The organism is Flavobacterium sp. WC2509 (assembly GCF_052683105.1).
Genome location: NZ_JBQZFG010000001.1, coordinates 2,883,574 through 2,941,244, shown reverse-complemented (window position 1 = coordinate 2,941,244; position 57,671 = coordinate 2,883,574). Strand labels below are relative to the sequence as shown.

Annotated in this window: 50 protein-coding genes and 2 tRNA genes (2 of these 52 only partly in view); 20 read left to right on the top strand and 32 right to left on the bottom strand. The window is 32.6% G+C overall.

Annotation, left to right across the window (positions count from 1 at the left end):
• From murG to mraZ, 9 genes are all read right to left on the bottom strand, one after another.
• Positions 1-638, bottom strand: the 5' portion of a protein-coding gene (gene murG, locus ACUN3A_RS12290) for an undecaprenyldiphospho-muramoylpentapeptide beta-N-acetylglucosaminyltransferase (protein ID WP_445551580.1). Its footprint begins 451 nt before the window's first position; the window shows 638 of its 1,089 coding nt (coding positions 1-638); its start codon is at positions 636-638; its stop codon lies beyond the left edge, outside the window.
• A gap of 74 nt (positions 639-712) precedes the next feature.
• The gene (locus ACUN3A_RS12285; RefSeq protein ID WP_445551579.1) at positions 713-2,038 is read right to left on the bottom strand and encodes an FtsW/RodA/SpoVE family cell cycle protein; all 1,326 of its coding nucleotides are present in this window, start codon (positions 2,036-2,038) and stop codon (positions 713-715) included.
• A 73-nt stretch (positions 2,039-2,111) separates the two neighbouring features.
• On the bottom strand, positions 2,112-3,443 hold the full coding sequence (gene murD / locus ACUN3A_RS12280; RefSeq protein ID WP_445551578.1) for a UDP-N-acetylmuramoyl-L-alanine--D-glutamate ligase: 1,332 nt from the start codon (positions 3,441-3,443) through the stop codon (positions 2,112-2,114).
• Position 3,444: 1 nt separating this feature from the next.
• Positions 3,445-4,674, bottom strand: a complete 1,230-nt coding sequence (gene mraY, locus ACUN3A_RS12275) for a phospho-N-acetylmuramoyl-pentapeptide-transferase (RefSeq protein ID WP_445551577.1) — start codon at positions 4,672-4,674, stop codon at positions 3,445-3,447.
• 6 nt (positions 4,675-4,680) lie between these two features.
• Entirely contained in the window at positions 4,681-6,144 is a 1,464-nt protein-coding gene (locus ACUN3A_RS12270; protein ID WP_445551576.1) for a UDP-N-acetylmuramoyl-L-alanyl-D-glutamate--2,6-diaminopimelate ligase, read from the bottom strand.
• Positions 6,141-8,144, bottom strand: coding sequence for a peptidoglycan D,D-transpeptidase FtsI family protein (locus ACUN3A_RS12265; RefSeq protein ID WP_445551575.1), 2,004 nt, complete (start codon positions 8,142-8,144; stop codon positions 6,141-6,143). The genes ACUN3A_RS12270 and ACUN3A_RS12265 overlap by 4 nt, the downstream gene beginning before the upstream one ends.
• A complete protein-coding gene (locus ACUN3A_RS12260; RefSeq protein ID WP_445551574.1) occupies positions 8,135-8,482 on the bottom strand; it encodes an FtsL-like putative cell division protein in 348 nt (115 codons plus the stop codon). Before ACUN3A_RS12260 ends, ACUN3A_RS12265 begins: the two co-directional genes overlap by 10 nt.
• A 6-nt stretch (positions 8,483-8,488) precedes the next feature.
• Positions 8,489-9,397, bottom strand: coding sequence for a 16S rRNA (cytosine(1402)-N(4))-methyltransferase RsmH (gene rsmH / locus ACUN3A_RS12255; RefSeq protein WP_445551573.1), 909 nt, complete (start codon positions 9,395-9,397; stop codon positions 8,489-8,491).
• Positions 9,372-9,845 (bottom strand): division/cell wall cluster transcriptional repressor MraZ, encoded by a 474-nt coding sequence (gene mraZ, locus ACUN3A_RS12250; protein WP_326403332.1) that lies wholly within the window; start codon positions 9,843-9,845, stop codon positions 9,372-9,374. The genes rsmH and mraZ overlap by 26 nt, the downstream gene beginning before the upstream one ends.
• A 375-nt stretch (positions 9,846-10,220) precedes the next feature.
• Between mraZ and ACUN3A_RS12245 the strand changes: the two genes are divergently transcribed.
• Both ACUN3A_RS12245 and yihA read left to right on the top strand, forming a co-directional pair.
• Positions 10,221-10,994 (top strand): alpha/beta fold hydrolase, encoded by a 774-nt coding sequence (locus ACUN3A_RS12245; RefSeq protein WP_445551572.1) that lies wholly within the window; start codon positions 10,221-10,223, stop codon positions 10,992-10,994.
• 28 nt (positions 10,995-11,022) lie between these two features.
• A complete protein-coding gene (gene yihA, locus ACUN3A_RS12240) occupies positions 11,023-11,643 on the top strand; it encodes a ribosome biogenesis GTP-binding protein YihA/YsxC (protein WP_445551571.1) in 621 nt (206 codons plus the stop codon).
• A gap of 79 nt (positions 11,644-11,722) precedes the next feature.
• Here the strand turns inward: yihA and ACUN3A_RS12235 are convergent, their stop codons facing one another.
• From ACUN3A_RS12235 to gldB, 3 genes are all read right to left on the bottom strand, one after another.
• A complete protein-coding gene (locus tag ACUN3A_RS12235) occupies positions 11,723-12,640 on the bottom strand; it encodes an ankyrin repeat domain-containing protein (protein ID WP_445551570.1) in 918 nt (305 codons plus the stop codon).
• Between the two features lie 127 nt (positions 12,641-12,767).
• Positions 12,768-13,103, bottom strand: coding sequence for a gliding motility protein GldC (gene gldC / locus ACUN3A_RS12230; protein ID WP_445551569.1), 336 nt, complete (start codon positions 13,101-13,103; stop codon positions 12,768-12,770).
• Positions 13,103-14,062, bottom strand: a complete 960-nt coding sequence (gldB, locus tag ACUN3A_RS12225; RefSeq protein WP_445551568.1) for a gliding motility lipoprotein GldB — start codon at positions 14,060-14,062, stop codon at positions 13,103-13,105. The genes gldC and gldB overlap by 1 nt, the downstream gene beginning before the upstream one ends.
• A 200-nt stretch (positions 14,063-14,262) precedes the next feature.
• Here gldB and nadE point away from each other — a divergent pair, with 200 nt between their 5' ends.
• Positions 14,263-15,060 carry an NAD(+) synthase gene (nadE, locus tag ACUN3A_RS12220; RefSeq protein ID WP_445551567.1) on the top strand — a complete coding sequence of 266 codons (798 nt, stop codon included), beginning with the start codon at positions 14,263-14,265 and terminating at the stop codon, positions 15,058-15,060.
• 87 nt (positions 15,061-15,147) lie between these two features.
• Positions 15,148-15,777 carry a LuxR C-terminal-related transcriptional regulator gene (locus ACUN3A_RS12215; RefSeq protein WP_445551566.1) on the top strand — a complete coding sequence of 210 codons (630 nt, stop codon included), beginning with the start codon at positions 15,148-15,150 and terminating at the stop codon, positions 15,775-15,777.
• Here the strand turns inward: ACUN3A_RS12215 and dnaG are convergent.
• Positions 15,774-17,750 carry a DNA primase gene (dnaG, locus tag ACUN3A_RS12210; RefSeq protein WP_445551565.1) on the bottom strand — a complete coding sequence of 659 codons (1,977 nt, stop codon included), beginning with the start codon at positions 17,748-17,750 and terminating at the stop codon, positions 15,774-15,776. The genes ACUN3A_RS12215 and dnaG overlap by 4 nt on opposite strands.
• Before the next feature lie 77 nt (positions 17,751-17,827).
• Complete coding sequence (locus ACUN3A_RS12205) at positions 17,828-18,805, bottom strand: polyprenyl synthetase family protein (protein WP_445551564.1); 978 nt, start codon at positions 18,803-18,805, stop codon at positions 17,828-17,830.
• 340 nt (positions 18,806-19,145) lie between these two features.
• Between ACUN3A_RS12205 and ACUN3A_RS12200 the strand changes: the two genes are divergently transcribed.
• Positions 19,146-20,006 carry a hypothetical protein gene (locus ACUN3A_RS12200; RefSeq protein WP_445551563.1) on the top strand — a complete coding sequence of 287 codons (861 nt, stop codon included), beginning with the start codon at positions 19,146-19,148 and terminating at the stop codon, positions 20,004-20,006.
• A gap of 81 nt (positions 20,007-20,087) precedes the next feature.
• Here the strand turns inward: ACUN3A_RS12200 and rlmN are convergent, their stop codons facing one another.
• Positions 20,088-21,131, bottom strand: a complete 1,044-nt coding sequence (rlmN, locus tag ACUN3A_RS12195; protein WP_445551562.1) for a 23S rRNA (adenine(2503)-C(2))-methyltransferase RlmN — start codon at positions 21,129-21,131, stop codon at positions 20,088-20,090.
• A gap of 561 nt (positions 21,132-21,692) precedes the next feature.
• Between rlmN and ACUN3A_RS12190 the strand changes: the two genes are divergently transcribed.
• From ACUN3A_RS12190 to ACUN3A_RS12175, 4 genes are all read left to right on the top strand, one after another.
• On the top strand, positions 21,693-22,259 hold the full coding sequence (locus ACUN3A_RS12190; RefSeq protein WP_445551561.1) for a YceI family protein: 567 nt from the start codon (positions 21,693-21,695) through the stop codon (positions 22,257-22,259).
• Positions 22,260-22,287: 28 nt separating this feature from the next.
• Positions 22,288-23,694, top strand: coding sequence for a hypothetical protein (locus ACUN3A_RS12185; RefSeq protein WP_445551560.1), 1,407 nt, complete (start codon positions 22,288-22,290; stop codon positions 23,692-23,694).
• Between the two features lies 1 nt (position 23,695).
• Positions 23,696-24,247, top strand: a complete 552-nt coding sequence (locus ACUN3A_RS12180; protein ID WP_445551559.1) for a hypothetical protein — start codon at positions 23,696-23,698, stop codon at positions 24,245-24,247.
• Between the two features lie 201 nt (positions 24,248-24,448).
• On the top strand, positions 24,449-25,090 hold the full coding sequence (locus ACUN3A_RS12175; RefSeq protein WP_445551558.1) for an O-methyltransferase: 642 nt from the start codon (positions 24,449-24,451) through the stop codon (positions 25,088-25,090).
• Between the two features lie 55 nt (positions 25,091-25,145).
• Here ACUN3A_RS12175 and ACUN3A_RS12170 read toward each other — a convergent pair whose 3' ends face one another.
• From ACUN3A_RS12170 to ACUN3A_RS12140, 7 genes are all read right to left on the bottom strand, one after another.
• Positions 25,146-25,709 carry a phosphatase PAP2 family protein gene (locus ACUN3A_RS12170; RefSeq protein WP_445551557.1) on the bottom strand — a complete coding sequence of 188 codons (564 nt, stop codon included), beginning with the start codon at positions 25,707-25,709 and terminating at the stop codon, positions 25,146-25,148.
• Positions 25,709-26,107, bottom strand: coding sequence for a Sec-independent protein translocase subunit TatA/TatB (locus ACUN3A_RS12165; RefSeq protein ID WP_445551556.1), 399 nt, complete (start codon positions 26,105-26,107; stop codon positions 25,709-25,711). Before ACUN3A_RS12165 ends, ACUN3A_RS12170 begins: the two co-directional genes overlap by 1 nt.
• Positions 26,108-26,364: 257 nt before the next feature.
• Positions 26,365-28,614, bottom strand: a complete 2,250-nt coding sequence (locus ACUN3A_RS12160) for a M1 family metallopeptidase (RefSeq protein WP_445551555.1) — start codon at positions 28,612-28,614, stop codon at positions 26,365-26,367.
• Positions 28,615-28,680: 66 nt separating this feature from the next.
• Positions 28,681-29,184 carry a DUF6702 family protein gene (locus ACUN3A_RS12155; RefSeq protein ID WP_445551554.1) on the bottom strand — a complete coding sequence of 168 codons (504 nt, stop codon included), beginning with the start codon at positions 29,182-29,184 and terminating at the stop codon, positions 28,681-28,683.
• A complete protein-coding gene (locus ACUN3A_RS12150) occupies positions 29,181-29,939 on the bottom strand; it encodes a hypothetical protein (RefSeq protein ID WP_445551553.1) in 759 nt (252 codons plus the stop codon). Before ACUN3A_RS12150 ends, ACUN3A_RS12155 begins: the two co-directional genes overlap by 4 nt.
• A 181-nt stretch (positions 29,940-30,120) precedes the next feature.
• The gene (locus ACUN3A_RS12145; protein ID WP_445551552.1) at positions 30,121-30,840 is read right to left on the bottom strand and encodes a hypothetical protein; all 720 of its coding nucleotides are present in this window, start codon (positions 30,838-30,840) and stop codon (positions 30,121-30,123) included.
• 52 nt (positions 30,841-30,892) lie between these two features.
• Complete coding sequence (locus tag ACUN3A_RS12140; RefSeq protein ID WP_445551551.1) at positions 30,893-31,663, bottom strand: hypothetical protein; 771 nt, start codon at positions 31,661-31,663, stop codon at positions 30,893-30,895.
• 181 nt (positions 31,664-31,844) lie between these two features.
• On the opposite strand from ACUN3A_RS12140, the gene pepE reads away from it, so the two are divergent.
• Positions 31,845-32,552, top strand: a complete 708-nt coding sequence (pepE, locus tag ACUN3A_RS12135) for a dipeptidase PepE (protein WP_445551550.1) — start codon at positions 31,845-31,847, stop codon at positions 32,550-32,552.
• 291 nt (positions 32,553-32,843) lie between these two features.
• Here pepE and ACUN3A_RS12130 read toward each other — a convergent pair.
• Positions 32,844-32,919 (bottom strand) — tRNA-Gly (locus tag ACUN3A_RS12130).
• A 43-nt stretch (positions 32,920-32,962) separates the two neighbouring features.
• Positions 32,963-33,035, bottom strand: a tRNA-Gly gene (locus ACUN3A_RS12125).
• A 403-nt stretch (positions 33,036-33,438) separates the two neighbouring features.
• Here ACUN3A_RS12125 and ACUN3A_RS12120 point away from each other — a divergent pair.
• Positions 33,439-35,019, top strand: coding sequence for a L,D-transpeptidase family protein (locus tag ACUN3A_RS12120; RefSeq protein ID WP_445551549.1), 1,581 nt, complete (start codon positions 33,439-33,441; stop codon positions 35,017-35,019).
• Here the strand turns inward: ACUN3A_RS12120 and ACUN3A_RS12115 are convergent.
• Positions 35,008-35,748, bottom strand: a complete 741-nt coding sequence (locus ACUN3A_RS12115) for a murein L,D-transpeptidase catalytic domain family protein (RefSeq protein WP_445551548.1) — start codon at positions 35,746-35,748, stop codon at positions 35,008-35,010. The genes ACUN3A_RS12120 and ACUN3A_RS12115 overlap by 12 nt on opposite strands.
• A 163-nt stretch (positions 35,749-35,911) precedes the next feature.
• On the opposite strand from ACUN3A_RS12115, the gene ACUN3A_RS12110 reads away from it, so the two are divergent.
• The gene (locus ACUN3A_RS12110; protein WP_445551547.1) at positions 35,912-38,305 is read left to right on the top strand and encodes a DUF5916 domain-containing protein; all 2,394 of its coding nucleotides are present in this window, start codon (positions 35,912-35,914) and stop codon (positions 38,303-38,305) included.
• A 78-nt stretch (positions 38,306-38,383) separates the two neighbouring features.
• Here ACUN3A_RS12110 and ACUN3A_RS12105 read toward each other — a convergent pair whose 3' ends face one another.
• The 4 genes from ACUN3A_RS12105 to map all read right to left on the bottom strand — a co-directional run bounded on the left by ACUN3A_RS12105 (position 38,384) and on the right by map (position 43,548).
• Positions 38,384-41,290 carry a DEAD/DEAH box helicase gene (locus ACUN3A_RS12105; protein WP_445551546.1) on the bottom strand — a complete coding sequence of 969 codons (2,907 nt, stop codon included), beginning with the start codon at positions 41,288-41,290 and terminating at the stop codon, positions 38,384-38,386.
• A gap of 119 nt (positions 41,291-41,409) precedes the next feature.
• Positions 41,410-42,174 carry a class I SAM-dependent methyltransferase gene (locus tag ACUN3A_RS12100; protein ID WP_445551545.1) on the bottom strand — a complete coding sequence of 255 codons (765 nt, stop codon included), beginning with the start codon at positions 42,172-42,174 and terminating at the stop codon, positions 41,410-41,412.
• A 46-nt stretch (positions 42,175-42,220) separates the two neighbouring features.
• Complete coding sequence (locus ACUN3A_RS12095; protein WP_445551544.1) at positions 42,221-42,595, bottom strand: GxxExxY protein; 375 nt, start codon at positions 42,593-42,595, stop codon at positions 42,221-42,223.
• Between the two features lie 134 nt (positions 42,596-42,729).
• Entirely contained in the window at positions 42,730-43,548 is an 819-nt protein-coding gene (map, locus tag ACUN3A_RS12090; protein WP_445551543.1) for a type I methionyl aminopeptidase, read from the bottom strand.
• Positions 43,549-43,755: 207 nt separating this feature from the next.
• Between map and ACUN3A_RS12085 the strand changes: the two genes are divergently transcribed.
• A complete protein-coding gene (locus ACUN3A_RS12085) occupies positions 43,756-45,009 on the top strand; it encodes a DUF445 domain-containing protein (protein ID WP_445551542.1) in 1,254 nt (417 codons plus the stop codon).
• Between the two features lie 76 nt (positions 45,010-45,085).
• On the opposite strand, the gene gpmI is transcribed toward ACUN3A_RS12085, so the two are convergent.
• On the bottom strand, positions 45,086-46,603 hold the full coding sequence (gene gpmI, locus ACUN3A_RS12080; RefSeq protein ID WP_445551541.1) for a 2,3-bisphosphoglycerate-independent phosphoglycerate mutase: 1,518 nt from the start codon (positions 46,601-46,603) through the stop codon (positions 45,086-45,088).
• 325 nt (positions 46,604-46,928) lie between these two features.
• Here gpmI and ACUN3A_RS12075 point away from each other — a divergent pair, with 325 nt between their 5' ends.
• From ACUN3A_RS12075 to ACUN3A_RS12060, 4 genes are all read left to right on the top strand, one after another.
• Complete coding sequence (locus ACUN3A_RS12075; protein ID WP_445551540.1) at positions 46,929-48,176, top strand: type IX secretion system plug protein; 1,248 nt, start codon at positions 46,929-46,931, stop codon at positions 48,174-48,176.
• Between the two features lie 79 nt (positions 48,177-48,255).
• The gene (apaG, locus tag ACUN3A_RS12070) at positions 48,256-48,642 is read left to right on the top strand and encodes a Co2+/Mg2+ efflux protein ApaG (protein ID WP_445551539.1); all 387 of its coding nucleotides are present in this window, start codon (positions 48,256-48,258) and stop codon (positions 48,640-48,642) included.
• A 97-nt stretch (positions 48,643-48,739) separates the two neighbouring features.
• Positions 48,740-50,365 (top strand): L-glutamate gamma-semialdehyde dehydrogenase, encoded by a 1,626-nt coding sequence (gene pruA / locus ACUN3A_RS12065; RefSeq protein WP_445551538.1) that lies wholly within the window; start codon positions 48,740-48,742, stop codon positions 50,363-50,365.
• Between the two features lie 280 nt (positions 50,366-50,645).
• Positions 50,646-52,733, top strand: a complete 2,088-nt coding sequence (locus tag ACUN3A_RS12060) for a M43 family zinc metalloprotease (protein WP_445551537.1) — start codon at positions 50,646-50,648, stop codon at positions 52,731-52,733.
• 91 nt (positions 52,734-52,824) lie between these two features.
• Here ACUN3A_RS12060 and ACUN3A_RS12055 read toward each other — a convergent pair whose 3' ends face one another.
• Entirely contained in the window at positions 52,825-53,499 is a 675-nt protein-coding gene (locus tag ACUN3A_RS12055) for a DUF2490 domain-containing protein (RefSeq protein WP_445551536.1), read from the bottom strand.
• A gap of 47 nt (positions 53,500-53,546) precedes the next feature.
• Positions 53,547-54,176 carry a 16S rRNA (guanine(527)-N(7))-methyltransferase RsmG gene (gene rsmG / locus ACUN3A_RS12050; protein ID WP_445551535.1) on the bottom strand — a complete coding sequence of 210 codons (630 nt, stop codon included), beginning with the start codon at positions 54,174-54,176 and terminating at the stop codon, positions 53,547-53,549.
• Between the two features lie 107 nt (positions 54,177-54,283).
• Here rsmG and ACUN3A_RS12045 point away from each other — a divergent pair, with 107 nt between their 5' ends.
• The 3 genes from ACUN3A_RS12045 to ACUN3A_RS12035 form a co-directional block, all read left to right on the top strand.
• The gene (locus ACUN3A_RS12045) at positions 54,284-55,375 is read left to right on the top strand and encodes a fatty acid desaturase family protein (protein ID WP_445551534.1); all 1,092 of its coding nucleotides are present in this window, start codon (positions 54,284-54,286) and stop codon (positions 55,373-55,375) included.
• A 32-nt stretch (positions 55,376-55,407) separates the two neighbouring features.
• Positions 55,408-56,613, top strand: coding sequence for a pyridoxal phosphate-dependent aminotransferase (locus ACUN3A_RS12040; protein WP_445551533.1), 1,206 nt, complete (start codon positions 55,408-55,410; stop codon positions 56,611-56,613).
• Positions 56,614-56,803: 190 nt separating this feature from the next.
• A protein-coding gene (locus ACUN3A_RS12035) for a rhamnogalacturonan lyase (RefSeq protein WP_445551532.1) crosses the window boundary here: on the top strand, positions 56,804-57,671 show its start. 992 nt of this gene lie beyond the right edge of the window; only the first 868 of its 1,860 coding nucleotides appear in the window; the start codon lies at positions 56,804-56,806; the stop codon falls past the right edge of the window.

The following is a 57,671-nucleotide window of genomic DNA, read 5'->3' as shown; positions in this document are numbered from 1 at the left end:
TCTTTTTCTATTAATTGGTTTATTTTTCTAGCACCAAGACTACCTCCCAAAACCAATAATGTCTTTTTACTTGGATCTAATTTAAAATAAGAGACAGCTTCTTCTCTTTTATCTTGAATATCTAATAAATCTTGACGTACTGGATTTCCAGTTAAGACTATTTTTTCTTGAGGAAAAAACCGTTCTAAATTTTCATAGGCAACACAAATACTATTTGCTTTTTTGCTCAATAGTTTATTTGTTATTCCTGGAAAAGAGTTTTGTTCCTGAATAACCGTTGGAATATTCATGCTATTTGCCATTTTTAATAATGGACCACTAGCGAATCCACCAGTTCCTATAACAACATCAGGTTTGAATTCTTTAATAATTTTTCTGGATTTCCATAAACTATCTACTAATTTAAAAGGAAACATGGCATTTTGAAGTGTTAATTTTCTTTGCAAACCAGCAATCCAAAGCCCTTTTATTTTGTAACCTGCTTGAGGCACTTTTTGCATCTCCATTTTGTCTTTGGCACCAACAAACAAAATTTCAGCATCAGGAAAACGAGATTTCAATTCGTTTGCGATTGCTATAGCAGGATAAATATGACCTCCTGTACCTCCTCCACTTAAGATAAATTTGTGCTTTGCCATTTTGAAAAAATTCTAAGTTGCTTCTTTTAATACTAAATCGTAAGGAACCCTACTATATTGTTTAATAAACCCAATTATTTCAATACTGCATTCATTGGGTTAGATGAATTATCCGTAATAGAATAATCGTCTGAATCTAAATTATTATTTACATTTTTAGAATCTGTATCTGCCTCTTCAAGATCTGCTTCCATTTCTCTGTCAATGAGTTTTTGAAGTATTTCTTCTCGTTTTTCTTTATCCAATTTTTCTTGAGCGATTTCCTCTTCTTTTTTAGTCACGCTTAAAATAATTCCAAGTCCAAAACAAGTCATCCAGATAGAACTACCTCCACTACTTATCAAAGGCAAGGTTTGTCCCGTTACTGGTAATAATTCAACCGCAACTGCCATATTAATCATGGCTTGGAAAATCATTGGAAACCCTAACCCTATAACCACTAGTTTTCCAAAAAGAGTATTGGCTTTATGTGAGGCAACTACAAATCGGAATAATAAAAGTAAATACAAAACCAAAACTCCTAATCCTCCGATTAACCCATATTCCTCAACAATAATGGCGTAAATAAAATCGGAAGAAGATTGTGGCAAAAAATTCTTTTGAACACTCTTACCAGGACCTAAACCATATATCTGACCTGAAGCAATAGCAATTTTTGCTTTTTCAATTTGATAATCATCCTCATCTGCTTTATTGCTTGTAAAATTTTCAATTCTGCTACTCCAAGTCCCGACCCTACTAAAAAATTTAGAATCTGGGAAAGCTTTTCCAATTAAAACAAAAAAACCTAAAAACACAATTCCAGAACCTATAATAAAAAATATGTATTTCATTGGGTATCTTCCAATAAAAACAAGCATAAGCACCATCGAAAAAATTAAAGCTGTAGTAGAGAAATTGGCTGGTAAAATAAACATCAGTGTGATAAAAACTGGAGTCCAAAGTTCCCACAAAGAGGACTTGAAAGTAATTGGTGTTTCTCTAGTTTTAGACAAATAACGAGCTACAAAGATAAACAAAACAATAGCCGCTAAAGTTGATGTTTGAAACGACAATCCCACAAAAGGAATTTGAATCCATCGGCTCGCATTGGCACCCCCTATTACCGTTCCTTTAAACAAAGTATATGCTAATAAAAGCCAAACTACAGGAAGTCCTGCCTTTGAAATTGCTCTAAAATAATGATATGGTATATTGTGAATCCAATATATGATTAAAAAACCAATACAAATATGAGCAAAATGTTTTACCAAATATCCCAATGTATTCCCCGTACCATGCCCTAAATAAGCCAAATTACTACTAGCACTAAAAACAGGCATAAAAGAAAACAGGGCTAATAAGGCCACGAATGACCAAATACCTTTATCTCCTTTTAACTTGTTAATTAGCTCTTTCATTTCAAATTTAGATTTTAGATTTTAGAATTAAATTTCAATTTAGAAATTGAAACCTGTTTTCTAAAACTTCAATTTATAGATTTTTAACTGCTTGTTTGAATTGTCTCCCTCTATCTTCATAGTTTTCAAATAAATCAAAACTTGCACAGGCAGGCGATAGTAAAACAGAATCTCCTTTTTCAGATAAACGTTGCGCCATTTTAACAGCATCGTTCATATTATTCACTTCAATCATAATATCAACTACATTACCAAAAGCATCAATTATTTTTTTATTATCTAATCCTAAACAAATAATAGCTTTTACTTTTTCACGAACAAGAGACATTAGTTCATGGTAATCATTCCCTTTATCAACCCCTCCTACAATCCAAACTGTAGGCGTAGTCATGCTCTCTAAAGCAAAGAAAACAGAATTCACATTAGTTGCTTTAGAATCATTTATATACTGCACATTTTGAATTTTCAGTACTTTTTCCAAACGATGTTCAACACCTTGAAAATTGGACATACTTTCACGAATAGTAGATTTTCTAATTTTTAAAATATTAGCTACCGAACTTGCTGCCATAGCATTTTTTAAATTATGTTTTCCTTCTAATGAAATAGACTCTGTATCCATTGCAAATTCTTCGTGATTGATCTTAACTTCCATTGTGTTGTTTTTTATATATGCTCCCTCGTTAAATTCATCGGTTAACGAAAAAGGAATTAATTTAGCTTTTACTTTATTATTTTTCAACCATTCTATAATGGCTTCATCGTTTGCATCATAAATAAGAAAATCTTCCTCGGTTTGATTCATTGTAATTCGAAACTTTGAATCAATATAATTTTGATATTTATAATCATAACGATCCAAATGATCTGGACTAATATTGGTTATTATAGCAATGTGCGGCTTAAAATCTACAATACCATCCAACTGAAAACTGCTCAACTCAATGACATAATAGTCATAATTATTATCAGCGACTTGCCAGGCAAAACTTTTACCTACATTTCCTGCTAATCCCACATTCAAACCAGCCGCTTTCAAGACGTGGTAGGTTAACATCGTAGTAGTCGTTTTTCCGTTACTCCCAGTAATCCCGACGGAAACTGCTTTTGTAAAAGAAGAAGCAAATTCAATTTCAGATATTACAGAAACCCCTTTACTTTTTAATTGCTTTACGATGGGTGATTTATCTGGAATACCTGGACTCTTCATCACAACATCAGCATTCAAAACCAATTCCTCTGTATGCTTTTCCTCTTCCCAAGCGATGTCATTTATAACCAACACCTCTTTATAACTATCTTTTATTTTTCCAAAATCGGAAACAAAAACATCATAACCTTGTTTCTTACCAAGAATCGCTGTTCCTACACCGCTTTCTCCTCCTCCTAAAATTACTAGCCTCATATTATCTTAATTTCAATGTAACAATTGACAATATGGCTAACATAATTGCAACTACCCAAAATCGTGTGACTATCTTGCTTTCATGATATCCTTTCTTTTGATAATGATGATGAAGAGGTGCCATTAAAAAGATTCTGCGTCCTTCACCAAAACGTTTTTTCGTGTATTTAAAAAAACTTACTTGCAGTACAACTGAAAAATTTTCAACCAAAAAGATTCCGCAGAATAAAGGGATAAGCATTTCTTTACGTACAGCAATAGCTAGTACTGCAATAATACCTCCGATAGTTAAACTTCCTGTATCCCCCATAAAAACAGAAGCCGGATAAGAGTTATACCAAAGAAAACCAATTAATGCCCCAAGAAAAGATGCTATAAATACCGTCATTTCTCCAGAATTGGGGATATACATTATATTCAGATAATTGGAAAAAATAATATTACCTGACACAAACGTAAAAATCATGAGAGCAAAAACGGACACTGCGGAAGTTCCTGCGGCCAAACCGTCAATTCCATCGGTTAGATTAGCCCCATTTGAAACTGCAGTAACAATGAAAACAACTACTGGAATAAAAATTAACCAAGCCCATTTTTCATAACCATCACCTGTCCACGCTAATACTTCGGCATAATCAAATTCGTTATTCTTAAAAAAAGGAATTGTAGTAGCAGTAGATTTTTCTTCAAGTGAAGCTTGATTAATTACGGTCTCGGTAGTTGGTCTAAAAATATCTCTTTTACCCGTATCCGTTCTAACCGTAACTGCTGGACTAAAATATAGTACTGACCCAACGATTACTCCTAAACCAACCTGACCAAAAACTTTAAAAATACCTTTAAGCCCTTGTTTGTCTTTTTTGAATATTTTAATATAATCGTCAATAAAACCTATAATCCCCATCCACAACGTGGTAACGATTAATAAAACAATATAAATATTATGCAATTTTGAAAAAAGAAATACAGGAACCAGAGTTGCAAATATGATAATAATACCTCCCATAGTAGGTGTACCTGCTTTTTCATTTTGTCCAGCTAATCCAAGTTCACGAACTGTTTCGCCCACTTGTTGCCTACTCAAAAAACTAATTATACGCTTTCCATAAATAGTCGACAATAACAATGACAACAATAATGCTAAAGAGGATCTAAAGGTAATGTATTGAAAAACTCCTGCCCCAGGAACATCCATTACTTTGTCTAAATATTGAAATAAGTAGTATAGCATATTGTTCTATTTTAATAATTGATCTAAAATTTCTTTTACGTTTTTCATATCGTCAAAATCATGACGAACCCCTTTGATTTCCTGATAAGTTTCGTGTCCTTTTCCAGCAATCAATATAATATCGTTTGGTTGTGCCAATTGACAAGCCGTTTTAATTGCTTGAAACCTATCTGTGATTGACATAATTTTTTTAAAATTTTGAGCTTGCACTCCTTTTTCCATTTCATGAATAATCGCTTCTGGTTCTTCATTTCTAGGATTATCAGAAGTTAAGATTACTTTATCACTCAATTCTGTTGCAATGTTGGCCATCACTGGGCGTTTTGCAGTATCTCTATTACCACCACAACCTACAACTGTTATTAATTGTTCATTTTTAGTACGAACATCATTAATTGTATTCAAAACATTTTCGAGTGCGTCTGGTGTATGAGCGTAATCTATAATAGCCGTTATATTGGAATTAGAAACGATATATTGAAAACGCCCAGAAACGCTTTCCAATTCTGACATCAATCGAAGTACTTCAAAACTTTCCAAACCTAATTCAACAGCCGTTCCGTATATTGCTAAAAGATTGTAAGCATTAAAAGTTCCAATTAATTTTACCCAAACTTCATTCCCGTTGATTTTCAACAGCAAACCAGACAATTGATTCTCTAAAATTTGCGCCTTATAGTCTGCATACGTTTTTAAGGCATATGTCAATTTTCGGGCAGCAGTATTTTGAAGCATTACTGGACCGTTTTTATCATCACTATTTGTTAAAGCAAAAGCAGTATTAGGTAAATGATCAAAAAAAGATTTTTTAACATCTCTATATTCGGCAAACGTTGGATGGTAATCTAAATGATCATGAGATAAATTAGTGAATATTCCGCCTCTAAAATGCAATGCTTCAGTACGCTTTTGATGAATTCCATGAGAACTTACTTCCATAAAACAATATTCAACATCAGCCTCTATCATTTCATTAAGGAAATAATTAATTGTAATAGAGTCTGGGGTTGTATGAGTTGCTTTGTGTTCTACTTCATCAACCAAAATCTTAACTGTAGACAACAATCCAACTTTGAAACCAGCTTTTTTAAACAATTGATATAACAATGAAGCAATCGTAGTTTTACCATTCGTACCTGTAATCCCAACCAATTTTAGTTTTTGAGAAGGATTATCATAGTAATTTGCAGCCATAAAAGCCATTGCTGAATTTGTGTCTTTTACACAAACATAAGTCACGCCATTTGTCAAACTTTCTGGAAGTGTATCACAAATAACTACTGTAGCCCCCAGACCAATTGCTTTTTCAATAAAATCATGTCCATCAGAAATGCTACCTCGAATGGCAACAAAAACATCATTTGCTTCAATTTTTCTTGAATCAAAATGCAATTGATTTATAGCTATTTCTGTAGAACCCGTTACAGATTCAATTGCTACTTTATATAATATATCTTTTAATATACTCATGATAATTCTAATAGAATTGATGAATTTTTCTCAATATTCTGACCTGCTTGAAGCGATTGTTTTTTTACTTTCCCCACTCCTACAACTTTAACTTTTAAACCCAAATTCCCTAATAAAGCAACTGCATCCATTCCTGACATCCCTTTTACATTTGGAATTACATTTTGTTTTTTTTGTGCTTTAACGTAGTAGCTATTATAATCATTGTCTTGTTTGGGATTGGGGCGATCCAATTTCTTAATCACATTAGTAGAAGGCGTATCTGTAAATATTTTTTGAGCTATTCTTTTGAAAACTGGTCCAGCAACATCGGCTCCGTAATAATTATTGTTCGCCGTATTAGGTTTATGAACCACTACAATACAAGAATATTTAGGATTATCAACAGGAAAATAACCCACAAATGAAGAAGCATAATGTTTATCCATTCCCCCATTATGTGCATAATTCATTTGAGCAGTACCTGTTTTACCAGCCATAGAAAAATCCTTAGAATACAATTTAGATCCAGTTCCTTTTTTTACCACATTTGCCAAAACAGCCTGAACTTTACGCAACGTTGCATCGGAACAAATCTTTGGGTTCATCACCTCGGTATTGTATTTTTTTATAGTTTTATCCCAAGCCTTTATCTCAGTAACCAACATTGGCTTTACCATAACCCCATTATTAGCAACTGCATTATAAAATGTCAATGTTTGCAATGGCGTAACCGAAACACCATATCCAAACGCCATCCAAGGAAGTGAAATATTAGACCAATTTTTATCACTTGGTTGTGGTATAAAAGGTCTACCCTCTCCTCTGAAAGCCAATCCTAATTTTTTATTTAATCCAAATGAATTAATATGATTTACAAATTTTGTTGGATCATTTTTATAATTATTATATACCGCTTGAACCATTACTGTATTTGAAGAAAGTTCAAATCCTCTAGCCAACGATATTTTACCATAACCTCCTTCATGAGAATCCCTCACTTTACGCCCAGAATAAGTCATTACTCCTCCATGACTATCATATACTGTACTTGTGTCCGCAACTTTATCTTCTAGAATTGCAATTAAATCGACCAATTTAAAAGTTGATCCTGGCTCATGAGATTCAGCATATGCATAATTTGTAGTTTCATAATAAGACCCATCATTTGCTCTTCCTAAATTTGAAATTGCTTTGATATGCCCGGTTTTAGTTTCCATAACTACAACACAACCATGATCCGCTTCATATTCCTCTAATTGTTTCAATAAAGCATGGTGTGCAATATCCTGAATATAAACGTCAATAGTTGAAATTACATCATAACCATCTTGAGGTTCCACTTCGTTTACATCACGAATAGGTTTCCATTGCCCTTTAGCTATTTTTTGTTTTAAAATTTTACCGTCTTTGCCATTAATAAATTCACGGTACGCCCACTCAATTCCTTTACCATCAGAGTAACCCTCATTCCTATTTCTTTGGTAACCAATAGTACGCTCGGCAATTTGACCAATTGGATGTTCTCGAATTGTTTTTTGATCAATGATAATTCCTCCTTTATAAGGCCCCAAATTAAATAATGGAAATCCTTTTATTTTCATGTATTGAGTAAAACTCAATCCTTGGGCTATCAAAAAATACCTGTTTTTATGCTCTCTCGCTTTTCTAAGTTCATTTTGAATAGTACTACTTGGCTTATTTAATACAATACCCAACGAATCCGATAATAATTTTATATTTTTTTCAAATGTTTCTGTTTTCGGAGCTACCGCATCAAAACGAATAACATAATTTGGAATAGAAGTAGCTAAAAGACTTCCATCTGCAGAATAGATATTTCCTTTGTTGGCAGGTATTACAAAGTTCTTAACTGTTCTTTGTTTAGCTAGCTCTCTGTAATGATCACCATCAACCCATTGGATATTAGTTAACTTAACAGCAATAGCCATTGCCATCAAAAAGATGAAAAAGGCAACCAGATAGGTTCTGTAGGATATATATTTATCTTCTACTGCCATAATTTTTCTAAGAAATTTTTCTCTTCGTTTTCTTCAACTTCAATTTTTATCGGAGGAACCGTTGATGGAAATATTTGCTTTTCTTCCATTTTAGCCGAAACCGTAGACTCCATTTTAAGCTTCATCAGCTCTGAACGTCTATCTACAAATTCAGAACGTAATTCTTTTACTCTGTTTGTTAATTCAACAATCTTAAACACTTTTTGTTCATAACGTTGGGTATTTGCAATCATTATTATAGCAAGAAAAATCACAAAAACGATAAAACGCCAATTCCTAACAGCGTTATCATCAATAAGAAACTGTGCTTTTAATATGTTATAAATTCCACCTTTCATCTTCTACTACTTTTTCTCTGCAATTCTCAATTTAGCGCTTCTGGCTCTATTATTTAATTTGATTTCTTCATTACCTGGAACTATTAATTTCCCTACAGTATTGAAAGGAACAGAAAAATTACCATAAAAATCACGCTCAGGCTCTCCTTCAAACATTCCGTTTTTTATAAATCTTTTCACCAATCTATCCTCTAATGAATGATACGAAATCACACTTAATCTTCCTCCTGGTTTCAAAATTTCTAATGATTGTTCCAAAAATTCTTTTAAAACATCCATTTCTTGATTCACTTCAATTCGAATCGCTTGATAGATTTGTGCCAATATTTTATTTCGAACTCTTTCAGGTAAATATTTTGCTAAAACTTCTTTCAATTCATCAGTCGTTTTGATTGGACTGTGTTCTCTAGCTTCTATAATTGTTCTTGACAAAGCTGGAGCATTTTTCAATTCACCATAATCCAAAAACACTCTTCTCAAGTTGGCATCATCATACTCATTAACCACTCGATACGCATTCAAATCATTTTTCTGACTCATTCTCATATCCAGTCCAGCATCAAAACGGGTTGAGAAACCTCTTTCTGCAACATCAAATTGATGAGACGAAACTCCCAAATCTCCCAAAATGCCATCCACTTCTTTCACACCATAAAAGCGTAAAAATCTTTTTATAAATCTAAAATTTTCATTAATTAATGTAAATCTTTCGTCTGGTAAAGCATTTGCTAAAGCATCTTCATCTTGATCAAAAGCAAACAATTTTCCATTAGGTCCTAGCCTGCTCAAAATTTCCTTTGAATGACCACCGCCTCCAAAAGTAACATCCACGTAAATCCCATCAGGATTTATATTCAAACCATCCACAGTTGGATGAAGCAATACTGGATTATGATATTCCATTGTCGTCGTCATTTAAATTTCCCATTACTTCTTCGGCTAAATCTGCAAAATCAACATCTGCCCCATCTATCGATTTCTCATACAAATCCTTATCCCAAATCTCTACAATATTAACTGCAGAAGAAAAAACCACATCTTTATCAATACTAGCAAAGACCACTAAGTCTTTAGGAACCAACAATCTACCTAAAGCGTCTATCTCTACCACTTTTACTCCAGCAGTAAAACGACGAATAAAGTCATTGTTCTTTTTTACAAAACGGTTAAGTTTGTTGATTTTTTTCATCATCAAATCCCACTCTTCCATAGGATACAATTCTAAACAAGGCTGAAATACAGAACGCTTCAAAACAAAACCGTTTTGAAGCGAGGAAGCCAATTGCTTTTTTAAGGGAGCAGGTAATAAAACCCGTCCTTTTGCATCGACTTTACACTCATATGTTCCTATAATTGTGTCCAAGTAAATTGTATTAATTGTATGAAGCAAAAATATACAAAATATTACCACATTTTACCACAATATACCACTTTGTTAATAAGTTTAACCACTTTTACCCGAAAACGCTTAGTTTATAGACTATCAAAACATTAGCCCTTAAGTAGATAATTTGTAAGAAAGCTTTTGTTTTGTTAAAAAGCATGCATTTTCAATTATAAAAGTATACTCTTAAAAGCTTAAATAAAAACCTCTTTATTCGTTAAAAAAATAGTAAAACCTACGCAAAAACTATTTGTTTTCACTACAGAGAATAAAAGGTTAAAAAAAAGCTACTAAAATTCTTTTTAATTTTTTAAACCCTATATTTGTGACAAATTGAAATTGTTATTTTAAAACATGGAAAAATATTACAAAAAAGAAGGCAAATACGGATATTACGAAGCAGGCGAAGGAATTCCGATTGTCATCTTACATGGTTTAATGGGAGGATTAAGTAACTTTGATGCAGTAGCCAGTTATTTTTCAAATAAAGGGTATAAAATTATCATTCCCGATTTACCTATATACACTCAAAACATATTAAAAACGAATGTAAAGAGTTTTGCTATCTATGTAAAAAACTTTATTACCTTCAAAAAATTAGACAGAGTTATCCTTTTAGGAAATTCATTAGGAGGACATATCGCGTTATATCATACTAAATTATACCCAGAAAAAGTATCAGGACTTGTGATAACAGGTAGTTCAGGCTTATATGAAAGTGCCATGGGCGACAGTTATCCAAAAAGAGGTGATTATGAATATATCAAGAAAAAAGCCGAAGATGTATTTTATGACCCTAAAATTGCAACTCCGGAACTTATAGACGAAGTGTATGCAACCGTAAATGATCGCGTAAAACTGATTAAAACTTTGACAATTGCCAAAAGTGCTATTCGTCATAATATGGCCAAAGATTTACCAAAAATGCATGTGCAAACTTGTATTATTTGGGGAAAAAACGACAAAGTTACGCCGCCAGATGTAGCCGAAGAATTTAATAAATTATTACCTAATTCGACTTTATACTGGATTGACCAATGTGGACACGCCGCTATGATGGAACAGCCGGAAGAATTTAATAAACATCTAGAAGACTGGCTTACTCACACTCACCTAGCTGAACACTAATCGACTAGAGAATTTTATACTCAAAAACATGAAAATCAATACTGCCGAATTCGTTATAAGCAACTCAGATGTGAGCAAATGTCCAAAGGATTTTTTGCCCGAATATGCTTTTATTGGTAGATCCAATGTTGGAAAGTCTTCATTAATTAATATGTTGACTAATCATAAAAAATTGGCAAAAACGTCTGGAAGACCTGGAAAAACACAACTTATCAATCACTTTTTAATCAATAACAATTGGTTTTTAGTTGATTTACCAGGTTATGGTTATGCTAAAGTTTCCAAAAAAACAAAATCTGTTTTTCAGGAATTTATCACTGATTATTTTGAAACAAGAGAGCAATTGGTTTGTGCTTTTGTTTTAATTGACGTTCGTCATGAAGCGCAAACAATCGACATTGAATTCATGTCTTATATGGGTGAAAGTGAAATTCCATTCTGCATTATTTTCACAAAGGCAGATAAGATTAGCAAAGTAAAAATCGATTCTCATATTGCAGCTTACAAAAAACAAATGTTTGCGAACAACTGGGCCGAAATGCCACAATACTTTGTGACATCGGCAACCGAATCTACAGGTAAAGAAGAATTACTGAATTACATTGATGAAGTAAATCAAGAAGTATTTAAGAATCAATCGGAGTTTTAAATTATAGTCTTTAAAAAAAATCCCAAAACTGAATTTTTAAAATTTCAGATTTGGGATTTTTATTATTGATTATAAAAAATTAATATTTACTCAAATAATCTTGATTATGATTATTTTTTATATTATCAGGAATATCTGTTTTTGAATAATCTAAACCTTGTGTTTTTAAATAAGCTATTAGTTTCATTTTTTCCCGAAATTTTTCACTATTAATCTCAAAGGCCATATTTCTAAGATCATGTAATATAACATATTCACCTGGATGAAACTTAGAATCTATTGGGTATTTTGATTTTCTAAAATCAACTTTTTGCTCAAAAATTAGATAATTCACAACATAAATGCGACGACCTCCTAAAGCTATATTCAAAGCCGAATTACGTCCATATGCTAATTTATCAAAAAAATTTGGATCAGCACCAGCTTTAACCAAGATCTTTACACTTTCTAAATCACCATGCATTGAAGCTATCATTAAAGGGGTCTGAAACCTTTTAGAATAAAAATTCACATCACCTCCCTTTTTAATTATATATTTAAGAATCATCTCTCTTTTGGTTGGATTCTGAATAAATTGGATGCTTTCAACAATAAGATTGTCGCCGTCTGTACCTCTTAAGTTAGGATTAAGACCTCTATCCAAAAGTTTGAGAATGACTGTTGGATTGTCTGTCCAAAGCGCAAACATCCCTATAGTCATTCCAGACTTTCCTTCTTGATAATTAATACTTTCTTTTGGCACTGCATCAATGAGTTTTGTTATTTCTTTGTTATCCTCCGGATTTTTCGACAATGCCTCTGCTAAATCATACAAGGGACTCCCATAATACCGAGCAGGATCATTTGCTCGTAAAATTCGCCCCCAAACTTCTTTCTCTCTTGCTTCAGAATATTTAATTGCTGGCGCTTCTTTTGCCCATTTGTCTTTATCGCTTTTTGATGTACACGAAACAATTGTTAATATTAACATCAGAAATCCTAAATATTTACTTTTCATCTATCTTTTATTTAATTACAATTTTATTTTTCATTATTATTTTAATGAATTTAATGCTAAAGAAACAAAAAATCCCAAAACAATTACTACATTGCTTTGGGATTTTCACAATTTATCTTACAAAAACCTACTTCTTTAGTTCCAACTTTTCAGCAAAATAATCACAGAAGTCCAACATTGTATCCGACATCTTTTCATCATTTGTTGCTCTTTTAAAAGTTTCTGCCATAGAAACTAGTGTTTGGTGGAAGAAAATTTTCATTTCGTCAACTGGCATATCTTTCGTCCATAAATCAATACGCATACTTTCTTTGGCTTTGCTATCCCAAACATTAAGCATAATTGCTTTCGATTCCGAAAGGTTTACTCCACCATCTTCTGCTGTCCACAACAGTTTTTCTGGTACGCGGTTTTCGTCTAATTCGACTAAAAATTTAATTTCTGAGGTATTTTTATCTGACATTATTTCTTGGGTTTGTATTTTGATTGTTCGAAAATTTCTTTTGCATTCATTTTTAACATCTGATCCAACTTGACATCATTGTTTGTCATAAAAGATCTAACAATTTGCCATCCAATCCAAGAACCTACTTGTCCTGGAGAATCATTATCTATTTCTAAATAAAATTTTGAAAATGGTGCAGGATCGATAAAACGAGAAGTTAATCTTTGTTCATCACTAAAAAGCATTTCTTTTTCAATGAAATATCGCCAAATATAACTTTCATTTTCCTGGCACCAAACAATTTGCTCTGGAGTATAGCCCATTTTTTCGGCATCACTGTATTCCGGAAGCAACAGATCTTTCAAATAGAGTTCTTTTCCAAAATAAATCATTTGTGATAGCAAATTCTTATCCGTTGGAGGAGCAATTTTTCCTAATGAAAAACTCTTCACAACATCGGGCATCATTTGTCTTTCTTCAAAATTTTGTTTCAGATATTTCGGAAAAGTGTAAAACTTATGCTCCTTCCCTAAGTACAATTCTAAAGAAATGATGATTAACGAATCGGCATAAATTGCTTTATTATTATAATCCATATCCGAAATCAGCGTAATCACTTTGGGTGTTTTAGTCTTTGGAAAATAATATTTCATATGCTGAACCAAAGTTTCCACATTATTCTGAATTCCCTCTGTTGAAGGATATTTTTTTTCGACTTCTGTATATACTTCTCTCCAAATTGGAGCCGTCATTTTATTTATCCAAACAGTGTCATTAATCTGAGGCGAAAAAAAATAAGGGTATTGTTTTTTCAATTTCAACAAATCTTTCGGAGCAGTTTCAAAGAACTGTTTATCAAAACGTTCCACCTTAACAGTTCCTACTGGTGTTTCTTCAATAGCCTTTTCAACTTTGCTTTTTTGGTCACAGGACAATAAAAGCAAACTGCAAACCATCGATAAGAGAAATAATTTCATGTATATTTTATTTATTTATCAGTTTCCTGACACATTTAGAGAATAATTCATAAATCTTCATAGTGTTTTTCAACCTAAACCAAACATCCTCTATTCAATTCTATTATTTTATTTAAATTTGTTACCAAAGGGATTCGGAAAACATACTACACATTATTTTTTGCAAATATACATCCCTGCTTTTTAAAACTTAAACTATTATGACTAAAAAAAGAACCCTACAAATCGAAAAAGTAAATACTCATATTGTAGAATGGCTAAAAAGCTACGCAGAAAACTCAAAAGTTAACGGATTTGTTATAGGAATATCTGGCGGCGTAGATTCGGCAGTAACCTCAACACTTTGTGCTCAAACTGGCTTAAAAGTATTATGCGTTGAAATGCCAATTCATCAAGCTCTAAGTCACGTATCAAGAGCGAAGGAACATATTGAACAATTAAAAAATAGATTTCCTAATGTAACCAATGCAGTTGCTGACTTAACTACGGTTTTTGAAACATTCAAAAAAGAAGTCCCTACAACTGACAATGAAAGTCTTGTAAATTTATCACTTGCCAATACTCGTGCCCGTTTACGCATGACAACTTTATATTATTTCGCTGGAATTCATGGTTTATTAGTTGCTGGAACAGGGAACAAAGTAGAGGATTTTGGAGTAGGTTTTTATACGAAATACGGTGATGGCGGAGTCGATTTGAGTCCAATAGCGGATTTAATGAAATCTGAAGTATATCAACTAGGTGCTTATTTGAAAATTCCAAATTCTATATTGACAGCAGCTCCTACAGATGGATTATTTGGTGATGATCGATCTGATGAAGACCAAATAGGTGCAAGTTATGATGAATTAGAGTGGGCAATGGAAGTAACTGATTTGAAAATAGATATAAGCACATTTACTGAACGCCAAAAAATCGTTTACGAAATTTATAAAAAACTTAACAAAAACAACCAACATAAAATGAATCCAATACCAGTTTGTATAATAAACTGTTAAAAAAAAATAATTTGTCCGAAAAAGCAGACTTATACCGATATATTTTTTTAAATTTGTTATTCAAAAACAATCCTAAAACTAAATACCATGATTAAAGTTTGTTTAGCAGATAACTATCCTGTAGTACATTTTGGAATAAAATCGTACTTCAAAGACCATTCGGAAATCTCCATTGTAGCCAATGTAGGTAATTTTGCAATGGTAAAAGACATTCTACTTTCTAAAGAAGTAGATGTACTTGTATTGGACTTAGAACTTGAAGGCTTATCAAGTATTTTCGAAATCAAATCGGTTTTGAAAAATTTTCCAAAAACAAAAATTATTTTTTACAGCGGACTTTCAGAACAAATTTACGCTCCAAATGCTATTAAAGCAGGAGTTTCTGGATTTGTTCACAAAACCGAAAAACTTGAAACTTTGGGTCAATCGATCGTCAAAGTGAACCAAGGAAAAATCATCATGAATGAAGCAGTCATGAAAAACATTGCTTTGATTGCAAAACAAAGCAAAAGTGAGCGTTTGTACAGAAAACTTTCCAATCGTGAAGTTGAAGTATTACGCTATTTAAGCGATGGTAAGAAAAACCACGAAATTGCTGAAATTTTATCACTTAACGAAAAAACAATCAGTACTTACAAATTACGATTGTTGACTAAATTAAACGTTACGAATCTAGTAGATTTAGTAAATAAAGCTAAAACTTTAGAAATCGTTTAACTGTAACGAGACATTACTCTTCCTAATTTTTTTGAAAAAGAATTAATTAGTTTGTAGTAATCCATCGCCAAAGACATAGACTCTGTATTATCTGAACCTGGTTCATTTGATACAGAGTTTTTTAATTCATCTATAATTTTATCAACCAAATACCAGCGCATAGTCAAAATAGTTTCTGACACATACTGACCAATGGTTTCGTTTTTTGTTTTTGGAATAATATTTTGACCAATCCAATCGTGCAAAACTAATCTTTCGTCTTCCATCAAAATATCAGTTACTTCTTGAGCAAAATCTGAATTTAAATGCGATAAATATTTCTCAATTTCTACATTTTCATTTTGAAGAAAATATTGAATTAAGTCATTAAAAATATCACGAAACAAAGGATTTGCCAACTCTACTTCGTCTTCCTGTAAACTCAAATAAATTCTTTGATACACTTTGTATTCCTTCTTTTCGGTAACATTTTCAATTTCACCAGAATCGTTGGTTCTCAAAAAAACATCTTCAAATTCCTCGGTCTTATTTCCGTACAATAATAATATTTCAATTATTTTACGCTCCAAACGATATAAAACATCCACTTTAGCCGTTTGGACAGGATTTTCGTTTTTTACAATTTCAAAAGCTGTTTGCTCCTGCTTTACTTTTTTCCCAACTTCGGCAATATCTTTTTTAACTAATTGAGCCAATGTGCTAGTCAAAACTTGTTCCGAAATATCCATTATTCTGGAACATTCCTGAATATAGATTTCGCGCTGAATTCTGTCTGGTATTTTCGAAATACTGGTCACCATATCCCGAATCAAATCTGCTTTTTTTACAGGGTCGTTCTTAGCTTCATTCATCAAAAGAGATGCCTTGAATTGAATAAAATCTTTAGCATTCGAATCCAAGTAGGCTACTAAATCTTCATAAGAATTTTTTCTTGCAAAACTATCCGGATCTTCTCCATCAGGAAAAGTACACACTTTTACATTCATTCCCTCTTCGAGGATTAAATCAATTCCTCTCACAGAAGCTCGAAGTCCAGCAGCATCACCATCAAAAAGCACTGTAATATTTTTGGTTAACCTATTAATTAATCGAATCTGATCAGGCGTAAGAGCAGTTCCCGAAGAAGCAACCACATTTTCAACGCCACTTTGATTAAACTGAATTACATCTGTATAACCTTCAACCAAAAAGCAATTATTTAATTTCGCAATAGATTGTTTGGCTTGAAAAATACCATAAAGCACTTTACTTTTATGATAGATTTCACTCTCAGGTGAGTTCAAATATTTAGCCGCTTTTTTGTCATTAGTTAAAATTCGACCTCCAAAACCAAGTACTCTTCCCGACATACTCTGAATTGGAAACATCACTCTACTTTTGAATCTATCAAATGGGCGATCTTCTCTAGCAATGGTTAATCCTGTACTTTCTAGAAACTCCAATTTATACCCTTTCCCCAAAGCTTCTTTAGTAAAAGCATCCCAGGTTTCTGGAGAATAGCCTAATTCAAACTTTTTAATGGTATCATTACTAAAGCCGCGTTCTTTGAAATATGAAAGTCCAATTGCTTTTCCTTCTTCCGAATTTAAAAGGATATCATGAAAATATTTTTTTGCAAATTCAGAAACCAAATACATACTTTCGCGAACATCCGTATTAGCTTTTTCTACATCAGTTTGTTCAGTTTCTTCAATTTCGATATTGTATTTTTTTGCCAAATACCGAATAGCTTCCGGATACGTAAAATGCGAATGTTCCATCAAAAAAGCAACAGAATTCCCGCCTTTTCCAGAACTAAAATCTTTCCAAATTCCTTTGGCCGGCGACACCATAAATGATGGAGAACGCTCATCAGAAAATGGACTTAGTCCTTTGAAATTACTTCCCGCTCTTTTTAACTGGACAAAATCGCCAATAACCTCCTCTACTCGAGCAGTTTCAAAAACAGTATCTATTGTTGCTTGTGATATCAATTTATTTGGGGAAATTTAATATTGAAAGATTTAAAAATTTAAACATTGCAAAATTACAAAATCCAAATCAAAGGGTTTTACTTTTTCCTTTCGATAACGTAGTTTACCATCAAAATAAGTGCTGCTTTATAATCAGATTCGGGATAATCGTTCAGCAGTTGTAATGCTTCTTGTTGAAACTCTACCATTTTATTTTCGGCATAAGTCAAACCGTGATTGTTTTTTACAAAAGCTATCACTTCTTTAACTCTTTTTTTGTCTTTGTTGTAGTTTTTTATCGAATTGATAAGCCAGCTTTTTTCTTTTGGAGTACAATTATTAAGAACATGAATTAACGGCAAAGTCATTTTTTGTTCTTTAATATCGATTCCTGTGGGTTTACCAATGGCTTCTTCCGAATAATCAAATAAATCATCTTTGATCTGAAAAGCCATTCCTATGAGTTCACCAAATTTTCTCATGTTCTCCACCTGAATCTCATCCTCGACAACCGATCGTGCCCCAAGAGCACAACAAGCAGCAATAAGAGTAGCTGTTTTTTTTCGAATGATTTCGTAATAAACAGCTTCAGTAATATCAAGTCTTCTCGCTTTTTCTATTTGAAGCAATTCTCCTTCGCTCATTTCTCGAACCGCTACAGAGATAATTTTAAGTAAATCAAAGTCGCCATGATCAATAGAAAGCAACAACCCTTTTGATAACAAATAATCACCTACTAGAACGGCAATTTTATTTTTCCAAAGTGCATTAATCGAGAAAAAACCTCTGCGACGATTACTGTCGTCTACCACATCGTCATGAACTAATGTTGCTGTATGAATAAGCTCTATTACACAAGCCCCCCTGTAAGTTCTTTCGTTTACTGTTCCTTTGGATACCATTTTTGCCATCAAGAAAACAAACATAGGTCGCATTTGTTTTCCTTTTCTATTGACAATATAATAAGTAATACGGTTTAAAAGCGCCACTTTGGAAGTCATCGATTCGTAGAACTTTTTCTCAAAAAGTTCCATTTCGTTAACTATTGGCTGTTTTATTTGTGTGGTAATATTCATTTAGAAGCCAAATATACTATTTTAAATAAAAAAACGTTATCCATATTATGTTAAGTGTAATATAAATTGTGTTTTATTGCTACACAATTCTCTCATTATTTACGTAATAAATATCCAACCAATAAGGATTGTAAGTATGATTATAACTTTATAAAAATAGTATTTAACAGTAAAATTTCATTACTAAAATACAAATAATTCTACTCAAAAAAACAATTTAATAAAATCTTTGATTTATTTTAAAAAACTGATTTTTAATGCTTTTTGCTATAAACAAAATAACGCATTAATTTATTCAAGTAATTAAGCCTCTTACTATTAAACCTAAAAATAATTAACTATGAAACCAAAAAAAACATTTATTGCTTCCTTTTTAGCAATAACCTTTTTTATTAGTTGTGATTCAACTGATAAAATAAACGATGACAATACTGCAACAAGTCCAAAAGATCAAATTGCTACAGATTCAAAAATTGACGCCTCGATTGATGATGTTACCAATATTGCTGAGAATCAATTTTCAATAAAACAAAACACAACCAGTAAATCATCTACCCAAATAAAAAGCATACTACCTGCCTGCGCTACCACAACATGGACTCTAGCAAATGGGACTTTTACAGGTACAATTGATTTTGGAACCCAAGGATGCACTCTTCAAAACGAAAACGTACTAAAAGGAAAAATTATCCTTAGTTTTTCAGGCAATTTTACTACTCCCGAGCAAACCATTAGCTATACTTTTGATGGATTTTACCATAATGGCACAAAAATTCAAGGCAACAAGACCATAACCAGATCTCTAAAAAGTACCGAATTGTTAGCAACTGTACACCCAGTATTTACTTGTACCACGGACATGACAGTCACATTTGAAGACGGAAGTATTTATACAAGAACAGGAAACAGAGTAAGAGAATTGATAGAAGGTTATGATACTATAGGTGATTGGGATGACAATGTATACCTTGTTACTGGTAATGAGAACACGAGTAAAGCTAGTGGAGACACGTGGTCGAGTACTATTAAAACACCATTGCGTTATGTAACAACCTGCAGAAAACCATTCCCTGTATCTGGAACTGTTTTAAAAATTAAAAACGGAGTCGAAACTTTGGTTGATTATGGAAATGGAGAATGTGATAATCTTGTTAATGCAACCACAGCAAACGTTACTATTACTATAGAATTAAAAAGATAGACAAAATTTCTTAAACCAAAAAAGCATCAAAAAGAATATATCCATTCTCTTTAATGCTTTTTGGTTTTTATTATAAAACTTTTAAGCTTCTTTATTGGCTAACTGTCCACAGGCAGCATCGATATCTTTTCCTCTGCTTCTTCTAACTTTTACAACAATACCAATAGCTTCAAGTGCTTTTATATAACCATTTATAGCCTCTTCAGAAGCTTGTTGAAATTCGCCATCATCAATTGGATTGTATTCTATCAAATTAACTTTACAAGGAACATATTTGCAAAACTTCACCAAAGCATCAATCGAAGCTTTATCATCGTTAATACCTTTCCAAACCACATATTCATATGATATTTTGCATTTTGTTTTTCGATACCAATATTCCAAGGCTTCTCGCAAATCTGCTAAAGGGAAATTTTGGCTAAAAGGCATAATTCTGGATCGAATTTCATCAATTGCCGAATGCAAGGAAACAGCAAGTTTGAATTTCACTTCATCATCAGCCATTTTTTTAATCATTTTAGGAATACCAGATGTAGACACCATAATTCTTTTTGGCGACATTCCTAAACCTTCTGGTGAAGTAATCATTTCGATTGCCTTCAAAACATTATTATAATTCATAAGTGGCTCACCCATTCCCATGAAAACAATATTAGACAACGGATGATTGTAGTATAATCTACTTTCCTTATCTATGGCAATAACTTGATCATAAATTTCGGCAGGTTCTAAATTACGCATGCGTTTTAATCTCGCAGTAGCACAAAAATTACAGTCCAAACTACAACCCACTTGACTAGATACACAAGCCGTAGTTCGTGTTTGAGTTGGAATAAGTACACTTTCTACCACTAATCCATCATGCAAACGAACAGCATTTTTAACTGTACCGTCTTCACTTCGCTGCATGGTATCCACTTTGATGTGATTTATCACAAAATTGCTTTCTAGCATAGAACGTGTTTGTTTGGAAACATTACTCATGTCTTCAAAACTATGTGCTCCTTTGCTCCACAACCATTCATATACTTGATTCCCTCGAAATGCTTTATCACCATTAGATGTAAAAAAATCCCTCAACTGATCTTTCGATAATGCTCGTATGTCTTTTTTCTCAATTTGCATGGTGCAAATTTAATGACTATTTATTGATTTGTTGTTTCGATGATCAATTTTTAAACAAATTGGTTTTTATACTTTTTATTTTAATGCATAATGATAACCAAACACTATTCATAAACTTAAAAAAATATTCAAAAGCATTTTTTTTTGTAAAAATTTTATATATTTACATTACAAATTTCTTTACAAGAAATAAAGCACATTTCAAGTGGTTTTAAAATAAATTATTAATACTATAATTTAATAAAACCAAGACTTAACGTCATATAAAAAAATCCCATTTCCTACATAGAATAAATTTAAAATATTGGATTTCAAAAAATTATATTTAAATAAAATTATGAATAATTATTTTAGTATATAAATCAGATTTTAAAACATTACAATTACTTAACAGCTCACAACCTTTTAATAAAATCTGTTTTTGTATTTTTATTAACATGCTTTATCTTATCAATATTATCTTTGTAAATTTGATTAACAAACACATCTAAATAATTTAATAAAAACTAAATCAATCTCAATGTTCATACAAATTATTAACTACAATTAATTAAAAAAATCATGAAACCAACATTTAAAACATTAATCTCTTCAATGGCTTTGTTTGCAATAGTGCTAACAGCAAATGCTCAAAAAAACTTTGCTTTAGACACAACAAAATCAACTTTTTCAGTATCAGGAACTTCAACTATGCATGATTGGACAATGAAATCAGCATCAGGAACTGGAACAGCTAACTTAACTTTAACCGACTCAAAATTAACAGCTATCACTAGCTTGACAATAAATCTTCCAGCAGAATCAATTAAGAGTGAAAAAAGTTCAATGGACAAAGTAGCTTACAAAAGTTTAAAAACTGATAAATTCAAAAGTGTCAAATATGTCTTAAAATCAGCTACTAAAGTAAATGAAACCACATGGAATCTTGTTGGAACTTATACTATTGCTGGAGTTGCTAAAGAAGTAAAAACAGATGTAAAAGCAACAATTGCAAATGGTGTTATTTCTTTGGATGGTTCTAACAAGATAACTTTTACCCAATTTGGAATGAAATCCCCAACAGCTATGCTTGGAACAATAAAAACCGGAGAAGATTTAACAGTAAAATTTAGTATAAAACTCAAATAAACAATCATTTAAACAAAAATAACCAGTTATGAAAAAAATTATTTTATTTGCGGTTAGTATACTTTCACTGACTACGGTGGATGCACAAGTATCATTTGGAAAAATGCAAAACATGATTCCGAGAAGCAAAGAAGGATTAAACATCTTTGACGTAAACAAAAATGATGTTGAATTTCAAGGTTTGAGTGTAGACTTAGGAGGAGCATTAGCTTTGCAATTCCAAGGATTAGACTCATTCAACGACCAAAGAGAAGGTTCTTACACCGCTTCAAATGGAGCTATAATTTCTGGCAATGCTGGTACAGCAGGATATAGACTAAACAACTTAGAAAATAATTTCAATTTACCTGCCGCCAACCTTGTATTTGGAGCACAGTTAGCTGATGGAGTACGTGTAAACTTAGACGTCTATCTTTCTTCAAGACATCATAATGAAACTTGGGTAAAAGGTGGCTATTTACAAATTGACAAGTTAGACTTCATTAAAAAAGATTTCTTAGCAGATGTTATGAAATATACCAGCATAAAAATCGGTCAAATGGAAAACAACTACGGTGATGCCCACTTTAGAAGAACTGACAATGGGAACGCCCTTTTAAACCCTTTCGTTGAAGGCAACATTATGGACTCTTTTGAAACTGAAATGGGAATGGAAGTTTATTACAATAGAGAAGGATTGGTTAGTATGATCGGAATTACAAACGGAAAATTAAACCAAGGTGTTGCCGAGTTTGTTCCATCTAGCGCAACACCAACCGCACCAGATCCAAATACAACAGTAAGCCCAACTGTTTTGGCTAAACTGGGTTATGACAAACAATTAAACAAAGATTTGAGAGTAAGACTTACAGGATCATACAATCACAACGCCAACATGGGTGCAAATCCATGGGGCTCAGACAGAGCGGGTAGCCGTTATTTTGGAGTTATGTCACATCAAGCTTATACGTACAACATAACGCCTGTTCCAAACAATTTCGATCCTGCTTCTAATGCCACTACTGGTAGATTTAGCCCTGGATACGCAAACTGGTACACTGCATTTATGATAAATCCATTTATCAAATACAAAGGATTAGAATTCTTTGGAACTTTAGAATTCACTCAGGGTGGAGACAAAAAAGGAAGCGACGCATCTCGTAATGTAAATCAATATGCTGCCGATTTAGTTTATCGATTTGGAAAAACTGAACAATTCTATATTGGAGCAAGATACAATATCGTATCCGGAAACATTTCTACTCAAACTCAAAAAGTTAATGTAGATAGATTCGAATCTAGCTTAGGCTGGTTTATGACCAAAAACGTAGTTGCCAAACTTGCTTATACTGATCAAAACTATAACGATTACAGCCAATACAGCGGAAGCAGTCTAAATGACCTATATGGCGGGAATTTTAAAGGAATTATGTTTGAAGCAGCCATTTCTTTCTAATATGAAACGAAAAATAGTTTTTATAATAATGGGTTTAGTACTTTTTCTTTTATTAGGAAGTGCTAAGCCCATTTTTTTAAATGACCCAAACATTATAATAATTAACCAAATAAAAATAGAAATTTTAGGAAATTCAACTGTTGGTAAATACAAATGTGATTGTCCACATACTTTTCAAGATACTATTTTTTTAAACTCAACAACAAAAAATAGTTTAAAGTCTGAAATCTCAACAGCTAATTTCGATTGTGGCAACAGAATCATGAATAAAGATTTGAAAACCACTATTAAAGTCACCAAATTTCCAAAAAGCACTGTTACCATAACCAATATAAAACCCTCAGGGACAGATTATAAATGCAGTTTGAATTTTAAAATAACAGATAAGATTCTTTCCTATCCTAACTTAGCTTTAAAAAATACCAAAGATTTTCTTGAAGGAACTGTGAATGTAAAATTTACCGACATAGGATTAGAACCACCAACCAAGATGGGTGGTGTTATCAAAGTAAAGAATGAATTTGTGATTCATTTCATCTTATATAAATCGTAATTTTTTTCATTTTAATTATCCTATTAAAAGACTTAACCTAAAAATAGTCTTTGTTATTATTACAATTCCCTTAAGCAATTATCATCCTTATAACTTGCCAAAAACTAATTTCTTTAGCAAAAAAATATCAGATATTAGAACAACTCCTTTTTTATGTATATTAAATAAATAACTTTGCGATAAATTTCAATACGCTACAAAATGCATTTCATTTCTCAAGATTTAGAAGATTATATCGAACAACATTCTGAAAAAGAACCTGAATTATTGGCGGCTCTCAACAAAGAAACCTACCAAAAAATATTATTACCAAGAATGCTAAGTGGTCATTTTCAGGGAAGAGTTTTGAGCATGTTATCCAAATTGATTCGTCCAAAAAACATTTTAGAGATAGGAACATACACAGGCTATTCAGCTTTGTGTTTATGCGAAGGAATGCAAGAAAATGGGCAATTACACACCATTGACATTAAGGAAGAACTAGTTGATTTTCAGAGAAAGCATTTTGACAAGTCTCCATGGGGAAAGCAAATTACACAACATTTGGGAGAAGCAGTGGCTATTATTCCGAATCTTGATTTAAAATTTGATTTAGTTTTTATTGATGCTGACAAAGAAAATTACCTTAATTATTTTGAAATGATTCTTCCCAAAATGAACAAAGGAGGTATTCTTTTATCAGATAACGTACTATGGAGCGGTAAAGTACTAGAACCTATTCATCCTAATGACATTAGCACAAAAGTATTAGTAGAATACAATTTGCTGCTTAAAAACGATCCAAGAGTAGAAACGGTATTATTACCTATTCGTGATGGTTTGACTGTTAGTAGAGTTTTATAAAGCTTATTATTGTTCTAAAATTACAATAACTTTTAAAAATACTTAGCTCTTAAAATTATAGTGGAAAATACTTTATTTGAGTAAATCTATAAACGTTATACATGAGGTACCCCATTATAAATCCAAATAAGTATCCTGTTAGAATGTCTAACGGATAATGTAAACCTAAATAAATACGGCTGTAAGCAAAAATTAAAGGCCAAAGAAACAATAGTCCAAAATACTTAAATTGCTTCTTGAAAATAAGATATAAAAAAGTAGCCACTGCCATCGTATTCGCTGCATGTCCAGAAAAAAAGCTAAAAGATGTACGTGATTGAACAACTCTTATAATATCTTTTATTTCGGGATTATTGCAAGGTCTTGCACGTTGAACCGTGTATTTAAACAAATTCGTAATTTGATCGGTAGCCAGCAACAAAATTGCCACAAACAACAATAAATAACCTGTTTTTTTGATTCCTATTTTGGTGTAAATAAGATAGAATAATAGTAAAAAAAAGGGAATCCAATTGACTTGCTTAGTAATTATTAACCATAGCCCATCATAGGTTTCGGATCCTAAACCATTAAGATAAATAAATAATTGAGTATCTAGAGAAACTATTTTTTCCAGCATTACATTTGACGTTTTACAGGCCCAGTTATATCATCTAATATTGAAGAACCATCTGGATTTGTTGCCCCACTCGCAACGCTTTCTTTAGTTTTATTAACTTCGGAAGTAAATGTATCTGTAATTCCATTGAAGACATTGGTTGTATCTCCCAAAATACTAGTTTTAGCTTTCTCAATTTCAGAATTAATACCACCTGTAAAAGTATTCAATGTATTTTGATCAAAACCATTAGCTTCTGCTCCTTTTTGAATTTCACTTTTGATATCATTGGTTGCGTTTTTAAGTTGTGCCATGGCTTTCCCCATTGTTCTTGCTATTTCAGGCACTTTATCAGAGCCAAAAAGCATTAATACAACAAACAAAATAAAAACTAATTCGCCTCCTCCTATTCCAAACATAATTTTTCTATTTACGAATACAAAGATATTAAAATTTAAAACTCTGTCTTTTAAAATTGTCTTAAAAAAAACAACTAAGACGCTAAGTTTCTAAGACACTAAGTTCCAAAGTCCTTATTTAGAGTTAAAAATAGCATCCAATTCTACCCTGACATTCGTAAAATAAAAAAAATGCTGAATTTCTAAAATCCTAAGCTTTATTCGCTTAAAAAATCTTAGAAACTCAGCATCTTAGAAACTTAGTATCTTATTCTTAATTAATCAAACTTAGATTTAGTTTCTACTTTTGGCCATGAATTGTTGGTCACATCGATGTCTGCTGTTTCTAATTTAGGATCAATTTGGATTTGCTTAATTGCTTTTGAAGTAGCATATATTTTCTTTGCCGTTTCATTATTTTGTCTCCAAATTTGCGCAGGGTATTTATAATTATCTACCGTGCCATCCTCATATGTAATTTGAACAATAATAGGCATTGGCATTCCGCCAGGTTTATTAAACTCTACTTCATAAAAATATTTAGGATTGCTCAAATTCGCTTTTTCTTCTGCAGAAACATTTTGAGCCACATAATCCGAAAGTAATTTGACTTCCTCTAGTTTCAGTGATTTCTTTGAATCAGCTTTCAATTCTGAATTATCCTCTTCTATTAAATATACAAATGGTCCTTTTTCAAAACCAAAACGTCCTTTTTTTACTTTAGCTTCTTTCAACGCTAAAGTTGGAGTTTCCGTAACATAATATTGCTTTACATTTTTAATTCCAATATCTACAAAATCTGTTGAATAAAACCAACCTCTAAAAAACCAATCCAAATCAACTGCCGATGCATCTTCCATAGTTCGGAAAAAATCTTCTGGAGTTGGGTGTTTAAATTTCCATCTATTTGCATACATTTTGAATGCGTAATCAAACAACTCACGCCCCATAATAGTTTCTCTCAATATATTAAGACCTGTTGCAGGTTTTCCATAAGCATTGTTTCCAAATTGGATAATACTTTCAGAATTTGACATAATTGGCTCTAAAAACTTTTGATCACCACTCATGTAAGGAACAATATTTTTGGCAGGCCCACGTCGAGAAGGATAATTAGTTCCTAATTCTTGCTCGGCCATATATTCCATAAATGAATTCAAACCCTCATCCATCCAAGTCCATTGACGTTCATCTGAATTCACAATCATTGGAAAAAAGTTATGTCCAACTTCATGAATAATAACCCCCATCATTGCATTCTTAGTTACCTGAGTATATATTCCATTTTCATCTGGACGACCATAATTCCAACAAATCATAGGATATTCCATCCCTTGATCTTCTGCCGAAACCGAAACTGCTTTTGGATAAGGATAATCAAAAGTATGTGAAGAATAACTTTTTAAAGTATGTGCAACCGTTCTTGTTGAAGTTTCACCCCAAAGTGGATTTGCCTCTTTTGGATAAACCGATTCGGCCATAACCACTCTATTTCCCATTTGCACCGCCATCGCATCATAAATAAATTTTCTTGACGTTGCGATACCAAAATCTCTAACATTTTTGGCACTAAATTTCCATGTTTTTTTCTTGTCTGAAAATCCTTTTTCTGCTGCTTCTGCTTCAGCTTGCGTTACAATAACAACAGGTTTATCAAATGATTTTTGAGCCAACTCGTATCTTTTTACTTGTTCGGCTGTAAACACTTCGCTTCTATTAGTCAATTCTCCAGTTGCATCAATAACGTGATCCGCAGGAACAGTAATATTCACATCAAAATTTCCAAATGGCAAAGCAAATTCACCAGCTCCCCAAAACTGCATATTCTGCCAACCTTCGACATCATTATATACAGCCATTCTAGGATAAAACTGAGCTATTACGTACAATCTATTTCCATCTTTTTCAAAGAATTCATATCCTGAACGCCCGTTACTTGTTTCTTTTTGGTAGTTATTAATATTGTACCACCATTTTGTAGAAAAAGTAAGCTTCTCACCTGGTTTCATTGGAGTAACCAAATTGATCCGCATCATGGTTTGATTGATTGTATAAGACATAGGATTTCCCTTTGCATCCTTTACATATTCGATATTAAAACCGCGTTCTAATTCTGGTTTTAAATATTTATCCGTGAATTTAGCAGGAGTTAAAACAGCTTCTATCTTTTCGCTTTCTGCTAATGGTGACTGTGATTTTTTTGCAGCCTGATTTTGATCCAATTGCACCCACAAATATTCCAAATTGTCAGGAGAATTATTATAGTAAGTTACGGTTTCCGATCCGCTTAATTTAGCATTTTTATCATCCAACTCTACATCAATTTTATAATCGGCTTGTTGTTGATAATACGCAGGTCCTGGAGCTCCTGACGCTGTACGAAACATATTAGGCGTTGCTAATAAATCATACATCTGACTAAATTTATTTGTATCATATTTACCCCCTTGTTTAACAGTTGGGATAACCTCTTTTTCTTGTGCCAATAAAATTGTTGGAAGAATAAAAAATAACGAAAATTTTCTCATAAGCTAAAGCTAACATTGCATTTAAGCCGTGAAAATAATAATTTATAACAAACTACTCGGTAAATGTCAATATTTTAACACTTGTTTTGCAGAAGATTCTGTAAAAAGAAAACTTTTCTTATTGCCGAAAGCAGTAACATGTAGAATATTTTGCTGTTCTACAAAACAATCTATTAGTATAGAATTATAAATTTCGAGTGATTTTATCTTGGAAACGTCCTTGATACTTAAATAACAAATCAACACATTGTCTTCCATTTCTTTACTTAAGAAATTCATCGGTTTAGACTGCCCATTAACTTTTATAGAAAAATTATCAGTTAGGTATTTTTTTAATAAATCTACACTTTCAGCTGATTCTTTAGAAGATCCTAAAAAGGTTTCTTTATTATACTTCTTTTGCAATGCTTTATTAAGATCATCAACAAAAATTCGAGTTGTAATTTGAAGCATTTTCTTTTCGGGTGCATAATTTATTTGACTTATCGACATATAAAATTTATGCATCTCAAAACTACTCATCGAATAAGCAAAAAACAATAAAAACACAGCAACTATTCCTTTTCTCATTTCCCTACTGAAGCAATATTCTTAAAGGTATCGTATTTATTAATTAAAAAATCCATGATTTCAAATTGCTGACTAGGATCAAGCAGAGTTTTCGACTTAGGATCATTTTCACAATACATCAGAAAAAGTCCAATTTGATCATCCTTTATTTTTAATTTATCAGTAAAAAAAGAATAACTCACACTATGCATCGCAACATTAGTAAAACTCACATCCGAAACAAAATCAGATTTTTCAGGATTGTCTTTAAATAAACTTTTAAATACTTTATTATAAACACGAATAACATCCATAGCATTAGGATCGCCTGTACCCGTTGGCATCATCAGAATATTATTTGGTGAGGATTGTTTATCATCAAAATATTGAGTATCAACAATTTTTTGAGTATTATTAAAATCATTATGTGGCACATGCTTCGCATAAACCACTACACTCAATAATTCATTAGCTACTGCATGCAATTTAATGGTGTAATATGAAGACTTAAAATCGGCATCTTTGAGTACTACTTTTTCACTTTTAAAACCCAAACTCGTAACTAGCAAAGTATCATTAACTTTAGCCAAAATACTAAACGATCCTTTACTATCAATTACGTCACCTGTTTGTGAATTTATATTAAAAACCAAACCACTTTCAATGACACCCGCTTCATTTACTATTTTTCCATGCAAAGTTTTTCGTGTCAACAATTGACCAAACGAAAGCTGACAACTCAAACACAATATCACTATTTTTAATATATTCTTCATTTATAATTACTTAAGGCATTAACAAGTTAAAATAATCCGTATGGCCAAAACTACACTTTTGGACTTATTAAATTTACGCTTTTATTTAAAACTTTACCTTAAGTATTTTATTTATTTTTTACAGGCTAATAACAGTTTACCAACCAAAGAATTCAAAAAATAAATACAACTATCAACTCTCTTAATTTTCCAATCTGTTTTTATTGTAAACAAAAGCCAAATTGGTCATCAAAAACATACTCATTGCTTTATTTTTCAGCCCCAAAGACTTAACAAACTCAGAATCATCGACACAATAATATTGAAATCCCTTGATAAGTTCTTCAGGAATTTTTAATGTTTTGGTATAATATTTATCTTCAAACATATACTCCAACTTTTTCATCAAAGTCTCCTTCTTTTCAATTTCTAAATTCATTTTAAGAGCATCTCTTTCACCAGAAAGATAACTAAACGCTCCGTCAATTCCCCCTGAATTAGAATACAATCTTCTCTCTTGCGGAGTCAATTTAATTTGTCCTTTCGGAATTATCCCTAAATTTTCGGCCGTTATGTTAGCATATTTATTAATAATTACCTCATCCAATATAATGCTATTAAAAACCATATTCACTTCTACAGTTCCCGAAATGTATTCATGTTTATAAACATATTTGCTTAAATATTTATAATCAATTCCAGAAAAATTTAGAATATCTCCTACTTTGGCCTGAATCGAAAAACATCCTTCTTTATCGGTAACCGCCATCATTTTATTCATACAATTAATCACACTAATCCCTTCCAATTTAATAGTATCTGAAATAACAGTCCCCGTTATCATTTTCTCCACATTGTTTTGAGCAGTCAACAACTGACATTGACCTAAAAAAACAAACAACACAATTAAATTATTTCTCATAGATGGTCGTTACTATTTTTAACTTTACAAACTTCGCCTTTTCTTTACTAGATTATTTTTTATCGCTTTTTTGATTTTTATTAAATTCTGAAGCCATTGCAACAATTAAAAACATACTTATCGTTTTGTTTTTTTCATTTAAAGACCTCGCAAAATCAACATTTTCAATACAATAATATTGAAATCCCTTAATAAGTCCTTCGGGTATCTTCAAGGTCTCGATATAATATTTATCTTCAAATAAATTTTCAAGCTTTATCATCAAAAATTCTTTTTTCTCAATTGAAAGCTCTTTTTTAAGCATTTTGGTTCTTCCGTTTATAGCATTCAAAATTGGATCAACCGCCAACATTCCACCTAATAAACCTAACAAATGTATCGGTTTAAAATCACCAGCAGTCTGCAACCTTCTTTCTGCTGTAGTCAATTTGACTTGATCTTTTGGAATTATACCTAAATTCTCAGCGCTTATATTTGAATTCTTATTGACAATAACTTCATTCAAAACGATACTTTTCGGAGTCAAATCAACAGCAATACTTCCAATAGTAAACTCTTGTCTATTTATAAACTTCCTCAAAAATTCATAATTTATAGCCGAAAAACTCAAAATATCTCCTTCTTTGGCAAGAATCGAAAAATGACCATATCCGTCCGAAACTACCATAATTTTATTTGACGTATTGGTAATATTTATACCTTCCAAAGGAGAAATAACATTAGTAGTAACTTGCCCATTTACCCATTTCTCAACACTTGTTTGAGCAATAACAAACTGGACAATAAAAAAAGAAATTAATAAAAAAGTAAAATTATTTTTCACAAGCGTCTAAATATCTTTCAAAACTTCATCTTAACTTCATTTATAAAACGTAAAAGTATCTCAAACCATTCCAAATTAATTACTAATGCATTTGTAAAACTTTGTTAATTAAAAACAGCTTCAAAGCATAAAAAAAACAATCATTTTATACCTTTACAACAAATCTTACACCTAGAATAAAATGAAAAATTGCATTATTGCCAGCACTTCAACTTTATATGATGGAGAATATTTAGACTATTTATTACCCGAACTACAATTGCATTTTAAAAACTGCAAAACAATACTTTTTATACCATTTGCAAGGCCAGGCGGTATCACACATGATGATTACACTGCAAAAGCAGCTATAGCTTTCGCTAAAATAAATATCGAATTGAAAGGCATTCACGCCTTTGAAAACCAAAAAGAAGCCATACAAAACGCAGAAGGTTTTTTTACAGGAGGAGGAAACACTTTCCTGTTAGTTACTCAATTATACAAAAATGATCTAATGGATATACTGGCAGATACCGTAAAAAAAGGTACACCCTATTTAGGAACAAGCGCAGGAAGCAATATTTGCGGGTTAACCATGCAAACCACCAACGACATGCCTATCATCTACCCACCAAGTTTTCAAACCTTAGGACTAATTCCTTTCAATTTGAATCCCCATTATTTGGACCCAGACAACCAGTCAAAGCACATGGGAGAAACAAGAGAAACGAGAATAAAAGAATTCCATGCTTTTAACACAATACCAGTTTTAGGACTACGAGAAGGTAGTTGGCTAGAAGTAAGAGGCGAAAAAATCACTTTGAAAGGAAACTTACAAGCAAGACTTTTTAAACAAAATCAATTGCCAGAAGAATTAGAAAGCGGTAGCGATTTGAGTTATTTAAATTAAAAATATTTGGGCGAGACCCCAACCCAAAAAAAGGGCAATGTTACTTTACGGATATACGCCCTTTTTCTGGGTTGCGGTCGGGCTATTCGGGCTACTTCGGTAGCTTCCTGCTATCCCTCTCGCAAAACGTAACAACAAAACGACTGCAGATGTAATAAAGGAAAAATCTGCGTCAATCTGTTTAATCCGTATAATCTGTGGCCCATTTTAAATGAGTAAGGAAATAGATTTTTCAAGAACATTACAGTTAAGTTTAGAGCAAAAAAAAACCTCAAATAAAATTTGAGGTTTTGGAGCGAAAGACGAGGCTCGAACTCGCGACAACCAGCTTGGAAGGCTGGAGCTCTACCAACTGAGCTACTTTCGCATTAATCATTAAAATTTCCCTTAAATCAAAAAATTGATTCTAGAGCGAAAGACGAGGCTCGAACTCGCGACAACCAGCTTGGAAGGCTGGAGCTCTACCAACTGAGCTACTTTCGCATTATTGAGGTGCAAAGATAAATAATAAAAACAGTTAATTGCAAATTTTTTTTGAAAAATAAATTGACATTTTTCAATATAATTTACAACCATTTTAAAACTAAAATGTTATACTTTTATTTATTATATTTTTTTATACCAAACACTAAACAAATAACTGTTTTAAACACCTATCTGACACCTAAAACTACTCTTCGGGAAGAAAATCTAACCGATGGTTAGTTCATTTGAAGGTTAAAATTTATGCAGAATGTATCGCCTTGACTATTTTTAAAATAAAAATTAGCAGGAATTATACCCAAATCTAAATAATAACGTCAACTTTACACTCAACAAATCAATATGATCATTGATACAAAAGAGGTTTAATTACTACTAATGACTAAACGATAAAACAAGAATAATGAACAAGTGTTTTCTATTTATTGTCTTACTAGCAATTTTAAGTTGCAAAAAATCGCCTACACTAAGTTTAAATGCTTTCAGTACATCTATTACTAATGACAAAGGAGAAAAAATCATTCCTATTGACACTACATTAATTAATGGTTTTAAAAGCAAATCACTTTCCGACTTTTATACATACAAAAATAACCAGACCGTTTGGCAAGCTGAAAGAAATAGAAAAATTGTCATTGAAACGATTAAAAATTGTGACTCAGAAGGACTAAATCCAGCTGATTATAGTATTTCAAAATTATTGGAATTAGAAAAGAAATACCCTGAACTAGATGAAACACAATTAGTAAATTATGATTTATTACTTACTTATAATTTTCAAAAATACCTTTCTCATCTCCGAAATGGAAAACTAAACCCTGCAAAACTATATAACAACTGGGACTTACCTATTACAGAACTAGACACCAAATCCATATTAATTAATGCACTGGAAAAAGACTCATTGGTAAGCGAAATAGAAAAATGTCAACCCAAAGCACAAACCTATGACAAACTTATAACTGCTTTACAACTCATTAACGAATTCCCAGAAGACAAAACAGAAGCTATAGTTACTGATGAAAAAAAAATAGAACCCAATACCACCAATAAAGCTATAACTCTTATCAAGAAAAAGCTATTGTATTGGAAAGATTTGGAAAGCAACGACAGTGTTACATCAAAATATGATATCAAAACTGTCAAAGCAGTAAAAAAATTTCAAACCCGACACGGTTTAATTTCTGATGGCATTATTGGTCAATCAACTATAAACGCACTAAATTTTACCAAAGAAGACAGAAAACATCAAATTATTGTCAATTTGGAACGCTGGCGATGGTTTACAAAATCTTTTGACCAAAACTATGCACTCATTAACATACCAGATTACAGTTTAAACATTGTAGAAAACCAAAACATTACGATGAGCAAACGCATTGTGATAGGAAAAGCTAAAAGAGAAACACCTGTACTTACATCAGTTCTGCAAACAGTTGTTTTTAATCCTACTTGGACTGTCCCCCCAACTATTTTAAAAGAAGACATTATCCCTGAATTAATTAAAAACAGAAACTTTTTAAACAATAAAAATATTGGAATTTATGATTCTAAGAATAACAAGATCGATCCTTTAAAATGGGATGAAAAAAAACCAAACGGCTATCGTTATGTACAGGAACCTGGGTATTATAATGCTCTTGGTGTAGTCAAAATCAACTTTCCAAATCATCATAGTGTATATTTGCATGATACCAATCATCGTAATTTATTCGAAAGACACAATCGCTCTTTAAGCTCTGGTTGTATCCGAATTCAAGAACCTTTAGAATTAGTTCAATTACTATTAGACAATCCAAAGAAGTTTTCAAAAGAGAAAATTGACTCTATAGTTGCTACTAAAAAAACGCTTTTTATAAGCATAAAAAAACGCTATGCAATATACCTTTGGTATTGGACAGCGTGGAGTGAAAATAACGAATTGATTTTTAGAAACGACATCTATAGTTTAGATGCCGCTCTATATACCGAATTACGAAATTGATTTATTTTGCTTAAAATTATTCACAATAGAAGGATGATAAATATATAGACAAGACTGTCCTTTTATCATTTCAATAATATTTGAAACAAATTCTACCGGTACAGCTGGACAGCCTTGACTTCTACCCAATCTTTGATGATTTTTAATAAAAGATTCCGAAACATAGTCAGCACCATGAACAACTACAGCTCTATTTCGTGCATTATCATTTAGACCTTTTTCTAAACCATCTAATTTTAAAGAAATACCGTGCTTTCCATTATACACCTCTCCAGTTACATAAAAACCCAAACTGCTTTTGAATGATTCAGGAGTATTTGAAAAATTAGTAGCAAATTCTTCACCTGTATTTCTACCGTGAGCCACTAATGACTGAAACAAAACTACATTATTAGATAAATCTATTACCCAAAGACGTTTTAAATTAGATGACATACTAAAATCAATTAGTGTCAAAATATTACTTTTAATAAGCCCTTTATCTTTCAAGGCATAAAATCCTTTTAGAGCTACATCAAAACATTCTTGTTTAGGTAATTCAAATCGATTCGTCTTTAATGAAGAATATACCAAATCAACTTTGGCGTCAATATTATTTTTTAGGACTGAAACAATTTTCTTTTTAGTGGTATTTTTATGGGTGTTAGTAAAACTTGCTGAAAATGCAAATAAACCGAACAGAATAATCAATGCAAGAATTAACCTATAAAGCGCTGTGTATCTACTCATTATGTTTTTATTAAGGGTGTCAAATATACAATTATAAATTACTTATCAAAATGGCAAAAGCATTTTATCGATAAAATTTAACGGTTTGTCGGTTTTTTAACAAGAATAAAACATTTTTTTTGTAATATTTTTTCCTATTTTTGTTTATAAACGACACTTTTTCATGATTATAGATCGAAATCTCATTATGTTTTTAATGCTTCTATGCAGTGCTATTGTGCATAGTCAAAAAAAGACAATCCGTGCGAATTCTATTATGTCTAAAATTTCGATTGATGGTAAACTAACTGAAGAAGCGTGGAACTCATCCGAGACTGCAACTGATTTTGTAATGTATCAACCTGATAACGGGAAACTCATTAACCCAAACAAAAAAACAGTTGTAAAAATTCTATATGACAACGATGCAGTCTATATAGCTGCTATAATGAATGATGAAAATCCAAGCCAAATAAAAAAAGAAATTACCAATAGAGATACCTTTGGAGTTAGCGATTATTTTTCTGTATTCATCAATGGTTTTAATGATGGACAACAAGATTTTAGATTTTATGTTACAGCAGCAGGTGTCCAATTAGATTGTATAGCAACAGAAGACAATAAAGATTTTTCATGGGACGCTATTTGGGACAGTAAATCGATTATAACAGATAATGGCTGGATTGTAGAAATGAAAATTCCTTATGCCGCCATACGATTTCCTAATTCAGACAAGCAAACCTGGAGCATCAATTTTCTAAGAAACATAGAACGCGATGTACAGGTTTACTCTTGGAATTTAATCGACGCTAAAATTGGAGCCGAACTCACTCAAAACGGATTACTAGAAGGAATCGAAAACATTAAAACACCTACTAGGTTATTCTTTATACCTTATGCTTCGTTTTACAATCAAAAAGACAATACACAATCAGAGAACACTTTCAAAGGAGGTTTAGACATTAAATATGGCATTAATGATGCTTTTACACTAGATGCCATTTTAGTTCCCGATTTTGGCCAGACCAAATTTGACAATGCAATTTTAAATCTAGAACCTTTCGAACAACAATTAGATGAAAATAGACCTTTCTTTACCGAAGGAACTGAATTATTTTCCAAAGGAAACCTATTCTATTCCAGAAGAATTGGAGGATTACCAAGTACAGAACCTACTCTTGAAGAAAATGAAGAAATTACCGATTATCCAACTACCGTAAATTTAATCAATGCGGTAAAAATATCAGGTCGTACCAAAAAAGGATTAGGAATTGGTTTTTTGAATGCTGTCACTGAAAAAACATACGCAACTATAAAAGACACTATAACTTCTACAATTAGAAAAGAAGTTATTGAACCACTAACAAACAATAACATCGTTGTATTAGACCAACGTTTTAATCAAAATTCATCTGTAACCTTTATCAATACAAATACTATTCGTAACGGTGAATTTAGAGACGCAAATGTTACTGGATTACTATTTGACTTAAACACGAAAAAAAACAGTTATAGCTTAAATGGCGATTTCAAATACAGCTCTATAAAAACATATAAAGATTATGATGGTTATAAAACTACATTAAATTTTGAAAAAACAAGTGGAAAAATTCGATATGAAGTTTCAGGAAAATACATTTCCGAGAATTATGATGTCAATGATCTCGGACTAATTTACTACATTAATTACCATGATGCTTACGCAAATATGAGTTATAGAATATTGAATCCTACAAAGACTTTTAATAAATTCAAAATAACTGAAGAAGCTAACTTGGAAATTCAAAATACAACGGGTAAAATTCAAGAAAACTATTTAAAAACCATCATAGAAGCGTCAACTTTGAGTAACACTTATTATGAATTTTCATTACTTTATACCCCTCGCGAAACTTATGATTTTTACGAACCTCGAGTTTATGGCCGCTATGTAGCTGTTCCAAAAAGGCTATCTTCCTACTTTGGATTTGAAACAAATAGAAACTATGCCTTTACAATAGATGCCACCGTTTCTTTTACCAAATATGACGAAGAAAACAGACATAACTATGGCCTATACATTAATCCAAAATACCGATTCAACAATCAGTTTTCGTTAGAATACGCTGCAGAATATACTAACAAAAAAAATGATCGAGGCTTCGTTGGCTATGACGATTCTGGCATTGTCTTTGCAGAAAGAGGAAGAGAAATTCTCTCAAATGTAATCACTGGTAAATTTGCATTAACAAACAAAATGGCCTTAAACCTTGATGTCCGTTATTATTGGTCTTATGCTGACAACCACGAATTCTTTACTTTGCAAAACAACGGAATTCCAACCCCAAATTCAGGGTACAACCTCAACAAAAACAGAAATTTAAATTCCTGGAATTTAGACCTCTCCTATTCATGGTGGTTTGCCCCAGGCAGCGAAATGATTGTATTGTACCGCAATTATGCTTTAGAAGAAACAAATCAAGTAGAAAAAAATATTTCAAGCAATTTAAATGATATTTTCAATAGTAATTTAACGAATATCATCTCTCTCAGTATCCGCTACTATATTGATTACAATAGTATAAAAAATAAGTTCTAATTCAATTATTTAAAACTAGCTATAATAATTTATCCTTCATCGAAATATCAATTAAGTATTTTCAATTATAAAAAGGTATTATTCCAAAATAAAATCTAAATTCTCTTCAATTTCTGCACCTATATAATTTTCGTCTAGAAGAGAATCAGCTAATAGTTTTTTGCTTTCCTGTAAGCGAATGATTTTTTCTTCGACCGTATTTTTCGATATAAACCGAATCACATTTACTTTATTTAATTGCCCAATTCTATGCGCTCGGCCAATCCCCTGTTTTTCCGCAAAAGGATTCCACCAGGGATCCAAGAAAACTACGTACGAAGCTTTAGTGATATTAAGTCCGACGCCACCTGCTTTCAAAGAGATGAAAAATAACAAAGGTTTTTCCTGTTCCTGAAAACGATTGAGTTGATATTCTCTTTCTTTCAAAGGAGTTTCTCCCGTAAGTTCACAGAAATCAATTTTGTTTTCTTTACACCAAGTTTTATAAAAATCCAAATTAGAAACAAACGAACTGAAAACAATCGTTTTTTGGTTGGATTGTACCAAAGTTTCCAAATATCGGGTCACGGCAATATATTTCCCCGAATCCATTTCGGACTTGGAATCAATCATTCTAGGGTGATTACTCAATTGTCTCAAACGCATCAACGTATTGATGATGTTGATTTTATCAACTCCAGAACCATCAGTTTTTAATAGCGAGTTTCGGGCTTTGGACTTTTCCTCTTCGTATAATTTTTCTTGTTCAGGTTCCATTTCGCAATAGAAAATCTGCTCGGAAAGTTCCGGTAAATCTTTTAAAACCTGTTCTTTGGTACGACGTAAAATAAAAGGACTAATGAGATTTTTCAGTTCCAATAAACTGTTTTCGTCCTGTTTTTTCTCGATTGGGAATTTATAATTTTCAGCAAAAAAGGAATAACTCCCCAATATATTCGGATTGATAAATTGCATTTGCGACCATAAATCATCGAGGGAATTTTCTATTGGAGTTCCGCTCAGCGATATTTTATGACTGGCTTTTACTTGGTTGATTGCCTTGAAAATTTTAGAGTTTTTGTTTTTGATGTATTGACTTTCATCCAAAATTAAATACCTGAAATTGTGTTTTTCCAAAATAGAAATATCTCTCGAAACGACAGCGTAACTCGTAAAAATTACATCATATTTTTCCAGTTTTTTCGAAAGCAGTTTTCGGTCGTTCCCAATGTATTGCACTCTGCGGAAATGCGGTGTGAATTTCCGAGCTTCGTTATACCAATTAAAAACTAATGATGACGGCAGAACAATCAATGCTTTTAAGTATTCTTTGGCAACAGGAATTTCGTTTCCAAACAAATCGAGTTGAACGTTTTCGGCTTTTTCAAAATCTAATTGTTCTTGTACTGCAACCAGTGTGGTCAAGGTTTGAAGTGTTTTACCCAATCCCATATCATCGGCCAAGCAAGCGCCCAATCCATTATTGTAATGTTCCAAAAGCCATTGGACTCCTTCAATTTGGTATGGTCTCAAAGTTGCTTTTACTAAAGATGAAGGTTGGTATTCAATATCACTTTTTAAATTTATCGAACCTTTCAACTCTGGAATGTCTTCCAAGACAGCAAAATTACTTTTGAGTAAAGTAAGATTTCCATTTTGGACTTTTGCCAGTTTTGCCATTGGACCGTAAAGCGTCATCCATTCAATCGGGATTAAAAAGTAATTTCCATTAGGCAAAAGAAAGAGTCGGTTTCGGGTTTTTATGTTTTCAATAATTTCACTGAAACTAAATTCAAATGCTTCGCAGACTACTATCATTTTGATGTCAAACCAATCGCTTTTTATTTCATTCGAGAACTGAATGTTCACTTTGTGAGTGTCAATTTTCTTGCTGTCAATTTTTAAATCTTTAACCAAAAAACTCGAAGATTCGAGAATTTCCTGATTTTCTATTATCCATTGAAGCGTTGCGTACGGATCTTTATTTTCTACTTTTGGCGAAAGCCCAAACAATCCATTTTCAGTTTTAATTAAGCCGATTTCTAATAATTTATTTTCAAATAATGCTTCTTCGGCTGTCCTTTTATATTGAATAACTTTGATTTCATCCAAATTGAGAGTGTCTATTTCGGAATGGATTTTCTTAGGTTTACTGTTATCAAAACTGAAACCGTTATAATCGAATAAAAGATTAATAAAATAGGTGTTCTTAAAAAAATCGTGTGTCAATTGAAGCGAACACGAAGTTATTTTATCCTTGAGTTCGATTGCAAATCCAGTGGCTTTGATATCTGCTTTTTTTACCACATCCTTAATGAATTTTTCAAAGTATTCAGAAACTAATTTTGAAGGGATTTCAACGGTTTTCTTCTTCAAAAAAGGAGTAATTTTTTTAGTGTTGATATCTTTTAGAAGATATAATTTATGATGCGCAACTAACCATCCAGGCTCGTCCAATAGTAAGGTTACAGACGTGTTTGATGGATAAAATGTTGTTTTATCTTCTTTTAAAAGTAATGTATATGAAATTCCGTCTTCGTGTTTATCGAATTCAAGACTGGTTTCCAATGTTTGGTTTTTAGTAGCAATTCTACTAATACGAAAATCTTTTTCTTTTCCTAAATTCAACGATAGTGGAAAATCGTGTTCAGAAACTAAAGCATAAAATTGTTCTAAATTAGTTTTTATAAATTGCCTTATACCAAATTCCAGTTTGCTGTCTTTCAATAAATCCTCAATATTTTTGGATGACTTACTGTTTTTGCTAAATTTCTTAAAAATTACTTCAGGTTTGAGCGCTTCACAAAGAGATAAAACTTTTCTAGTGTTTGTGTCTAAATTTTCAAAAATAACTCCAAAACTTTGAAGAACTTCGGGACTCGCTTTCTTTTCTAGATAAGTTATGGCTTCAGAATGTCCAACAATATAAGCAGTCGGAATATGCGTGTTTAGTCTTTTTTCAAAACTAATATCAAAACAGAACTGATAGGAATTTTTAGTTTCCAAAAGTAAAAAGGTATTTGATTGTTGTTAGATTCTTTAAAAGACAAATTCCACAAATTTGCACCTATTGATTTGTGTAAATTTGTGGAATCTATATAAGTTTTTAACTTATTGTAAAATAATTATTTAAAACAAACGGGGATGATTTCGCCTTTTGCCAAACAATATTTTTCTACCAATTCGGGAGCTATTTTATTCGTATAATCTTCTTCAATAACGGTAAAACCGATGCTTCTCAGTTTGTCAAAATAATCACGCCCATAAATACGTACATGGTCGTATTGACCAAATATTTTAGCACGCTCTTTTTGGTCAGTAATAGAATCATCTGCAAAGGTTACATCTCTTTTTAAATCTTGCGGAATTTGAAGAATTGCCATTCCACCCGGTTTTAAAACACGATACAATTCCTGCATTGCTTTAGTATCATCCGGAATGTGTTCCAATACGTGATTGCAAAGAATAACATCGTATTGATTGTCTTCAAAAGGCAAGTTGCAAATGTCCGCCTTTACATCCGCCAATGGCGAAAATAAATCTGTTGTGGTGTAATCAAGATTTTTTTGCTTGCGAAACATTTTATAAAAAGCCTGTTCCGGTGCAAAATGCAATACTTTCTTGGGAGCCGTAAAAAAATCGGTTTGTTCGTTCAAATACAACCAAAGCAAACGGTGTCTTTCCAACGAAAGCGTACTTGGCGAAAGCACATTATTACGCTGTGTTTCGTACCCGTAAGGCAACATTGACTTAAAACTTTTTCCATCAATAGGATCAGTGTATTTATCTCCTCTTAATGAAAAAGCAATAATAGGACGAACCGCATAACTCAGTCTAATTAATAAAGGACGAGGGATTGTATTGAGTATAAGTTTAAACGCAGATTTCATTTGATAAAAATTTAAACACAGATTTCACAGATTTGCACAGATTAATCTATAGTATGATTCGTTTGTATTTCAAGCTGTCTTCTCCAAAATTGATTAGCAAGCCGATTTTGTTTTTTGATGCAGCAAGGTAATTAAGTGTTTGTTTTATTTCACTACTTGAGAGCGCTTGAATTGCTTTTATTTCTAGGATAATTTCCTCGAAGATTACAAAATCTGAAAAGTAGTGATGTGGTAGAACAATATCTTTATAAGTAATGTTATATTTTTTTTCTCTTTCGAAAGGGATTTCATTTTTTCTAAACTCATATTCTAATGCATCGCCATAAATTATTTCACTATGACCTTTGCCAAGAATTTTATGGACTTCCATACAAATTCCAATTATTTTGAATGTTTCTTCCTTTAGATAAAATTCTTCCATTTTTTAAATTGTACTATATTTAAGTTAATCTTTGAATATTGGCCTAAATATACTACAATTTAAATTATGACATAAAAATGATTCGATTTCATATATTTTCTACATAATCTGTGAAAATTTGTGAAATCTGTGTTTTAAACAACCAACGGCACTTTTCTAAATTCATCTTCTTCATTACTCACAATACCTAAAGCTTTGTAGATATAATAAAAAGTCGATAAAATCTCAGGTTTCCCATCAATGATAGCAACATCATGTTCAAAATGAGCAGATGGTTTTCCGTCAGCAGTAGTGATTGTCCAACCGTCTTTATGCTGTTTGATGTTTTTGGTTCCCATGTTGATCATCGGCTCAATAGCAACAACCATCCCTTCGATTAAAAGCTTTCCGCGACCACGTTTTCCGTAGTTAGGCATTTCTGGGTCTTCGTGCATTTTTTGTCCAACGCCGTGACCAACTAGTTCTCGAACCACACCATAGCCGTGTGCTTCAGTATATTTTTGGATAGCGTTTCCAACATCTTCAACGCGGTTTCCTGCTCTTAGTTCGCGGATTCCAACGTATAAAGATTCTTTGGTAACTTGAAGTAATTTTCTAGTTTCTGGAGCGACATCACCAATTTCAAAAGAATAAGCGTGGTCTCCGTGAAAACCATTTTTAAAAGCACCACAATCTACCGAAATAACATCACCACTTTCTAATGGTTTGTTATTTGGAATTCCGTGTACTACCTGAGAATTTGGACTCATACACAATGAATTCGGAAAATCATAAAGTCCAAGGAAGCTAGGAACAGCTCCGTGGTCACGAATGAATTCTTCGGCTCTTTTGTCTAAATATAATGTGGTAACTCCTTCTTTTATTTCAGAAGCAATCATCCCTAATGTTTTTGATACGATCAACGCACTTTCGCGCATTAATTCTATTTCCTCACGGGTTTTTTGAATAATCATATTTTCGAATTTTCAGTTTGCAAAAGTACAATTTTAAAATTATTTCTTTTGTGTTGAGTTTGTTTTAATTTTTAGTTTAACCGTAAAGTCAGCAAAGGAGAGTCACAATGTCCGCAAAGCTTTGTAAACTTTGCGATATTCTTTCCAAGCTTTGCGGTTTAATTTTAAAGGATAGTCGTAAATTAGCAATAAATCAATTTATTAGTTATGAATGTACCCGTAAATCAAGAAGATAGTAAGAAAGAAAGTGATTTGGCAAAAATGAAAAGAAATGCATTTATCCTTTTGGGATTTGCAGTAGTCCTTTTTATTTTTTCTAATATTTACGAAATAGCTTGGTTGAAAGCTTTTAGCGAAGCCGCAATGGTAGGTGGTATTGCTGATTGGTTTGCTGTAGTGGCATTATTTAGACATCCGCTGGGAATTCCGATTCCGCACACGGCTTTGATTCCGAGTAATAAAGACAAGATTGGTGAGAATCTAGGAAGTTTTGTTTCGGATGAATTTTTGACTCGTGAAAAATTAGAAGTAAAAATTGAACAATTTAATGTAGCTATAAAAGCTTCGGATTGGTTAATTGATGGAAAAAATGCGAATCTGGTTGCTGGTTTAATTGTTGACAATGTGATTCCAAGAGTTTTAAAAACCATAGATGATAATGAAGTACAGCAGTTTATTCAAACCCAATTTAGTTCAAAATTAAGTAAGTTAAATTTTGGTGAATGGATTGCTCTTGGTTTAGAATCATTAGCGAAAAGCGAAAAACAAGAAGTCTTAGTAACCAATGTTTTGAAAACGCTTATTATCGAATTAGAAAACAACAAACATTTAATACAAGAGAAAGTCAAAAATTCAACACCATTTCTTTCTTTTGGCTTGGCCGATAAAAAAATAACTGAAGGTGTTTTTAATGGATTATATGATTTTCTAGAACAAGCAAGTATGCAAGACAGTGCTATTCGAAAAAAAGTAAACGATTATGTATTGCAATTTATAAAAGAACTTAGAGAATCGCCTGAAATGCAACAAAAAGTCAATGCTTTGGTTATTGGTTTTGCTAAAAAGGAAGAAGTTCAAGACTATATTAGTGGAATTTGGGCAGAAATAAAAACGGCTATTGAAAATGATCTAGCACTAAAAGAAGACTCTTCTATTAAAAATAGTATTGCTAATATGACACAAAATTTTGGTAAAGGAGTACAGAATGATGCCGTATTAATGGCTAAAATTAATGACTTTATCAAAAACGATGTCTTGTCAGTACTTATCAATAATAAAAAAATGATTGGCGAATTAATTTCTTCTACTGTAAAAAGTTGGGACACTAATGAAGTTGCAAAAAAATTAGAACTGGAAATAGGTAGTGATCTTCAATTTATACGAATTAATGGAACTCTTGTTGGAGGCTTGGTTGGACTTTTGATCTATGCATTCGATTGCCTTTTGCTATATTTTGTCTAAAAAAAAGGGTGCGGAAAATTAATTTCGCACCCGATTTAAAGTCTATTTATAAAAGCATTAACTCGCTTTTTTAAAATTATAGTAATGAATGACAAGTCATTGCTGCCGGTTGCTCGATTCCCATCAAATCAAGGATAGTTGGAGCAATATCTCCTAAAACTCCATCATGAATAGTTTTTAAGTCTTTGTCTACCAAAATAATCGGCACTGGGTTAGTCGTGTGAGCGGTATTTGGAGAACCATCAGGATTGATCATTGTTTCGCAGTTACCGTGATCTGCAATAACTATTGTTGTATAATCATTTGCAAGAGCAGCTTCGATAACTTCTTTTACACAAGCATCAACAGCTTCACAAGCTTTTATTGCTGCACTCATAATCCCTGTATGTCCAACCATGTCACCATTAGCAAAATTTAAACATACAAAATCAACTTCCCCTTTATTCAATTCAGGAACCAAAGCATCTTTCAATTCAAAAGCGCTCATTTCTGGCTGTAAATCGTAAGTGGCAACTTTTGGAGAATTTCTTAAAAGTCTAGTTTCTCCTATAAAAGGTAATTCTCTTCCGCCAGAAAAGAAGAAAGTAACGTGAGGATATTTCTCTGTTTCTGCAATACGAATTTGTTTTTTGTTTGCTTTTTCCAAAACTTCACCTAATGTTTCTGTAATGTTATCTTTGTTGTACACCACTTTTACATTTTGATAAGTTTCATCATAATTAGTAAGCGTCACATAATACAAGTCCAATTTATGCATGTTTTGCTCATGGAAATCTTGTTGTGATAATGCTTCCGTCAATTCACGTCCTCTATCAGTTCTAAAGTTGAAGAAAATAACAACATCATCTTTTTCAATAGTTGCAATTGGAGCATTATTATTGTCAACTATTGCTACTGGCGCAATAAATTCATCAGTTACATCAGCTTGGTAACTTGCATCAATAGCAGCAACTGGATCTGAAGCTTTTGCTCCTGCTCCATTTACTACTAAATCATAAGCGAGTTTAACGCGTTCCCAACGTTTGTCACGATCCATAGCATAATAACGACCAATAATAGAGGCTATTTTTACAGGTGTATCTTTGATATAATTTTGTAAATCTTGAATGTATCCTTTTCCAGATTTTGGATCCACATCACGCCCATCAGTAAATGCATGAATATAAACTTTGTCCAATCCGTATTCTTGAGAAGCATCAATTAATCCGCGTAAGTGAGAAGTATGTGAATGAACTCCACCATCAGAAACTAATCCTAAAAAATGTACTTTTTTATTATTTTCTTTAGCGTAAGTAAAAGCATCAATTAAGACTTGTTCTTTCGCAAGAGTTTTATTGGCTACAGCCAAATTAATTTTGGCTAAATCTTGGTAAACAATTCTTCCTGCCCCCAGATTCATGTGTCCTACTTCGCTGTTACCCATTTGTCCTTCTGGAAGACCAACATTTAAACCGTCAGTACGAAGCTGTGCACTTGGGTATTTTGTATATAGGCTATTTATAAACGGAACATTTGCATTATCAATTGCAGAAACTTTCGGATCAGGAGATTTTCCCCAACCGTCTAAAATCATTAAAATTACTTTCTTGTTCATGGTGTGAAATTTTTTGCAAAGATAAAGCTTTCTCAAAAAATAGAAGTTGTTCAAAACTACTATTGCATATAAAAAATAAAAGTGCAACAAATACCTAAAATTGTGTTGTAAAAAGTGACCATATCTATGTTAGATTCGTTATTTTTCAAAAACAGAAACTTAAAGTCTCAAAACCAATTCTTAGTTACCAAAAGGAGCAACAAAGTAATCTGAAAAAATACTATCAAATTAAAATTCTATTTATTTTAGCATCCCCCCTTATTCAAATATATATTCAAAACTTCCGTTAATTTGTATATTTACAGTTCATGAACACAATTCTAAAATGAAAACAGCCTTCGTAGTATTACTTTCTTTTTTCTACTTAACGACCAACGCCCAAGTGCAAACTGAAATAGCGCCTCCTTATAATATCAAAACTGCTTCTTTTATTCAAAATAGTCAAAATGTAGTTCCAATTTTCAAGCTAGGAGAATCATTTGATTTTCAGTTTGATGATCTATTTGGCAATGAAGCCGATTACTACTATGAAATTACACATTGTGACTATAATTGGGCTCCAACTGACATTCCAAAAAGTGAATACCTATCAGGTTTTGATGGTCAAAAAATTCAAGAATATGTAAACTCATTTAATACGCTACAGGTTTTTTCGCATTACAAATTATCAATCCCGAACAATTACACAAAATTACTTTTAAGCGGTAATTATGTGTTGACCATTTTAAATTCTGATAAAGAAGTAGTTCTAAAAAGGTATTTTGTACTATATGAAAATAGTGTGTCAGTTGCTGTAAAAATAAGAAGACCGCGTACCGTTAAGAACATTTATTCGAAACACAATCTGAATTTCGAAATTAACACCGATGATTTTCTTTTACAAAATCCAACGCAAAATCTAAAAGTTGTACTGTTACAAAACGCTAACTTCAACACCGCTATTAAAAACATTGTGCCTCAATACAATTTAGGTAATGTATTTATTTATAAATACGACCAAGAAACTCAATTTTGGGCGGGTAATGAATTTTTAAATTTCGATTCAAAAGATATTAAAAACGCTAATAATTATGTAAGCTATGTAAATTCTGATAATGGAATTTACAATACGCATTTATTTACCAATAACGCCAAAACTAGTTTTCCTTACTCCAACTATTCCGATGTTAATGGAAATTTTACCGAAAGAAAAATAGATGGCGAAAATTATAAAATTGAATCTGATTATTCTTGGGTTTACTTTACCTTATCATCACCGCTAACAAATCCGAATTCTTCTGTTTATATAGTAGGGATGTTTAACAATTACAGTATGACACCAGAATTCAAAATGGATTTCAATACTAAAAACGGTCTTTATGAGAAAGCTATTTTAATCAAACAAGGATTTACAAACTACCAATACGTCACAGTAAACAACAAAGGAATCATCGATCAAGAGAATGCGGTTGACGGAAATTTTTATCAAACTGAAAATGATTATACCGTATTAGTTTACTACAAAGGAAGCGTGGATCGGTATGTAAGAGTGGTTGGAAAAGGAGCAGCAAATTCCTTAAACATAACAAATTAGAAAACTTTATTAAAATTTAAAAGAGTATACATTTTTTTTGTAGATTTGCCAGCAAACAGCACTTAATTAGCTCATTAACATGGTTTCACAAATAACAAGAGGCATTAAAATTTCGGTATTGACTAGTTTTGAAGGAACATACTTCAAAAACTACAAGATTCATTTTGCCTTTAGTTATGAAATCACCATCGAAAACCACAGTAAAGATTCTGTTCAATTGACTTCTCGTCATTGGGAGATTCATGATTCTTTAAATGATTTAGAATATGTAGACGGAGAAGGTGTAATTGGTAAAAAACCAGTTTTAAAACCAGGCGAACGACACACTTATAGTTCTGGCTGTTTGTTATCATCTCCTTATGGAGCTATGAAAGGATATTTCAACATGATTAACTTTACTACTACCAAATCTTTTAGAGTAATTGTCCCTACTTTTAAAATGTGCGCTCCTTTCGCATTAAATTAATTTGACTTTAATTATGACATTTTTAGCATGATTTAAATCATTCCTTTGTACTTTTGCATCAAATTATATAATTGCTTACTAATTAATTATAAAAGACATGTTAAAAGGATTTTTTAATGTACCCAAAGCGGTAAACGAACCTGTAAAAAGTTACGCTCCTAATTCTCCAGAAAAAGCTTCAGTTTTATCGGCTTACAAAACAATGTGGAATTCAAAAATCGACGTCCCATTATATATAGGAAACGAAGAAATTAGAACCGGAAATACCAAAAATATGTCAGCGCCACACGATCATAAACATATCGTTGGAACGTATCATTTAGCTGAAAAATCACATATTGAAAAAGCCATTGCCAATGCATTAGAATCCAGAGCTGCTTGGGCAAACATGGCTTGGGAACAGAGAGCTGCCATTTTTCTTAAAGCTGCCGAATTAATTGCTGGTCCTTACAGAGCAAAAATAAATGCCGCAACCATGATTGCGCAATCCAAAAATATTCACCAAGCCGAAATTGATGCAGCTTGCGAATTGATCGATTTTTTACGTTTCAACGTAGAATTTATGACTCAAATTTATGCAGACCAGCCTAAATCAGCATCAGATATGTGGAACCGTTTAGAATACAGACCGCTTGAAGGTTTCGTTTATGCGGTAACTCCATTCAACTTTACTGCTATTGCAGCCAACTTGCCTGCAAGTGCTGCTATGATGGGTAATGTTGTAATTTGGAAACCAAGTGATAGTCAAGTTTTTTCTGCAAAAATCATTATCGATGTTTTCAAAGAAGCGGGAGTTCCTGACGGAGTTATCAACGTAGTTTTCGGAGACGCTTTAATGATTACTGATACTGTTTTGGCAAGCCGCGATTTCGCTGGAATCCATTTTACAGGATCAACACATGTATTTAAAGATATTTGGGCAAAAATTGGAACTAACATTCATCACTATAAAACATACCCAAGAATAGTTGGAGAAACTGGTGGTAAAGATTTTATCATTGCTCACCCAAGTGCCAATCCAAAACAAGTTGCTACTGGAATTGTACGTGGCGCATTTGAATTTCAAGGGCAAAAATGTTCTGCCGCTTCAAGAGCTTATATTCCTCAAAGTTTATGGCCTGCAATTAAAGAACAATTGATTACCGATATAAAATCAATGAAGATGGGTTCTCCAGAAGATTTTGGAAACTTCATTACCGCAGTGATTCATGAAGGATCTTTTGACAAATTGGCTAGTTTTATTGATCAAGCTAAAAAAGATGCTGATGCTGAAATTATCGTTGGAGGAAATTACGACAAATCTGTTGGTTACTTTATAGAACCAACTATTATCGTAACAACAAACCCACACTATACTACAATGGAAACCGAATTATTCGGACCGGTTATGACAATTTATATTTACGAAGACGAGAAATGGCCTGAAACATTGAAATTAGTAGATTCTACTTCTGAATACGCTTTAACTGGAGCTGTTTTCAGCCAAGACCGTTATGCAATTGAAGAGGCTACAACAACTTTACAAAACGCTGCTGGAAACTTCTACATAAATGACAAACCAACTGGGGCTATCGTAGGAATGCAGCCATTTGGTGGAGCAAGAGCTTCTGGAACTAATGACAAAGCTGGTTCTGCATTGAACTTATTGCGTTGGGCATCTCCAAGAACTATAAAAGAGACATTTGTAACTCCAGTCGATTACAGATATCCGTTTTTGGGATAATTTTTCAAAGAAAATCTTAAAAACCATACAAACAGAAAGCCGATTCTAAAATTTAGAATCGGCTTTTTTGTTTACAAACCTTAATTCGATTCTTTTTTGAAAGCAGAAAAACTGGCCATTTAACATGTATCCGACTATCCATTTTTTCGGTCTTCTCCATTGGATGCTAAATTCAAAAAAATATAAAATAATAATAAACTTAGTTAATTAAGTAAAAACCTAACTTTTAGAAAAAGAACATGTATTTTTGCAAAATATTTCCTAAATATTAAAAAAAACCATGGCGAAAAAACTACTATTGTTCATTCTTATTACCTTAATAACCAACAAACTATCCGCACAAGAAAAAAGCAACATTCCTGAAAGCTGCGCAAGTGATGCGTTAAATGCAAAAATACTAGCATCAAATCCTGGCTTGCTTGCAAAAAAGGCACAATTTGAAGAAACAGTTAAAAAAAATAAATTAACAGCAAAAACTGCAGCCACAACATACGTTATCCCCGTAGTCGTACACATTATGCACAAAGGGGAAGCATTAGGAACAGGCACCAATATCACTGACGAACAAATTTATGCCAAAATCAAAATTCTGAATGAAGAATACCGAAAAATTAGCGGTAAAAGAGGAGATGGAGCAGGTGTAGATACCGAAATCGAATTTGCCCTAGCTGTTAGAAGTCCTTCCGGACAATCAACAAATGGCATTAACCGTTACAACATGTCCTCAAATTCTGCATATATGAGCAACGGAGTCAATGCCTCTAATACAGCAGGCATAAATGATTCTGAGCTAAAACAACTTATTGCATGGGATCAGCATTTGTATTATAATATTTGGTTAGTTAGCGAAATTGACAATAATGAAGGAGGTGCAGGAACGCAGGGATATGCTTATTTAGCACCAATGCATGGCGATGCTTTGGATGGTGCTATAATTTTGAGTAATTGTTTCAAAGATTTAAACAGCACGACCGAAACCCACGAACTGGGTCATGCTTTAGGCTTATACCACACTTTCGAAGGAGACCGTGATTCTAATTCGCTTCCAATTTGCCCTACAGGCAATGGCGATTATTGTAACGACACGGCGCCACACCAAAGAGATGTAAACGATTGTTCAATTACAGGAACAAATTCCTGCGATGGTGGATCATCAAACGAGCTTTTCATAAAAAACTACTTGAGCTATTCATACAGCAGTTGCCGAAACATGTTTACCAACGACCAAAAAACAAGGATGAGAACAGCATTAACTAGTTTAAGAAGTTCTTTTTTACCAACAAACAATAATAATAAATTAGTCCCTGTAAGCACTCCTGTTGCCAACTTCACTCCTGCAACAGCAACACTTATAACTACAGGAGAATCTATAGCATTTTCAGACACCTCCAAAGGAGTTCCCAACACCTATTTGACAGGTGATAATTGGGCTGGAATGACTTTTAGCTGGACTCTTACTAATGGAACGACAATCCTGACTTCAACGGAACAAAATCCAACTTTTACTTTTACCGTTCCCGGCGACTATACAGTAAAGCACACTGTTACCAATTCTCTTGGCACAGGCTCTATTACAACAACAAACCTGATTCATGTTGCTAATCTAACTATAGCTCCTTCAAGTAAAACTACCTCACAAAACGCTGCTAATTTTGGTTACACTATTAGCTACGTGAATTTAAATGCTATTTCAAAATACACCAACATATCTATTAATTCACCTTATTCAGACTATTCACTTAGCGATAAAACGGTATTAACAACTGGCGAAACTTATCCGTTGACAATCACCGTAAAATCAAGTAGCCAATTCCAAGAATACTATGCCGTGTATATTGACTATAACAACAATAATATCTTTGAAGAAAGTGAAAAAATAACTTCAGGAAACATTCCTACCGCTTCCTCCCCTACTAATTTAATAACAAATATTTCGCTGCCATCAAATGCTGTAAAAAATACGCTATTACGAATGAGAGTTGCAGGAAATGCTGATGCGAACATCACCAACAATATGATCAACGGAATTAGTACATTCTTTATTGGCGACACCAAAGATTTTGGAATTTATATTGTGGATGCTCCAGGGACAACTTTAGGAATTGACACAACTGAAAAAGCAGAACAAGAAAGATTTTTCTATCCAAATCCGGTTAGCGACATCTTAAACATCGATTACAAAACGGAGATCAAAAAAATCGAAGTACACAATTTATTTGGGCAATTGGTGCATACTGAAAAATACACTGACGCCAATTTTAACGCTTCAACCAAAGAGATAAATCTCACAAAATTAGAAAGAGGAATGTACATCATTACCCTTTTCACCAACAATGGAAATTCAACTTTCAAAATTTTGAAAAAATAATTGAATTATGTCCTCAAAAACAAAAAAACGCAGCCGTTGGGCTGTGTTTTTTGTTTTTGAGGACATTACCATTTTATTAAATATTCAAAAACTAAAAAGGCAAACTATTAAAAAACATAATTTGAAATTGGGTTCTACTCGAGTTGGATAAGATTTGTGACATTACACCTACTTCCATTTTTAAGCTTTTATTAAAACAGTATCCGACACCGCCATAAATACGGTCTCTGTCAAAATAACTAGCTTCGGTATTGATAAAAATTTCATTATAAGCCGAAGCATATATTGCATTTTTATCCATCTCTTTTTTATTGATTGGAACATTCAAAGAAAGAAAATACCGCAAACGCATCTTATAATCATCTTCAATAAATCGTTGTTCAAAACGGTATCTGTGCTGAATATTTACTCTTCCAAATTGTTGTTTAGTGATGAACTGCTCAAAAATTCTATGCTCATCCGTTTTAGACTTATCATCTGTTCCTGATATATAAGGTTCAGAATAAACAAAAGCATATCCTAGCAATATATTATTATTGTTTTCGGATAAATTATATCCAATCCCAGTTCTTAAAAGCAGTTGTTGTAAATCTCCAACAAAATTATAGTTTCGATATTGCACCTCATTGTGAAAATTCCATCGATTATTTATTTTTTGATTTCCAAAATATATAAACCAGTTCCCTACTTCTGAATCTTGTGCATTTCCATTGGCAAACGTAAAAAACACCAACAAAAAACAAAATGATTTTAACCTATTTATCATTTAATTTATTTTTTCTTTGACTTTAGGACTTTCAACTTTAGGACTTATTAAACCACAAATTTCAATGGCAAATGCACCACTTTTTTAGTTTCAAAGAATTCATCTTCAAAAAAATCTGCAATATTATATTCAGTAGCTCTTGGAAAATCTTTTAATTCTTCGGTTAAATCTCCGCCTTTTAGATAAAGAATACCATTTTTCAATTCATGTTTGTGTTGTTTCTTTATTTTTGTTTTTACCCAAGAAACGAAGTCTGGCATATTGGTTACCGCACGACTCACAATAAAATCAAAATCACCTTTTACATTTTCGGCACGAAGTTGCTCTGCTTTTACATTTTTTAATTCCAAAGCTTCGGCAACCGCTTGTACCACCTTTATTTTCTTAGCAATCACATCAATTAAATAAAAACGAGTTTCTGGAAAAAGAATTGCTAGAGGAATACCTGGAAATCCTCCTCCTGTACCTACATCCAAAACATAAGTTCCTGGTTCAAATTTATTTACTTTGGCAATAGCCAAAGAATGCAATATGTGTTTGGTATACAAAGAGTCAATATCTTTTCTAGAAATAACATTGATTTTTTCATTCCAATCATGGTATAAAAAATCCAGTTTTTTAAACTGTTCTATCTGAATATCAGACAGTTTAGGAAAATACTTTAAAATCTCATCCATCTTATTAATTTTTAACAAAAGTACTGCTTTTAGCTTAGAAATATTTAACTCAATATTGTATGTTGAAAATTTATATTGGTTACCTTTGCAAACATTCAAAAAATTATATGAGTAATACCGCACCAACATTTGCAAAGCAGGACAGTTTAAAATTTTTCAGGACACTTAATTCTCGTGTGAATAACTATTTCAAAGAAAATAATATCGAGAAAACAGGTAACTGGAAAATCCATTTAAAGACCGTAATTCTTTTTACAGTTTTTCTTGTACCCTATTTTTTGATACTTACTTTAGACATGCCTTTTTGGGTTCATCTACTGTTGACTATCGTTATGGGAATTGGAATGGCTGGAATTGGTATGAACGTAATGCACGATGCAAATCACGGATCCTATTCTACCAAAAGCTGGGTTAATAAATTCATGGGAGGTACCATTTATGTTTTAGCAGGAAACGTTCACAACTGGCAAGTACAACACAACGTATTACACCATACCTACACCAATATAATTGGGCATGACGAAGACTTAGAAGCAGGTAGAATTATGCGTTTTTCTAAAGAAGCAGAATGGCATAAATTTCATAGATTTCAACAATATTATGCTGTATTTCTATATGGTTTACTAACTTTTAATTGGGCGATTACTACTGATTTTAAGCAAATGAGAAATTACATCAAAAGAAAATTATCTTATGGTGAACCTAAAAGCCCAAAAGTACTTTGGACCACTCTAATCATCACTAAAATCATTTATTTAGCTATTTGGATGGCTTTACCAATGATTATTGGAATCACTTGGTGGAAAGTTTTGGTTGGATTTTTTGTAATGCACTATACCGCTGGATTAATCTTGAGTATTGTATTCCAATTGGCACACGTAGTAGATGAAGCTGCCAATCCACAACCAAATGAAACTGGCGAAATGGAAAACACTTGGGCTATTCACCAATTATTTACCACAGTAAATTTTGCTCCAAAAAACAAAATTGTAAACTGGTACACAGGAGGATTAAACCACCAAATTGAGCACCATATTTTTCCACATATTAGCCACGTACATTATGGAAAAATTGCAAAAATTGTAAAAGAAACGGCAAAAGAATGCCAATTACCGTATTACGAATACAAAACAATGTCAGCTGCAGTTGTGGCACATTTCAAACATTTAAAAACGCTGGGGCTAGAACCAGCTCTTTAATAATTAACAAAAAACTAAAAATTTACATTTTAATGAGCAATCCACTTTCAGACAGAATTAACAATTTAGCTACATCACAAACATTAGCGATGGCTGCATTGGCAAGAGAATTAAAAGCACAAGGAAAAGACATTATCAGTTTAAGCTTAGGAGAACCAGATTTTAATACTCCAGATTTCATCAAAGAAGCTGCTAAAAAAGCGATTGATGACAACTACAGTACGTATTCTCCAGTTGACGGATATGTTGATTTAAAAGAGGCTATTTGCAGAAAATTCAAAAGAGACAACGGATTAGATTACAAACCATCACAAATCGTAGTTTCAACAGGGGCAAAACAATCATTATACAACATAGCCCAAGTAATGTTAAACGACGGTGACGAAGTTATCTTACCTGCACCTTACTGGGTTTCATATTTTGAAATCGTAAAATTATCAGGAGGAGTTCCTGTAGAAGTTCCAACTTCTGTAGATACTGATTTTAAAATCACTCCAGAACAATTAGAAGCAGCTATCACGCCAAAAACAAAAATGATGTGGTTTTCTTCTCCTTGTAATCCATCTGGATCTGTATACAGCAGAGAAGAATTAACAGCTTTGGCTAAAGTATTAGAAAAATATCCAAACGTATATGTAGTTGCTGACGAAATCTATGAGCACATCAATTTCTCAGGAACTTTCTGTAGTATTGGTTCTATCCCAGGAATGTTAGAAAAAACAATTACTGTAAATGGAGTAGCAAAAGCGTTTGCAATGACAGGATACAGAATTGGATACATCGGAGCACCTGAATTTATCGCAAAAGCGTGTACTAAAATTCAAGGTCAAGTAACTTCAGGAGCAAATTCTGTAGCACAACGTGCAACAATTACTGCTGTAGATGCTGATCCATCTGTATTGAATCACATGGTTCAGGCTTTCCATAGCCGTAGAGATTTAGTTGTTGGATTATTGAAAGAAATTCCAGGAATCAAAATCAACGTTCCAGAAGGAGCATTTTATGTATTCCCAGACGTTTCTTCTTTCTTTGGAAAAACATTAAAAGGAACTCTTATCAAAGATGCAAATGATTTCTCTATGTATCTTTTAGGTGAAGCAAACGTAGCAACTGTAACTGGTGATGCTTTTGGAAACCCAGATTGTATCCGTTTCTCTTACGCAACTAGCGAAGACATCTTAAAAGAAGCATTAAAAAGAATCAAAGAAGCAGTTTCATATACTGAAGTTACTGCTTAATATAATTTTCTTTAAATTTTAAAAATTCCGGATTTCAGGCCTACCGCTTGAAATCCGGATTTTTTTTTATCTGAGTACACCCTTAAGTACAAAAAAACTATCATTAAAAAATCACACCTCATGGTACAGGATAGTAGAACTCGTTTTTATATATATTTTTATCCAATTCTAATCAACCTTTCTATTAATTATGAACCAAAATTTACAAACCAAGTTTTTCAAAAAAACAATTCTCTTATTGCTCTTACTATTTGGAATAACCACTCAAGTAACTGCTCAGCATACTGTTGAAAAACTTAATCGTGGACTAGTTGCCATTCGACTAAACACTAATCAAGTCTATATTGACTGGAGAATGCTAGGAACCGATCCAATAAATACAACTTATAATTTGTACTTTAATGGAAAAAAGGTCACCGAAAGTCCTTTTGCGACAAGCACCAATTTTACACATGACATCACTACCAACGGAGCTTATACTGTCCGTGCCATCATTAATGGAGTCGAAGAACCTGTTTCAGAGACTGCCACTGTTTGGGCCGATCAATATTTAGATATTCCGATGCAAATACCAGATGGTGGAATTACTCCGGATAATGTAGCTTATACCTACAACGTAAATGACTGCAGCGTGGGCGATGTAGATGGCGATGGTCAATACGAAATTTTTGTCAAATGGGATCCATCCAACTCACATGATAACTCGCATAAAGGGTATACAGGAAATGTATTTATTGATTGCTACCGTTTAGACGGCACTCGCCTTTGGAGAATTGACTTGGGTAAAAACATTAGAGCTGGTGCTCATTACACCCAATTTATGGTTTATGATTTAGACTCGGATGGTAAAGCCGAAATCGCCTGTAAAACCGCCGATGGAACCATAGACGGAACAGGAACAGTTATTGGCTCAGCTACCGCAGATTACAGAAATGAATACGGATATATTCTATCAGGCCCTGAGTTCTTAACTGTTTTCAATGGAGAAACCGGTAAAGCAATGGCAACAGCCGACTATTTACCATCACGTGGGGAAGACATAGGAACGTGGGGAGACC

What these genes read in the sequence shown, in the direction of transcription:
- ACUN3A_RS12285 (WP_445551579.1), bottom strand. Translation starts at nt 2,038, where the DNA reads ATGAAAGAGCTAATTAACAAGTTAAAAGGAGATAAAGGTATTTGGTCA.
- murD (WP_445551578.1), bottom strand. Translation starts at nt 3,443, where the DNA reads ATGAGGCTAGTAATTTTAGGAGGAGGAGAAAGCGGTGTAGGAACAGCG.
- mraY (WP_445551577.1), bottom strand. Translation starts at nt 4,674, where the DNA reads ATGCTATACTACTTATTTCAATATTTAGACAAAGTAATGGATGTTCCT.
- ACUN3A_RS12270 (WP_445551576.1), bottom strand. Translation starts at nt 6,144, where the DNA reads ATGAGTATATTAAAAGATATATTATATAAAGTAGCAATTGAATCTGTA.
- ACUN3A_RS12265 (WP_445551575.1), bottom strand. Translation starts at nt 8,144, where the DNA reads ATGGCAGTAGAAGATAAATATATATCCTACAGAACCTATCTGGTTGCC.
- ACUN3A_RS12260 (WP_445551574.1), bottom strand. Translation starts at nt 8,482, where the DNA reads ATGAAAGGTGGAATTTATAACATATTAAAAGCACAGTTTCTTATTGAT.
- rsmH (WP_445551573.1), bottom strand. Translation starts at nt 9,397, where the DNA reads ATGACGACGACAATGGAATATCATAATCCAGTATTGCTTCATCCAACT.
- ACUN3A_RS12245 (WP_445551572.1), top strand. Translation starts at nt 10,221, where the DNA reads ATGGAAAAATATTACAAAAAAGAAGGCAAATACGGATATTACGAAGCA.
- yihA (WP_445551571.1), top strand. Translation starts at nt 11,023, where the DNA reads ATGAAAATCAATACTGCCGAATTCGTTATAAGCAACTCAGATGTGAGC.
- ACUN3A_RS12235 (WP_445551570.1), bottom strand. Translation starts at nt 12,640, where the DNA reads ATGAAAAGTAAATATTTAGGATTTCTGATGTTAATATTAACAATTGTT.
- gldC (WP_445551569.1), bottom strand. Translation starts at nt 13,103, where the DNA reads ATGTCAGATAAAAATACCTCAGAAATTAAATTTTTAGTCGAATTAGAC.
- gldB (WP_445551568.1), bottom strand. Translation starts at nt 14,062, where the DNA reads ATGAAATTATTTCTCTTATCGATGGTTTGCAGTTTGCTTTTATTGTCC.
- nadE (WP_445551567.1), top strand. Translation starts at nt 14,263, where the DNA reads ATGACTAAAAAAAGAACCCTACAAATCGAAAAAGTAAATACTCATATT.
- ACUN3A_RS12215 (WP_445551566.1), top strand. Translation starts at nt 15,148, where the DNA reads ATGATTAAAGTTTGTTTAGCAGATAACTATCCTGTAGTACATTTTGGA.
- ACUN3A_RS12205 (WP_445551564.1), bottom strand. Translation starts at nt 18,805, where the DNA reads ATGAATATTACCACACAAATAAAACAGCCAATAGTTAACGAAATGGAA.
- ACUN3A_RS12200 (WP_445551563.1), top strand. Translation starts at nt 19,146, where the DNA reads ATGAAACCAAAAAAAACATTTATTGCTTCCTTTTTAGCAATAACCTTT.
- rlmN (WP_445551562.1), bottom strand. Translation starts at nt 21,131, where the DNA reads ATGCAAATTGAGAAAAAAGACATACGAGCATTATCGAAAGATCAGTTG.
- ACUN3A_RS12190 (WP_445551561.1), top strand. Translation starts at nt 21,693, where the DNA reads ATGAAACCAACATTTAAAACATTAATCTCTTCAATGGCTTTGTTTGCA.
- ACUN3A_RS12185 (WP_445551560.1), top strand. Translation starts at nt 22,288, where the DNA reads ATGAAAAAAATTATTTTATTTGCGGTTAGTATACTTTCACTGACTACG.
- ACUN3A_RS12180 (WP_445551559.1), top strand. Translation starts at nt 23,696, where the DNA reads ATGAAACGAAAAATAGTTTTTATAATAATGGGTTTAGTACTTTTTCTT.
- ACUN3A_RS12175 (WP_445551558.1), top strand. Translation starts at nt 24,449, where the DNA reads ATGCATTTCATTTCTCAAGATTTAGAAGATTATATCGAACAACATTCT.
- ACUN3A_RS12170 (WP_445551557.1), bottom strand. Translation starts at nt 25,709, where the DNA reads ATGCTGGAAAAAATAGTTTCTCTAGATACTCAATTATTTATTTATCTT.
- ACUN3A_RS12165 (WP_445551556.1), bottom strand. Translation starts at nt 26,107, where the DNA reads ATGTTTGGAATAGGAGGAGGCGAATTAGTTTTTATTTTGTTTGTTGTA.
- ACUN3A_RS12160 (WP_445551555.1), bottom strand. Translation starts at nt 28,614, where the DNA reads ATGAGAAAATTTTCGTTATTTTTTATTCTTCCAACAATTTTATTGGCA.
- ACUN3A_RS12155 (WP_445551554.1), bottom strand. Translation starts at nt 29,184, where the DNA reads ATGAGAAAAGGAATAGTTGCTGTGTTTTTATTGTTTTTTGCTTATTCG.
- ACUN3A_RS12150 (WP_445551553.1), bottom strand. Translation starts at nt 29,939, where the DNA reads ATGAAGAATATATTAAAAATAGTGATATTGTGTTTGAGTTGTCAGCTT.
- ACUN3A_RS12145 (WP_445551552.1), bottom strand. Translation starts at nt 30,840, where the DNA reads ATGAGAAATAATTTAATTGTGTTGTTTGTTTTTTTAGGTCAATGTCAG.
- pepE (WP_445551550.1), top strand. Translation starts at nt 31,845, where the DNA reads ATGAAAAATTGCATTATTGCCAGCACTTCAACTTTATATGATGGAGAA.
- ACUN3A_RS12120 (WP_445551549.1), top strand. Translation starts at nt 33,439, where the DNA reads ATGAACAAGTGTTTTCTATTTATTGTCTTACTAGCAATTTTAAGTTGC.
- ACUN3A_RS12115 (WP_445551548.1), bottom strand. Translation starts at nt 35,748, where the DNA reads ATGAGTAGATACACAGCGCTTTATAGGTTAATTCTTGCATTGATTATT.
- ACUN3A_RS12110 (WP_445551547.1), top strand. Translation starts at nt 35,912, where the DNA reads ATGATTATAGATCGAAATCTCATTATGTTTTTAATGCTTCTATGCAGT.
- ACUN3A_RS12100 (WP_445551545.1), bottom strand. Translation starts at nt 42,174, where the DNA reads ATGAAATCTGCGTTTAAACTTATACTCAATACAATCCCTCGTCCTTTA.
- ACUN3A_RS12095 (WP_445551544.1), bottom strand. Translation starts at nt 42,595, where the DNA reads ATGGAAGAATTTTATCTAAAGGAAGAAACATTCAAAATAATTGGAATT.
- map (WP_445551543.1), bottom strand. Translation starts at nt 43,548, where the DNA reads ATGATTATTCAAAAAACCCGTGAGGAAATAGAATTAATGCGCGAAAGT.
- ACUN3A_RS12085 (WP_445551542.1), top strand. Translation starts at nt 43,756, where the DNA reads ATGAATGTACCCGTAAATCAAGAAGATAGTAAGAAAGAAAGTGATTTG.
- gpmI (WP_445551541.1), bottom strand. Translation starts at nt 46,603, where the DNA reads ATGAACAAGAAAGTAATTTTAATGATTTTAGACGGTTGGGGAAAATCT.
- ACUN3A_RS12075 (WP_445551540.1), top strand. Translation starts at nt 46,929, where the DNA reads ATGAAAACAGCCTTCGTAGTATTACTTTCTTTTTTCTACTTAACGACC.
- apaG (WP_445551539.1), top strand. Translation starts at nt 48,256, where the DNA reads ATGGTTTCACAAATAACAAGAGGCATTAAAATTTCGGTATTGACTAGT.
- pruA (WP_445551538.1), top strand. Translation starts at nt 48,740, where the DNA reads ATGTTAAAAGGATTTTTTAATGTACCCAAAGCGGTAAACGAACCTGTA.
- ACUN3A_RS12060 (WP_445551537.1), top strand. Translation starts at nt 50,646, where the DNA reads ATGGCGAAAAAACTACTATTGTTCATTCTTATTACCTTAATAACCAAC.
- ACUN3A_RS12055 (WP_445551536.1), bottom strand. Translation starts at nt 53,499, where the DNA reads ATGATAAATAGGTTAAAATCATTTTGTTTTTTGTTGGTGTTTTTTACG.
- rsmG (WP_445551535.1), bottom strand. Translation starts at nt 54,176, where the DNA reads ATGGATGAGATTTTAAAGTATTTTCCTAAACTGTCTGATATTCAGATA.
- ACUN3A_RS12045 (WP_445551534.1), top strand. Translation starts at nt 54,284, where the DNA reads ATGAGTAATACCGCACCAACATTTGCAAAGCAGGACAGTTTAAAATTT.
- ACUN3A_RS12040 (WP_445551533.1), top strand. Translation starts at nt 55,408, where the DNA reads ATGAGCAATCCACTTTCAGACAGAATTAACAATTTAGCTACATCACAA.